Genomic DNA, 57470 nt, shown 5'->3' with positions numbered 1-57470 from the left:
TTGAGGGCTTCCTGCTTGCCCATGGCACTCGGCGCCATCGCGCCGCTGGCTTCACCCGGAACGGCGCCGGCGTTAAAACCATCGCTGGCGCTCAGGGCGTTTTCCGGCGAGTCGCCGACGTATTCGTCAAAACGCTCGCTCAGCGCTTCGGCCTTGATCTTGTCGAACTCGGCGGACAAACCCAGCAATGCATGGCGCAAGTTTGGCGTCTTCAAGATGCCCAGCACCAGGTAGCCGGTGCGCACCTGGCTTTCGCCAAACATCAGGCTGCCGTAGACCCAGCCGCGCTCTACGGCTTCTTCCACGTGGGACGACAGGTCGGTGATCGACGTCGAGCCGCGTGGCAGGCGGTCCAGGGCTTCGGTGAGGTCACGGGCCAGGCGCGCCGGTTCCACGTTGAACTGGCGGATGATGCGGTGCAGGTCCGAGTCCTGCAGTTGCAGCAACTGGTGAAACCAGTGCGCCAATTCCACATACGGGTTACCGCGCAATTTGCAGAACACCGTGGCGGCTTCGATGGCCTTGTAGGCCACGCTGTTGAGTTTGCCGAACAGCGCGGCGCGACTGATTTCACCCATGCTCTGGATTCCTTGAGGTGGTGGCGTGATCGGCGTAATGCCGGGCCAGGATTAGGTCGTTGGCGTCTCGCTCGGGTTGACCGAGCCAGGTATTGAAGCCCAGGCGGAACTGCCCATTGAGTTGCAGCGCCGGCACTTCGGGTTGTTGCAAAACCAGGTTCAAGTCCCAGTCCAGTTCATGGCCCAGGTACTCGGCGACCCACGCCACCAGCTCGTTGAACGGCTGCTGGCCGGGCAACATGCCCATGTAGTCGTCAAGGGTGAGCGGGCCGAGGCGGATGCGAAATTTGTGCTGGCGGTCCCACACATGGCTGCCCAGGCAAAAGTCCACGCCCAGGCGGTTGGCGCTGACGCCGACGCGGCTGCGTTCGGGCAGTTCCAGCCATTGGCCGACGTACTCTTCAATCGCCACCGGCAGGCCGAAGTACTCGCCGAGGATCGCCTTCAAACCGTCCGGGTAACGGGTTTGCGCCGACAGGTGGCCGCTGTAGTGCAGCTTGGCGGTGTCGGGAATCAAACCCTGATTGAGCAGGCTTGGCATGCCACGGCCACTCAAGGCGGCGAGGCGCGCGGACCAGTAGTCATCGTCCGGGCGGTCGTGGCTGACGGTTGGCCGCGCCTCGGCCCAGGCCCGGTAAAACAGGCTGAGCAGGCGATGGTGGAACACGTCGAGGAACTGTTTGCTGGTGCTGTCGGCGTTGTTGCGCTGGCGCTCGCGCACGTACTCGGTGATGTGCAGCGGCAGCGGGCCGTTGGGGCCGCCGAGACCGAAGAAGAACTGCTCCAGGCGCGCCGGTTTGCCGTCGCCGCCGGGATCGACCGACGCCAGCGTGGCCGGGGCGAAGGTGCAATCGGCTTGTTGACCGAGGCGCAACGGGTCGTCTGCCAGGCGCAGGGAATGGCCCAGGCGCGGCAGGTCCGGCGATTCGCACTCGATCCGCCGCAATGCCTGGAAGAAATCGTATTCCCAGGGCTCCTGATGCATCGCGTCCAGGGTCTTCACAGGGTTGGCCGCCGCCCGGGCTTGGCTTTCCAGCGCATGATCTCGCCGCGTTCGGTGGTACGGATCACCGTTTCGGTAAAGCTGTTGATCGACACGTAGCGCGCCAGGAAGCGTTCCAGCACCGCGCCGAGGAGGAACACGCCGGTGCCGCGAAACGCGTTTTCATCGAACTCCAAGGTGATCTCCAGGCCGCGACCAAACACAATCGGGCCGGGCATCGGCAGGCGGCGGGTCACGGCTTTGCTGCTGACTTCGCGCAGGCCTTCGATCTGCAATTGCAGCGCCGCATCGTTGCTGTCGCCGTACAGGCGCAGCAGTTCACGCAAGGCGCCGGCGCCCTGGCCTTGTTCGCTTAGCGAGAGGTAGTTGAGCGACAGTTGGCTGATCAATCGCCACGCCTTGGCATCATGCGCATGGCTGGCGCGCGGGCGGCTCGGCCCGGCCACGCAACGCACCGCCAGCACCGGCGCGCTGTCGGCCAGGGTGAAGTCGGTCTTGCCATTGCCCACGCTCATGAACAGCGGCAAATCGCGGTTGGTACACAGCGCGGTAACGCCGAGTTGACGCAAGTCGTGGCCGTACGGCGCCTGGCGGCTGTCCACCAGGCTGACAAAGGTTTCGCTGCCCACATAGGTGGAGCGCGGGCCGTTGCGGCGCTGGTCGCTGGACAACACGCGAGGTTCGCGGCGCACCGTGTAATACGCCTGGTCGCGGCCATAACGCGACGGATCACGCACGGCGTAGAACGGCAAAAACGGCTGCTCCGGCCCGGTGCCGTGGCCGGTGAGGCCGCTGAGGGAATGAATCTCGAAATCCATCGGCCGCGTGCGGTCGGCGATCACATGGTGTTCGTTGACCCGGTCGGACAGGTGGATACGGTCCACGCGTTTCGGGAATAGGTTGATCGCCGGCGTGCAGAACGGCAGGAACTGCGCCGCGCCGACGCTGCCTTCCAGGCTTGGCTCGTGACGGTCGAACAGCACGATCAGTTCCAGCTCCTGGCCGTCGCAGCGCTTGACCGCGCGGCTCAGCTCGGCAAATTCGACGAACAGATAGCGGTGGGGCAGGGCGAAGTATTCCTGCAGCAGGCGATAGCCCTGGAACGCCCGCGCCACCACCGGCATGGCGGCGTCGGCGTCGTCAAAACCACGGGAGCGCAGCGCGTCTGGCGGCAAGCGCTCGACCCAATCGCCACCGGGCTTGCGCGCGAACACGGCGCAGGCATTGCCGAGCAGTTGTTCGTAGAGGCGAAACGGCTGTTCATCCGCACCGCTGAGGTACAGCGGCAGCGTGTCCAGGTCGAGGCTGTTGAACGGCAGTTCGGCACCGGTGCGCAGGGTCAGGCGCAGGCCGGCCTTGGCCTTCGGTTCGCTGGCGGCCAGGCGCCCGAGCACGGCGGCGGGGTTGCCGAAGTACTCGGCGTTGCTCACTTGCAGCGGCCACAACGTCACCGGGTGGGCGGTGCGGTACTCGCAGCAGGTCTGGGTTTCGCGGCCCAGCGCGGCGCGCAGGACGGTGTCGCGGGGCAGGGGGAAACCGCTGGCCAGCGAGCCTTCGTCCGGGTCGGTCTGCAATTGCACCACGGTCATCGACGGCGTTGGCGCCAGGTAGTGCGGGTAGGCGATTTCCAGCAGGTTGTGGGTGAAGGTCGGGTACTCGGCGTCGAGCTTGAGCTGCACGCGGGCAGTCAGGTAGGCAAAGCCTTCCAGCAAGCGTTCGACGTACGGGTCGGCGCAGTCCATACCGGACAGGGTCAGCCGACTGGCGATCTTCGGGTATTCCTTGGCGAACTCGGCGGCGCTTTCGCGCACGTGGTGCAGTTCCTGGTTGTACAGCTCCAGCAGGCGCGGGTTCATGGGCGTCTCCGCTGGTCGGCGTTGACCACGCGCACATGGCCGGACTCCAGGTCGAGGTCGGTTTGCAGCAACAGGCGCAACGGCACCGGCTGTGCCCACAGGTCGCCTTCGATCTCGAAACTCAGCGCGTTGTGGTTCATCTCGCCATGGCCGACGCGGGCTTTGACCCGCAAGGTGTGGCGCAGGATGCGCGGTTCAAAGGTGGCGATGGCCTGGTAGATCAGCGCTTCGAGCGCCTTGATATCGACGCTGGACACACTGTTGCCCGCCAGCGCCGGCAGGCCGTAGTTGACCACCGAAGTCCCGGCCGGGGTGTGCAGCGTGGCATCGGCATCCAGCAACGACGTGGTGTTGAGCAGCCACGCCAGGTCGCGCAGCACCGAGGCTTTCAATTGGGTCAGGGACAGCACGCGTTTGTCGGCGCTTTCCTTGGGATTGGTTGGATCATCATCGGTCAACCGGTCCAGCAGGGACGGTTGCAGACGGTCGCGGGAAGCGATTTCAGTGACCACCAAAGCAGCTCCACGGACGGGTTGTGAGAGGGGCAATTGAACTGAGGCCGTGGCGCTGGGCCACGGCCACAAGGGCTATCAGCGCTTGGTGTTGGAACGGATATTCCAGCCAAACTTGATCGCGCCGCCGTCTTTGGTGCCGTCGGCTTTCTGCGGCTGGTAGTCGACCATCACCTGGGCGAAGTTCAGGGTGACGTTCTCGGTCAGGCGATCATCGGAACCCGAACCGCCAGTGCTCAGGGACGTGACCAGCACTTCTTCCAGGTTGATCACCATGTACTCGACCTGGCTTTCACCACCGGCCTTGCGCACGGTCAGCTTGACCTTGTCGATGTGCTTGCCGCTGGCGCAGTGCATCATCAGGTTCGGCGAGGCTTTGTCGACGTACTTGGTCAGCGACAGGTCCTGGATATTCACCTTGCCTGCACCGCCGCCACCGCCCACGTGCATGTTGCCGGACTGGGCCATGCCCCAGCTCCAGTTCAACACGTCGATTTCGTCCTTGTGGGCCTTGTCCATGGACTCGCCCTTGATGTCGCCGATCTTGATGAAAATATCAACAGCCATGTTTTCTCCCTGTGTGGCCCAAGCCACGAAATTTGTTTAAGCCCGATGGGGCTTTGCTTTTCTGTGGGAGCTGGCTTGCCTGCGATAGCATCACCGCGGTCTGACTGGCAGACCGCGTCGCCTGCATCGCGGGCAAGCCCGGCTCCCACAGAAGAGCCAGTTCACCAGCTACTTACGCGCTTTTTGCCGAAGGCAGCTTCGATACCAGGCGCAGCGACACGGTCAGCCCTTCCAGCTGATAGTGCGGGCGCAGGTAGAACTTGGAGTTGTAGTACCCCGGGTTGCCTTCCACTTCTTCGACGATCACTTCGGCCGCTGCCAACGGGTGCTGGGCCTTGGTGGTTTCGGTGGAGTGGGCCGGATCACCGTCCACGTAGTTGAGGATCCAGTCCTGCAACCAGCGCTGCATCTCGTCCTTCTCTTTGAACGAACCGATCTTGTCGCGCACGATGCATTTCAAGTAGTGGGCGAAGCGGCAGGTGGCGAACAGGTACGGCAGGCGCGCGGCCAGGTTGGCGTTGGCGGTGGCGTCCGGGTCGTCGTATTCGGCCGGTTTCTGCAACGACTGCGCGCCGATGAATGCGGCGAAGTCGGTGTTTTTCTTGTGCAGCAGCGGCATGAAACCGTTCTTCGCCAGCTCCGCTTCACGGCGGTCGCTGATGGCGATTTCGGTCGGGCACTTCATGTCCACGCCACCGTCATCGGTAGGGAACGTGTGGGCCGGGAGGTTTTCCACTTCACCGCCGGACTCCACGCCACGGATGCGCGAGCACCAGCCGTAGTGCTTGAACGAACGGTTGATGTTCACCGCCATCGCGTAGGCAGCGTTGGCCCAGGTGTACTTGGAGCTGTCGGCGCCGTCGGTGTTTTCTTCGAAGGCGAAGGCTTCCACCGGGTCGGTCTTGGCGCCGTACGGCAGGCGCGCGAGGAAGCGCGGCATGGTCAGGCCGATGTAGCGCGCGTCTTCCGATTCACGCAGGGAGCGCCAGCCGGCGTATTCCGGGGTGGTGAAGATCTTGGTCAGGTCGCGCGGGTTCGACAGTTCCTGCCACGAGCCCATGCCCATCACGGTCGGCGAAGCGGCAGCGATGAACGGGGCGTGCATGGCGGCGCAGACTTTCGACAGCTCGCCCAGCAGTTCCACGTCCGGTGGCGACTGGTCGAAGTAGTAATCGCCCACCAGGCAGCCGTAAGGTTCGCCGCCGAACTGGCCGTATTCTTCTTCGTACATCTTCTTGAAGATCGGGCTCTGGTCCCACGCGGTGCCCTTGAATTTCTTCAGGGTCTTGTGCAGGTCCGGCTTGGAGATGTTGAGCACGCGGATCTTCAGCTGCTCATCGCTCTCGGTGTTGTTGACCAGGTAGTGCAGGCCACGCCAGGCGCTTTCCAGCTGCTGGAAATCCGGGTGGTGGATGATCTGGTTGACCTGGGCGGTGAGCTTGGCGTCGATGGCGGCGATGATCGATTCAATCGACTTGATCGCGTCGTTGGACACCAGGTCAGTCTGCGCCAGAGCCTGTTCAGCCAAGGTGCGCACGGCGGTTTCCACGGCTTCGCGGGCACGCTCGGTCTTGGGCTTGAACTCTTGCAGCAGCAGGTTGGCGAACTCGCTGGCTTCCTCGGTGGCGCCCAGGATCGGCGCGCCTTCGCGGGCGGTATTGTCACTCATGATTACTGCTCCCCTGCAGGCTTGGGCGCACTGGCAAGTGCTTGCAGCAATGCCGGGTCCTTGATCGCCTTCATGATGATTTCTTCAGCGCCGGTCTTGCCGTCCATGTAGGTCAGCAGGTTGGCCAGTTGGGTGCGGGCTTCGAGCAGCTGGTTCAGCGAATCGACCTTGCGGGCCACGGCGGCCGGGCTGAAGTCGTCCATGCTTTCGAAGGTGATATCCAGGCTCAGGTTGCCTTCGCCGGTCAGCTCGTTGGGCACGTGGAACGCCACGCGCGGCTGCATGGCCTTGAGGCGCGAGTCGAAATTGTCCACGTCCACTTCGAGGAACTTGCGATCAGCCACCGGCGCCAGAGGCTCGGCGGGCTTGCCGGCGAGGTCGGCCATCACGCCCATCACGAAGGGCAGTTGGACCTTTTTCTCGGCGCCGTAGAGCTCGACGTCGTACTCGATCTGCACCCGAGGCGCGCGGTTGCGCGCGATGAATTTCTGAGAACTTTGCTTCGCCACGTTGCTGCTCCTGGTCGCTTGAGCGACGGTGTTGTTACTGCACGGCCGGGCGGTTTACTCGCCGTCCGGGCCGCGCAGGTTTTCAAATTGGGACATGCCGTCGGGAATCAGATTGCGCACGATCGCCGCAAAGTCGGCGTGCACCAGGTTCTTCGCCCGGTTCAACAGCACCGGCAGCGGGCTCGAAGGCTCGTGCCGGGTGTAGTACGCAAGGATCTTGTCGAGGCTGCGCAGCACGTCATCGCGGTTGGCGATATCGCCCAGCGGGCGCGGTGCTGCGGGGGCGGCGGCGGGTTCGACCGAGGGGGCATTGTCTTCACTGACGGCCTCGGGAACGCTGCTGCCGGGTACGGCTTGATTGAGGATTTGCAACGCCTGCTTGAGCGGTTGCTTCAAGGCGCTGAGGTCCACGCCCTGGGCGGAACCGACCTGCTCGTTGACCTGTTGCTCGATGGCTTCGCAGGCCGCCCGCGCGGCGCTCAAGGCATCGCGGGTGGCTTGCAGCTGCTCGGGGTCGCTGTCGAGGAACGCGGCGTGGAGCTGCTGGGCGCCGAGTTGTTCATCGGCAAACGACTGCAAACCGCTGGCGTTCAGCGCCGCGCGCAGGCTCACCGGGCCGAAGGTGCGCGAGCGCGTGAGGATGCTTTCGCGCAGCAGGCGGATGTTGGTGTCGCAAGTCAGGCCGGTGAGGGCGTTGATGCGTACGGTCGGGTCGTTATCGTCGTCGGCGTCCAGGCGCGGATGCAGCTCGGCCCAGTAGTCACGCAGCAGTGCGTTGATCAATGAGAGGACTTGCGCCAGCCCGGCCACACCCTGGAGGGCGAGGGCACTTTGCAGCAGGAAATGGGTGATGCGCAGGTCTTTGCTGCGTTGCAGCAAATCGAGGCTTTGCTGCTGGATGTCGCGCCATTGCGGTGGCTCAGCGGGCAGGATCGAGTCGCCCATGCTGCGCTCGGGTTGGCCCTTCGCGGCACGCTCTAGTTGAAGAAAGTCCGCGTCATATTCCATGTCTTCGCCACACGGCGAATTCGCGGAAACGGCGGCGAGCAGCAACGGCACATCCACTGAATTTGATCTCCTTATCAGCCCGTTAGATGGCGGGCAATGCATGCATTAGTTGCGCGAGGAACTTTGCATGTTTTCTCGGTCATATAAGCAAGATGCCACTAGTGTGCCATCATGGTTATCTGAGAAGTTGTGCATTTTTGGTGTAGTACTTACGCCTTGTCAAGGTAAGCTATTCGCCCTCTGTGACAGATGTGCGGTGCTTAACAACCTGCGCGACTGGTGGGTCTAACGACGTACCGGGACAGGATTTTTGTCATGGAGCCCGGTTAAGATCAGCCATTGTGCGGGTGTTGCAAGGTTTTACGGTGGGTTGCACGACCTTATGGAGAGACTTTCTGGAACTAACGTTCAGGAAGTAGAGCGCGCGCGAAGTATCAGCAAGGAGGCAAGATGTCGCTGTGTTTGACTATCACTAGTTATCACAAGATCACCCCAGGGCAATGTGCCGAAAAGTCCATGGATCAGGGCGTGATGGCTATTGGCCGCAGTTTGCATAATGACTGGGTATTGCCTGACCCTGAGCGCCTCGTCTCCTCGCAACATTGCGTTATTCAATACAAAGATGGCCGTTATTATTTAACCGATAACAGCACCAACGGCGTGGAGTTGGTCAACGCCGGTATTCGTCTGCGCCGGGGGAACAGCGAGCCCTTGGAAAATGGCGAGTTGATCCGCATCGGTGACTACGAGATCCAGGCGCGTATCGACTTTAACGTGCAGGCCGGCGACAGCCAGCCATTTGCCGCCGATGCCGCGAACAGTTTTGAAGCGCTGATGGGCGCCGTGGCGAACAAGCCGGTGATCGCGCCGCAGTTCCAGGGCGCCTCGTCGATGGACACCCTGCCGGACCTGTTCGACTTCCTCAGCCCCAGCGCCGTACCGCCGCCGACCGTGGCTGATCATGTGCCGTCGGAGCAACACGACTTCCGCCCGCCGACCCCCATTGCCGTCGAAAAACCCGTGGCCTCGGCGTCGGTGATCCCGGATGACTGGGACCTGTTGGCCGACGCCCCCGCGCCCGTCGTCGCGCCGGTAATCCAGCCGCCACCGGTGGCCGTCACCCCGCCACAAACCGACCTGCTGCAAGCCTTCCTGCGTGGCGCCGGCCTCGACCAGTTGAACCTCGACAAGGCCCAGGCTGAGGCGCAGATGGAAAACATCGGCCGCAGCTACCGCCTGATGGTCGAAGGCCTGATCGACGTGTTGCGTGCCCGCGCGAGCCTCAAGGGCGAGTTCCGCATGCAGCAGACGATGATCCAGCCCGCCGAAAACAATCCGTTGAAATTCGCCCCCAACGCCGACGAAGCGTTACTGCTGCTGCTTCGCCACGGCAACCAGGCGTTTATGGCGCCGGACGCCGCCGTACGTGACAGTTTCAACGACCTGCGCGCCCACCAACTGGCGGTGATGGCCGGGGTGGAAGCGGCGATCAAGCACCTGCTCACGCGCTTTGAACCGGCGCAGCTGGAAGAGCGGATGGGCAAGCCCGGCGGCTTGTCGAGCCTGTTCAACGGTTCGCGTCAGGCCCAGTACTGGCAGCAGTTTACCGAGCTCTACAGCAATATTTCCCGCGAGGCCCAGGAGGATTTCCAGGACCTGTTCGGCCGCGAATTCAGCCGCGCCTACGAAGACCACAGCGCACGACAGCGTCGCTAAAAACCGCACGACATGGATTAACGGATAGCTAAGTACGTCATTGAGGACGCAGGATGATTCCCAGGTTTTTACTCGCAGTTGCCACCGTGCTGCTGCTGACGGCGTGTGCCAAAGACGCCGTCGCGCCCGCCGCAGCCCCTGAGGTTGAAGCGGACACCGCGGCCATCGAGTTGCATTTCCACGCGATCAGCGGGCTCAACCCCGGCGCCAGCGGCCAGGCCGCGCCAGTGCGGGTGCGCATCTTCGAATTGAAAAACGCCGCCACCTTCGCCCGTTCCGATTACTTCGCCCTGGCTGACCGCGCGCAATCCACCCTCGGCCTGGACCTGCTCGACCAGGACGAAGTGGTGGTGCAGCCCGGCCAGCAATTGAGCATCCAGCGCGACCTCGACCCGGCCACCCGCCAGATCGGCTTGCTGGTGGGCTACCGCGAGCTGGACCGCGCGCAATGGCGCACGGTGATCAACGTGCCCGCGCGCCAATACACCGAATACCAGATCAGCCTCGATGTGCGTGCCGTGCGCGCCGACGTCGCGGCCTCCCCATCCAGCCCAGCCCAATAACAAGCAATCGGAGCCCCCATGTCCTGGAACAATCGCGTGGTCTGGTCGGAAGGCATGTTCATCGGAACGCAGCACTTCCAGCAGCATGACCGTTACCTGGAAAACCTGATCGACGCCCGCAGCCGCCCGTTGTCCGCCGGCAGCTGGGGCTTCTCCGAGTTGCTGATCGACCAAGGCCTGCTGGCCCAGGGCAAGCTGGCCATTGTCTCGGCACGCGGCCTGCTGCCCGATGGCACGCCGTTCAACATCCCCCAGGATGACCTGGCGCCGAGCCCGCTGAATATCGACGACAACCTGCGCGACGGCCTGGTCTACCTGGCCTTGCCGCACAAGCGTGCCGGCGCCCGCGACACCGTGGATGAAGGCGAAGCCCTGGAAGCGGCCCGCTACGTGAGCCAGGTGCGCGAAGTGCGCGACGACAACGCGCCGTTCGAAAACCGCGCGCCGGTGGCCGTGGGCTCCCGCGCCTTGCGCCTGCTGACCGCGCAAGACGGCATCAGCGATTACGCCGCCATCGGTCTGGTGCGCATCAAGGAAAAACGCGCCGACCGCGCACTGGTGCTCGACGACACATACATCCCACCGGTGCTGGACGTGGCCGCGAGCAAACCGCTGGCAGCCTTTCGCAGCGAACTGCTGGGCCTGCTGCACCAGCGTGGCGAGGCCTTGGCGGGCCGCGTGGTCGCCTCGGGCGCCGGTGGTGCGTCGGAGATTGCCGATTTCATGCTGCTGCAACTGGTCAACCGCGCGCAGCCGCTGCTCCAGCATTTCAACCAGTTGAGCCCGCTGCACCCGGAGCGTTTCTTCAGCGAACTGGTGAGCCTGGCCGGCGAGTTCTCGACCTTCTCCACGGCAGGTCGGCGCCCGCAGGAATACCCGCAATACCAACACGACGACCTGGCCCTGAGCTTCGCCCCGGTGATGCTGGCGCTGCGTGAAGCGCTGTCGATGCTGATCGACAGCAAGGCCACGCCGATCCCGATTGTGGAGAAGGCCTACGGCATCCACGTGGCGATGCTGGCCGACAAAACCCTGCTCGACAGCGCCAGTTTCATCCTGGTGGTACGCGCCGACGTGCCCGCCGAAACCCTGCGCGCACGCTTCGGCCAGCAAAGCAAAGTCGGCTCGGTGGAGCACATCCGCGACATGGTCAACCTGCAACTGCCGGGCATCAGCCTGCTGCCGTTGCCGGTGGCGCCACGGCAGATCCCGTATCACGCCGGCTCCACCTACTACGAGCTGGATCGCGGCAGCGAACACTGGCAGCAACTGCACAACTCCGGCGGTTTCGCCTTCCACATCGCCGGGCAGTTCCCGGGCTTGAACCTGGCCTTCTGGGCGATCCGAGGATAATCCGCGATGCACCCCAATGATGACGATCGCACCCAGTTCATGCCGCGTCCCGGTGGCCGCGCGCCGGAACCTGCGCGTGCCGAGCCTGCGCCTTTGTCGGTGCCGGCCGCGCCGATGCTCACCGGCAAGGGCCAGGGCCTCAACCCCCTGGAAAGCGCCGCCGGCCCGTTGCTGGCGCTGCTGACGCGCCTGCGCAATACCATCGCCCACCCGGCGCCAGCCAGCCTGCGCGCGCAATTGCTGGCGTACCTGCGCCAGTTCGAAGAGCGCGCCGAAGCGGCCGGCATCGCCCGCAACGAAGTGCTGCTGGCGCGTTACGCGCTGTGCACCGCCCTCGATGAAGCGGTGTTGAGTACGCCGTGGGGCAGCACCAGTGATTGGGGCAAGCAAAGCCTGTTGATTACCGTGCACAACGAAGCCTGGGGCGGCGAAAAAGTCTTCCAGTTGCTCGACCATTGCCTGCAAAGCCCACGGGAACGCCTGTACCTGCTGGAGTTGCTGTACCTGTGCCTGTGCCTGGGTTTCGAAGGCCGTTACCGCGTGATGAGCGACGGGCGCAGCCAGTTGGAAGCCTTGCGCGAGCGCACGGCGGCGGCGATTCGCAGCGCCCGTGGCGAACACGAACGTGAGCTGTCGCCCCATTGGCGTGGCGTCACTGTGGCGCGGGATCGCCTGGCGCAATTCATGCCACCGTGGATCACCGTGGCCATCGGTGTGGCGCTGTTGCTGGCGCTGCTGTTCGGTTTGCGCCTCAAGCTGGCGGCGGATGCGGAGCCAGTGTTCAAGAATATCCATGCCCTGGGCGAGATCCCGGTGCAGGCCATCGACCGCCCCGTGGCCCAGCCGAAAGTCATCGAGCGGCCACGCCTGGCGGGTTTTTTGGTGGACGACATCAAGGCCGGTCGGGTGGCCGTGGAAGATGCGGTGGACCGCTCGGTGGTGACCATTCGCGGTGACGAACTCTTCGCCTCCGCCAGCGCCAGCATTGTCGATGACTACCAGCCGCTGATGCTGCGCATCGCCGATGCCATCCGCAACGTGAAGGGCCAGGTGCGCGTCACCGGGCACAGCGACAACCGCCCGATTGCCACGCTGCGCTTCCCGTCCAACTGGGCGCTGTCCGAGGCACGGGCCAAATCGGTGCTGGATATCCTCGCGGCGAAGACCGGCCAGGGCGAGCGCTTCAGCGCCGAAGGGCGCAGCGACACCGAGCCTGTCGCCACCAACAGCACAGCCGAAGGCCGCGCCCGCAATCGTCGGGTTGAAATCACCGTATTGGCGGAGGGCGTCGAGTGAAGGCGTTGTTCAGTTTCATGATTCGCTGGGTGATCCCGTTGCTCGGGCTGATCGCCCTGAGCCTGATCATCTGGTTTGTCGGGCCGTTGCTCGACGTGTTGGTGCCTGAAGGGCGCCGCTGGGCGCTGATCATCCTGGTGTTCGGCGTGTGGCTGGCCTACCGCATATGGCGCATTGTCCAGGCGCAGCGCCAAGCCGCCGAAGTGATGCGCAGCCTGGCCGCCGAAACCCCGGCCGATCCCAACAGCGTGGCCACCGCCGAAGAACTCAGCACCCTGCGCCAGCGCATGGACGAAGCCCTGGCCCTGCTGAAAAAAGCCAAGCTCGGTGGCGATGAGCGGCGCAACCTCTACGAGCTGCCGTGGTACGTGATCATCGGCCCGCCGGGTTCGGGCAAGACCACCGCGCTGGTCAATTCCGGCCTGCACTTCCCGCTGGCCGCGCAGTTGGGCGCCGGCGCGGTGCGTGGCGTCGGCGGTACGCGCAACTGCGACTGGTGGTTTACCGACCAGGCCGTGTTGCTCGACACCGCTGGCCGCTACACCACCCAGGACAGCAACTCCACGGTGGATAAAGCCGCGTGGCTGGGCTTTCTCGACCTGCTGAAAAAGCAGCGTTCGCGCCGCCCCATCGATGGTGCGTTCATTGCCATCAGCCTGTCGGACCTGCTGCTCGGCACCGACGCCGAGCGCGCCGCCCACGCCGCTGCCATCCGCCTGCGTATCCAGGAGCTGTACACCCAACTGGGCGTGCGTTTCCCCATCTACCTGATGCTCACCAAGCTCGACCTGGTGCCGGGTTTCATGGAGTACTTCGACAACCTGAGCAAGGAAGAACGCGCCCAGGTGTGGGGCATGACCTTTGCCCTGGATGACGGCAAGAACAGCGACAGCCCGCTGGCCCACCTGCAAAGCGAATTCGCCGGGCTCGAACAACGCCTCAACGAACGCCTGGTGGAGCGCCTGCAACAGGAACGCGACCCGGCGCGGCGCGACCTGATCTACGGCTTCCCGCAGCAGTTCGGCGCGTTGAAGGATTGCCTGCAAAGCTTCCTCGAAGGCGTGTTCAAACCCAATGCCTTTGAAGAGCGCGTGTTGCTGCGCGGCGTGTACTTCACCAGCGGCACCCAGGAAGGCAGCCCGATTGATCGCCTGATCGGCGCCATGGCGCAGAGCATGAACCTCGACCGCCAGCACCTCGCGCGGCAGAGCGGCACCGGGCGCAGTTACTTCATCGAAAAACTCTTCACCGCCGTGGCGTTTGCCGAGCGCGGGCTGGTGGGTGTGAACCCCAAGGTCGAGCGGCGGCGCAAGTGGATTGCCCGTGGTGTGCTCGCGGCCACCGTGGCGTTGGTCGTGGTGGTCAGCGGCCTGTGGTGGGTGAGTTACCGCGCCAACCAGGCCTATATCGCCCAGGTCGACCAGAAGGTCGCGCCGTTGGGCCAGGCCGTGCAAAACCTGAGCCCGGCGCAACGCGACATCCTTGCGGTACTGCCATTGCTCAATGCGGTGAAGAACCTTGCGGGAGATTCGCCAAGCTTTTCCGAAGGCTTGGGCTTGTATCAGGGCGACATGCTTGAAGCCGAGTCGGCCAGCGTCTACCGCAAGCTGTTGATCGCCGTGTTCGCGCCGCGTTTGGTGACGCGGATCGAGGAGCAACTGCACGGCGGCGGCAATTCCGATTTCCTCTACGAAGGCCTCAAGGCCTACCTGATGCTCGCCGACAGCGAGCATTACGACCCGGACTTCATCAAGGCCTGGATCGCCCTCGACTGGGACCGCAACCTGCCCCGCGACTTGCCGGCGGATCAGCGCCAGGCCCTGGCCGGGCACTTGCAGGCGCTGTTCGAACGTCATCCGCCGAATGCGCGGCTTGATCCGCGCTTGATCGACGACCTGCGTCGGCAATTGCAGCAACTGCCGGTGGCCCAGCGCGTGTACGACCGGGTCAAGCGTCAGAAATTGCCGGAAGGCATCCCCGACTTCCGTCTCAACGAAGCCGCCGGCCGCGATGCGGCGCTGGTGTTCAGCCGTAAAAGTGGCAAGCCGTTGGGCGAGCCGTTGAGTGGTTTCTTCACCGCCAAGGGTTATCGCCAGGCGTTCCTGCTCAGCAGCCTGAACCAGACCGGCACCCTCGCCGAAGAGCAATGGGTGCTGGGCCATGAACAGGCCGATCAGCAAAACGTGCTCAGCCTTGCCGGGGATGTGCGCCGCCTGTATTTCCAGGACTACCAGCGCCAGTGGGATGCGCTGCTCGCCGACATCGACTTCGTGCCCATCACTAGCGTGGCCCAGGCCGCCGATGTGCTGCGGGTGATTTCCGGGCCGACCTCGCCGCTGAAAAAGCTGCTGGTGGCGGTGGCCAAGGAAACCGATCTGCAAGCCGAAGAACGCCAGTTGGCGGCCAAGGGTGTGCCGGTGGAAGGCGGTGTGGACAAGCTCAAGGAGCGCCTGGGCAATCTGCTCGGTCAGGAGCAGCCAAGCGCGAATACAGCGCCGGCAACGGATGATCCGGTGACCGCGCACTTTGCCGAACTCAACAGCATCGTCAGCAAGAACGAGGGCGAACCGGCGGCCATCGACGGCCTGCTGGCGGACATGAACGCGCTGTATGTGCAGGTCAGCGCCATGGTCGGCGCCAGCGGCGATGCCTTGCTCGGCGAGGCGAAGAACCAGGCGGCGGCTGCGGCCACGCGGGTCAGCCTGAATGCCGAACGCCAGCCGCCATTGGTGCAGGGCATGGTCAAGTCGGTGGTCAACTCCACCACCAACAGCATGATGGGTGGCGTGCGCAACCAGTTGAACGCGGCGTGGATGAGCGAAGTGGTCAACGTGTATCGCCAGTCGCTGGCGGGTCGTTACCCGATGTCGCCGGGCAGTGCGCGGGACGCGACGCTGGATGATTTCGGCATGTTCTTCGGCGTCGGCGGGGTGATGGACAACTACTTCCGCAAGTACTTGCAGCCTTACGTGGACACGTCCGCGCAGACCTGGCGCTGGCAGCCGGGCGCGGCGCAGAAGTTGGGGATTGCGCCGGGTGTGCTGCAAACCTTCCAGCGGGCCGCGACGATTCGTGATGCGTTCTTCCGCGCGGGCGGCACCCAACCCATCGTGCGTTTCGAACTCAAGCCGGTGTCGATGGACCCGACCATCACCCAGTTCCTGCTCGACCTCGACGGCCAGCAACTGAGCTACGACCACGGTCCCAGTCGCCCGGTCGCCATGCAATGGCCGAACCCCGGCAGCATCGGCGTGGTGCGCCTGTCGATCCTGCCGCCGGCCGCCAGTGGCCGTTCCGGCGTGACCCTGGATGGCCCGTGGGCGTGGTTCCGCCTGCTGGAGCAATCGGACCTCAGCGCCGGCAACTCGCCAGACCGCTTCAACCTGCGCCTGCGCGTGGATGGCGCGAGCATTGCCTACGAGTTGCGCGCCAACAGCGCGTTCAACCCGTTCAAGAGCCGTGTGCTCAGCGGCTTCAGCCTGCCGGAGCGGTTATGACGATGGTGGGTTTCTACGGCAAGTTGGCCAGCCGTGGCGACTTTGTCAGCCGCGCCTTGCCCCAGAGTTTTGTCGGCCCGTGGGACAGCTGGCTGGCGGCGGGTTTGCTCGCCAGCCAACAGCGCCTGGGGGGCGACTGGCTCAACGTGTACCTGGTCAGCCCGCTGTGGCGCTTTGTGCTGGCGCCGGGCGTGTGCGGGCCGGATGCGGCGGCGGGCGTGGTGATGCCGAGCATTGATCGGGTCGGGCGCTATTTCCCGTTGGCGGTGGTCACGTTGCTCGACCACGACACCAACCCGGCGTCCCTCGTCGGCGGGCCGGACACCTGGTTTGAACAGGCCGAAGAGCTGCTGCTCAGTACCCTCGACAGCGGCGCGACCTTTGAAGGCTTCAACGCCGGCATCGACGCACTCGGCGTGCCGCTGACCGAACCGCGTGCGGTGGACAGCCGTTTCGCCGGCCTGCAACGGGTGGCCGCCACCTTGCCCCACGGGCGCATGACCGCGCTCGCCGAACAGGCCTGCGAAGGCGCGAGCCTGTGGTGGGGGCGCGGTTCTGAACGGATTGCTCCAGGTTTATTGCGGTGCCAGGGTTTGCCTGCCACCGACGATTTTGCGCAGTTTTTGCTCGGACAAGAAGGTGTGGTGTAGATGGGCGCGACGTACAAATCCGCGAGCAAAAGCCATGTGGGCATGGTGCGCCAGGTCAACGAAGACGCGTGCCTGGACCTGCCGGAAAACCGCCTGTGGGTGGTCGCCGACGGTATGGGCGGGCATGCGGCGGGGGATTACGTCAGTAGCCTGATCGTCGACAGCCTGCGCACGGTGCCGCCGGGCCGCTCCCTTGAGGAGTATTCGGCGGCGCTGCGCAACGACCTGATCCGCATCAACGCCGCCGTGCGTGAAGAAACCGCCAACCGTGGCGTGACCCTGATGGGCAGCACCGTGGTGCTGCTGGCCGCGCGCGGCTTGCGCGGCGTGTGCGTGTGGGCCGGTGACAGCCGCCTGTACCGCCTGCGCGACGGCGTGCTGGAGCGTATCTCCCGCGACCACAGCTACGTGCAAGACCTGCAAGACAGCGGCCTGCTCAGCGAAGCCGATGCCCGCGTGCACCCGCGCGCCAATATCGTCACCCGCGCCATTGGCGTCGAAGCGCAATTGGAACTGGCGGTGATCGACCTGCTGATCGCGCCCGGTGACAGCTACCTGCTGTGCAGCGACGGCCTCAACAAGACCGTCGAAGACCACGAGATCCGCGAGGTGCTCAGCCATGACGCACCGGACGAAATCGTGCGCAGCCTGGTGCACCTGGGGCTTAACCGGGGCGCGCCGGACAACATCACCACCATCGTCGTGAAGGTCTCGGCATGAATATCCTGATCCCCGGCTACGACATCCACGGCGAGATCGGCGAAGGCGCCATGGCCAGCGTGTACCTGGCGACCCAGCGCTCGCTGGAGCGCAAGGTGGCGTTGAAGGTGATGGCGGCGGCGCTGGCGGCCGACCCGACCTTCTGCGAGCGCTTCCTGCGTGAGGGCAAGACCCTGGCGCGCCTCTCGCACCCGCACACGGTGACCATCCATGACATCGGCAACGTCAGTGAACTGTATTACATGGCCATGGAATACCTGCCCAACGGCACGCTCAAGGAGCGCATCGCCGCCGGCATGACGCCGGAACAGGGCGTGACGCTGATCCGCCAGATCGCTTCGGCGCTGGGTTATGCCCACGCGCAAGGCTTGGTGCACCGTGACGTCAAGCCGGCAAACATCCTGTTTCGCGCGGACGGTACAGCGGTGCTGTCGGACTTCGGCATCGCCAAGTCCCTGGACGACCGCACCCAGTTCACCCAGGCTGGTTTTGCCGTGGGCACGCCGAGCTACATGAGCCCGGAACAGGCGCGGGGCCAGGAGATCGACGGCCGCGCCGACCTGTATGCGCTGGGTGTGGTGCTGTATGAAATCCTCGTCGGCAAGCTGCCCTACAGCGGCACTGATGCGCTGTCGACGGCGCTGGCGCACCTGACCGAGCCGTTGCCGGAATTGCCGGTGCACCATGGCCGTTATCAGAGCGTGCTGCGCAAGCTGTTGGCTAAAGATCCCGCCGAACGCTTCCCGGATGCGGCGGCGTTGTTGCTGGCGCTGGATCAATTGCCGATGGATGCGCCGGAGGCCACCTTGGTGCGGCCGCTGCCGATCCCGATGAGTTTTGATCTGGCGGGGATTACGCCGGAATCCATCGAGATCCCCACCGACAAACCCCAGCCGCTGCGCCAACCGGTGGTGCCGCCGACCCAGCACAGCGAACAGCGCCGTGGCCCGGTGCTGGCGCTGGCGGCGGTTGCCGTGGCGGTGGCGTTGGCGATTGGTGGTGCCAGTTATTGGTGGTTGAGCGGCAGTGATGCACCGGTGGCTAAGCCGCCGATTGCAGCAGTGCCGAGCGGGGCACCGGTCGCGCCCGACGTGGACGGCGGCCAGCGCCCGCTGCTGATGGCGGGCAAGAAAACCCTGTTCCAACGTGTGCTGAGCAAGCCCGGCGCGAAGCTTTCCAGCGACGCCGGCAGTGCGCCGGGCAAAGCCTTGCCGGCGTTCTCCGTGCTCTATGTGTACCAGCGCAAGGACATCGACGGCAGCCCATGGGTGCGTGTCGGCGCCGCCACCGATGGGCGCAGCGACGGTTGGTTGCCGGCGGCCCAGGTCAGTGACTGGAAGCAGAGCCTGGTGCTCAAGTTCACCGAGCGCTCGGGCCGCGCGCCGGTGATGTTCCTGCGCCAATCGGCTGAGGTGGAAAAGCTCTTGGCCGATCCCGCCGCTGCCAAGGGCGCCTTGGCCAAGGCGCAGAAAAACAGCGACGACAACAGCCAGGTCCTGGCCCTGGAACCGACCGCCAGCGCCGTGCCGCAGAACCAGTTCTACCTGTTGCCGATCTTCGACGCCAAGGAGAGCTTTGACGAAAACGGCCAGCCGGTGCAGTTGCTCAATGTCGCGTCCATCGACCCGGGCATCCGCGCCGCCAAACCGGTGGCGAATGCCGATGCCTTCCGCACCGCCGTGGTGTTGGTGGTGGATACCACCGTGTCGATGCAGCCCTATATCGACCAGGTCCGCGACGTCGTGCACGAGCTGCAAACCCGCATCGCCGAGCGGGGCGAGTTGGACAGCGTGAGCTTTGGCATGGTCGGTTTTCGCAGCAGCGTGAAAAAGACGCCGGGCCTGGAATACGTGGCCAAGACCCTGATCACCCTGGACCAGGGCCGCGACCCGCAGCGCTTCCTCGACATGGCGCGGCAGGTCAAGGCGTCCACCGTCTCCAGCCATTCCTTCAACGAAGACGCGTTTGCCGGCGTGATGCAGGCCGTCGATGGCATGGATTGGTCGGGCTACGGCGGGCGCATCATCCTGCTGGTCACCGACGCCGGCGCACTGCGCAAGAACGACCCGTTCGCCGCTACCCAGATGAACGAGGCCGAAGTGCGTCAGGCGGCGTTGGGCAAGCAGATCAAGATCTACGCCCTGCACCTGCGCACCGACGCCGGCAAGGCCACCCACGCCGGTGCCGAGAGCCAGTACCGCATCCTTACCGCCGACGCCAACCCGCAGATCGGCGACCTCTACACGGCGGTGCCGGGGGGCGATGTGCGCAAGTTGGGCCAGCGTGTGGATGAGATCGGCACGGTGTTCGCCAACCTCGTGCATCAGGTGCGCAGCAACACGCCACAGCCGTCGCCGTTGCTGGGCAGCGCGCCGAGTCTGGCGGACAAATCCGCCGCCGTCGGTTATGCCATGCACATGGACTTCCTCGGGCACAAAACCGCGAGCCAGGCGCCGCAACTGGTCAGCGCCTGGACTGCCGACCGCGACCTCACCAACCCGGCGCTGCCGGCGTTCCAGGTGTGCGTGATGCTGACCAAATTGCAGCTCAACGACTTGCAGCAGTCGCTGAAACTGATCGTCGACGCCGCGCGCAAGACCCAGACCTCGCCGAAGGATTTCTTCCAGGAAATCGCCAGCGCCTCGGCCTATATGAGCCGCGACCCGCAAGCCTTGCGCAAGGGCGGCAACCTCGCCGATGGCGGCCTGCTTGGCGAATACCTGGAAGGTCTGCCGTACCGCAGCAAGTCGCTGAACATGACCCAGGACTTGTGGTTGTCGTTGAGCGTGGCCGAGCAGGAAGACTTTATCGATGAGCTGGATTCGAAAATCCGCCTCTACGAAACCTTCCACAACGACCAGGCCAACTGGGTGCGTTTCGGCGACGCCGAGCCGGGTGACGCGTTGTACCGCGTGCCGTTGTCGACGTTGCCGTGATGCTGGACCTGAGCGCAGTGCACAAGAGCCGGGGCATCGGTAGCCAGCGCTATAGCCTGGTGATTCCGGCGCTGCATTTGCGTGCGGGTGAGCAAGTGGCGATTGTCGGGCCGAGCGGCTGCGGCAAGAGCACCTTGCTGGATGTGCTCGCGCTGGTGTTGGCGCCGGATCAGGTGGGGCGGTTTGCATTCCATCAGCAGGACATTGCCGGGCTGTGGCGCGCGGATCAGCAATCGGCCCTGGCGGCGCTGCGCAGCCGGCACCTGGGGTATGTGCTGCAAACCGGTGGCCTGCTGGGCTTTCTGGATGTGCGCGGGAATATCGCCCTGTCTCGGCAACTGCTGGGGTTAAAGGACGACGGCAGTGTCGCGCGCTTGGCCGAGCAACTGGAAATCAGCGATCAGTTGGCGAAAAAACCTGCGGCGTTGTCGGTGGGCCAGCGCCAGCGCGTGAGCTGCGCCCGCGCCCTGGCCCACGCGCCGCAACTGCTGCTGGCGGATGAACCCACCGCGTCCCTTGACCCGTTGAATGCCGAGCGTGTGATGCACGCGCTGCTGGCCCAGGCCCGCGAGCACCGCGCCGCCTGTGTGATCGCCACCCATGACGAACCGCTGGCCCGCGCCAGTGGCTTGCAGGTGCGGCGCATCAGTTGCCGCCGCGATGCCGACGGCGGCGTCACCGCCACCCTTGGGGAGGCGTGCTGATGCGCATCGCTCTGGTGGCGTCCCTGGCCTGGCAGGACTACCGCAACGACGCGTGGTTGTCGGCGTGTTCCGTGTTGGCATTGGTGGCGGTGATCGCGCCGTTGCTGGTGTTGTTCGGCCTGAAATTTGGACTGGTTAGCAGTTTGACCGAACGTTTGGAAAACGACCCCGCCACCCGTGAAATTATTCCGCTGGGCGGTGGTCGATTCAGCAGCGCATTTATCGAGCAGTTGGGTCAGCGCAGTGAAGTGGCCTTCGCGGTCCCGCGTACGCGGCAGATTGCGGCGACGGCGCAGGTGGGGGCGTTGACCCTGGAAATGCTGCCGACGGCGCCGGGTGATCCGTTGCTGCAGGCGCTGCCGATGCCCCAGGGCCTCGACCAGATTGTGCTCAGCCACACCGCTGCCGAAAAGCTCGCGGCGCGGCCCGGGGATTGGCTGGAAACGCTGTTTGCGCGGCAAGTGGCGGGGCGTGTCGAGAGCCAGCGCACACGCGTGCAAGTGCTGGCGGTGTTGCCGCTGGCCGCCTTTGCCCGGGACGGTTTGTTTGCCGGCTTGGGCCTGCTGGAAGCGGCGGAAGATTATCGCGACGGCCGAGCAGTGCCGGCGTTGGGTTGGACGGGAGAGGCGGCGAGTGAGCAGCGGATCTATCCGGCGTTTCGCTTGTACGCCCGCAGCCTCACCGATGTTGAACCATTGCGGGTGTTTTTCGCCGAACAGAACCTGTTGGTGTCGACCCAGGCGCACACCATCGCCCAGGTGCAGTCGTTGAGCCGCAACCTGTCGATCGTGTTCTGGGTGATCTGCGGCTTGGCGTTGGCGGGGGCGTTTGCGGCAATCTTCGCCGGGGCGCTGGCGGCTGTGGCGCGCAAGCGCCGGGAATTGTCGGTGTTGCGCCTGTTGGGATTTTCCACCGGCGGGCTATTGGTGTTTGTGCTGCTGCAAGCGCTGTACAGCGCAGGTTTTGCTGCCGTGCTCAGTGCCGGGCTGTATGGCCTGGCCGAGGCGGGTTTGAATCAACTTTTCGTGCAGGTGTCGGGCGAGTACGCCAGCCACCTGTTGGCGCGTCATTACGGCCTGGCCCTGGTTGCAGTCATGGGCGTCAGCGCCGTGGCGGCGCTGTGTGGTGGTTGGCGAGTGGCGCGGATCCAGGCTTCTGAAGGAATCAGAGATGTATAAGTTACTGGGCGCCGCCGTGGCGCTGAGCCTGGCCTCGATGGCCTGGGCCGATGAAGCGAGCGATAGACTCGATAATCCAAAACCCTTGGAAGGCGACGTCAGCCTGCCGTTGCCGTGTGACGGCAACATGGTGTTCCGCTACGTCTACGTGCTGGCCCAAGGCACCCTGGATGACCGCGAGATCAGCCTCGGCTACCCCTTCGCCGAGGGCGAGGCGGGTTATCAACAGTCGTTCATTTCCGGCTACCGCCGCGACTTTATCAACGGCCAGTTCACCCTCAAGGACCTGCCCAAGGCGTGGAGCAAAGTCATCACGCCCTTGATACCGAAGACCGACGCCAAGACCCCGCTCAAGCCGATGCTGTACTTCATCGGCAAGTACGAAGTGACTGCTCGCCAATACGCCCAGGTCATGGCCCAGGCGCAGTCGTTGGCCAGTGGCGAACCGGCGCCGGCCTGCGACGTGCCCAGCGGCATGGCCGGGCGGTTGCCAGAGGTGAAGTTGTCGCGCTTTGAAGCGGAGCGCTTCTCGGCGGTGTACAGCGCGTGGCTGCTGAAATACCACCGCGACCTTCTGCCGGTGAGCGGGCGCGGTTCGTCGGCGGAGGAGGGCGGGGTCGGTTTTGTGCGTTTGCCGACAGAAGTTGAATGGGAATTCGCCGCGCGTGGCGGCCAGGCGGTGAGCCGTCAGGACCTGGAAGGGCGCCTGTTCCCGCGCCGCGCCGAAGGCAGCGACAGCGACGGCCCGCTGGGCGACTACGCAGTGTTCAACCAGGTCGCTGGCGGCACCGGCCAGGCCGCGCGCCTGATGCCCATCGGCACCAAACTGCCCAACCCCATCGGCATGTTCGACGTGATCGGCAACGCTGCCGAGATGGTCCAGGAATCCTTCCAGCTGGTGCACGCCGGGCGTCGCCAGGGCACCTATGGCGGCTTTGTGGTCAAAGGCGGCAACTACCTGGAAGGCGAGGGCACGCTGTTTACCGGCATGCGCCGCGAGTACCCGCTGTTTGGCGCCGACGGCACCGAGCAAAGCAACGAGACCACCGGTTTTCGCGTGGCGATTGGCGCGCTGTCGGCGCCGCGTTCGCGCTACAAGGAACTGTTTGCGCAGTGGCAGAAAGAAGGCCGCCTGGCCGCCCTGACCGACGCCATCGACGACGCCCAGGACCCGACCAAGCGCCTGGACAGCATCATCGCCGCCAGCGCCGATCCCAAGCTGCAAGCCGAGCTGGGGCTGGTCAACGAAGAGCTCAAGCGCAACGTCTCGCTGATCGCCCAGCAACGCGAAGAAGCGGCGGGCAACCTGATCCAGTCGGCGGCGTTGGTGGCCGAAACCATCGGCAACTACAACATCCGCCTGGCCAATTTGCAGAAGAGTCGCCAGCAGGCCGTGGACAACAAGGATGACGCCAGCGCGCAGCTGTTTGCGATGGCCATCACCAACGGCCGCAGCGCCCTCGACGGCGCGGTGGCGATCTATATCGACAACCTGGCCACCGGCACGCGCTACACCGATGCGGTGATCCAGGCGCAGTTTCAACGGATCAAGGAAGAGTTGGATCGCAAGCCGGTGCTCGGCAAGAGCCTGGTGACGCGCGCGACACTGTTCGTCCGCCATGTCGGCAACTACCGCAAGCAACAGCGGGCCGACCCGGCGACGATCTTGAAGGAATTGCTCGCAGCGAGCGGTCAGCGATGAGCGCTGGCTGTAGGGCGAGCTTGGAAGGGACTCAGGCGGCGTTGGGCCGTGCTGGGCAAGTCAAACTAAAAGAGAACACACCTATGCGTTTTTCCCGTAAGGCGGTTTCCAAGCGTCACTTGTTGTTGATCGCGGCCGGCTTCAGCACCGTGCTGACCGGTTGCGCCACGTCGCCGGCGTCCAAGGTCGCGTCGAGCACCAAGGTCGAGTACTACCCGAACTGCTACGAGCCGGTGCAGCACCTGCGCAGCACCGATTCGGACATGACTAAGTCGGTCGTCACCGGTGCCGCCCTCGGCGCAGCCGGCGGTGCACTGCTGGGTGCCCTGACCGGCGACTCCGACAAGCGCGGCCGCAACGCGGCCATCGGCGCAGCGGGCGGCGCCCTGGCGGGTGGCGCGGCGGGTTACTACACCGAGCGTCAGAAGCAGATCAGCGATGACAACCAGCGCATTGCGTCCTACGCCACCGACGTCAACAAAAGCGCGTCCGACATCGACCGCAGCACCGCCTACGCCAAGGCGTCGCAGCAGTGCTACCAGAGCGCGTTCACCAAGCTGGTCAACGACCGCAAGGCCAAGACCGTCAACGACACCGAAGGCCGCAAGCGCCTGGCGGAAATCGTCGCAGGCCTGAAGGAATCCAACGACCTGATCGTGGCGGTCAACGGCAAGGCCGCCGAGGACCTGAACAACTACAACCAGGCGTACGAAAAAGACCTGCAACAAGTCAGCGTGCAGCGTGCCGATGTGGTCACCGTGGCCACGGCCGACACCGCAACGGTGGTTGCACCGGCGGGCAAAGCCAACAAAGGCAACAAAGTGGTCAAGCCACCGAAGAAGCCACCCCTGCCAGTGGTGCCGCGTGAAGCCGTCGATACCGAGAAAAGCTTCCAGACCGTGAAAGTCAGCCAGGCTGAAAGCAAGAAGGTCGCCAGCGCCGGTAAAGCGCAGATCGAAGGCACTTGCCGCGATCCGAACCTGACCGACTGGGCGCCGGTACCTTGCCCTAACGTTTAAGTAACATGCTGCTATAAGCGTCAAACGCCAGCCGATCTTCCGTTAAAGCGCCAGATCGGTGGCGTTCTTTTTGCAAATCGTTAAACTGCTGCGGCCACTCAATAATTACCCGAGGCCGTGTGCATGAAATTTCGTCTTCTCCTGTGGGTGCTGGGCCTGATGATGGGCAAAGCCAGCCGCAGCAATCCTGCCTTCCAGCAACAGCTGGGCGATAAAGACCTGGCCTTCCAGTTGCAGACCCTCGACGGCAAGGTTGCCCGTCACTTCATCGTCAAAGACCAACGCATCACCAGCCGCTCGGGTGTTCACCCGGCGCCGGCGTTTGCGATTGCGTTCAAGGATGCCGCCTATGGCTTCGCCACGATGCAGGCGAAGAACAAGCAACTGGCGTTCATGACGGGGATTCAGGACAAGTCGATCCAGATCAAGGGCAACCCGGCGCTGGTGATCTGGTTCCAGGGGTTGACCAAGTATTTGAAGCCGAAGAAAAAGAAGTAGGCTTTCAGGTAGACCGAGGTGGATTCATCGCAGGCAAGCCAGCTCCCACATTTGACGGCATTCGCAAATCAAAATGTGGGAGCGGGCTTGCCCGCGATAGCGGTCTTCAGGCCTGGCTGAACTGCGAGGCCAGTTCGCGCAACAGCACCTCGGCATCCAACACCTTGCCCACCACTTCCTCCGCCTTGTCCCGGGTCAGGCCCAGGCGCTCCAGCAGTTCATCGGGAATGGCGGCGTCCGGCCCGGAACCGATGCCACGGCTGCGCAACAAGCGCACGGCCAGGCACACCAGGTTCGGGTACTCGGCATATTGGCCGTCGTAAGTCGGGTCGTGCTGGAAGCGCAGGGCTGTGGACAACTCGTCCGGCATGTCCCAGTAACGCATCAGCCAGGCGCCGATCTGTTCGCGGCTGATGCCCAGCAGGTGCTGTTCCACGTAGCTGTGGCACAGGTGCGGGTTGACCTCCAGGTGACGGCAGATCAGCGAGAAATGCGGCGGGAACACGTGGGCCAGCAGCAGGTAGCCAAAGTTGTGCAGCAGGCCGGCGAGGTAGGTCAGGCCGGCTTCCGGGCGCTGGGCGCGGGGCATGGCGCGGGTCAGGCCTTCGATCACGGCGGCGGTGTAGATCGACTGGTGCCAGTACGGCGTGGACTGGTGCGGGTGGTCCTTGGGCAGGCTCAGGGTCTTGCCCAGGGCCAGGCCCAACGCGAGGTTGATCACAAGGTCGAAGCCCAGCACGCGGACGATGGCGTCTTCCACTGAGCGGATCTTGCCCGGCGAGGCGTAGTACGGCGACGCGGCCCAGCTCACCACTTGGGCGGCCAGGGCCGGGTCGGTTTCCACCACGCCGGTGATGTCATCGATGGTGGCGTTGGGGTCGACGCGCAGCTTGATGATCTTCTGCGCAGTGTCAGCCAGTGGCGGAATCTCGATGGTCGCTTCCAGGCGTTGCTGGATGCGGCGGGCAGTGAATGCCTGCATCGCCTGGGTGATTTCCTCACGGTCATCATTGGGGCGGTCGAGGTTCGGACGGATGTTGCTCAGGGGCTCGCCGAACTGCGCGGCGCTGGCCTTGGTGAGCATGCTTTTGAAGTGCTCGCTGGCGATCTCCAGCAGCAACCCGGCTTCACCCGAATGCACCAGCAGGCTTGGCTCGTTGAGCAGGCTGCCTTCGTACAGGCACGGCGAGCTGGTCAGCGCCGGCAAGCCCGGCAGCAGGGCCAGGGCGTGCTTGCCGAGCATGCGCTCGACGCGCTCGGGCGACACGGCTGTCAGGCGGCGCCCGGTGAGTTCGGCGAGGCGGTTGAGGTCGAGCAATTGGTTCTGCGGGAACAACACCATCAGAGCGCCCACCGCATCTTCCAGCAACACCGCCTGAACCTTTCGTGCAGGGTTCAAGCCCGGGTGTTCGGTGACTTCCGTGTAGGGGATGGCGAGCTTTGCGAGCAGAGCCTGAATGACCGGCGGGGCGGTCAGTGGGGCTGTGGCGAGGGCTACTTCTGACATGGCCTGATCCAATTTCTTACAGTCAACGGAGTATAACCAGCTTGGTACAGCTGTTGGTCGTATAAGTGAGTCAGGCGTCACACTTGGCCGTATTGCTGCCCATGTCGCAGCCAGCGGTCCAGCAGTGGGCTGACATGTTCCGGCCAGCGTTCCAGCAAGGCTTGCGCGGCGTCGCGCACGGCGGGCAGCAGGTCGGCGTCGCGCATCAGGTCGGCGACCTTGAATTGCAGCAGGCCGGTCTGGCGGGTGCCGAGCATTTCGCCGGGGCCGCGCAGTTCGAGGTCTTTTTCGGCGATCACAAAACCGTCGTTGGTTTCGCGCATGATGCCCAGGCGCTGGCGACCGATTTGTGACAGCGGCGGGTGATACAGCAGCACGCAATGGCTGGCGGCACTGCCCCGGCCGACACGGCCGCGCAGTTGGTGCAATTGGGCGAGGCCCAGGCGCTCGGGGTTTTCGATGATCATCAGGCTGGCGTTGGGCACGTCCACACCGACTTCGATCACGGTGGTGGCCACCAGCAGTTGCAGGTTGCCGGCCTTGAATTCGGCCATCACCGCGGCTTTTTCCGCAGGCTTCATGCGGCCGTGGATCAGCCCGACCTTGAGTTCGCCAAGGGCGCTGGTGAGGTCTTCATAGGTGGTCTCGGCGGCCTGGCAGGTCAGCTCTTCGGACTCTTCGATCAGCGTGCACACCCAGTACGCCTGGCGGCCTTCGGCACAGGCGCCGCGCACGCGTTCGATCACTTCGACGCGGCGGGTATCGGTGACCAGCACGGTGTTGACCGGGGTCCGGCCGGGGGGCAGTTCGTCGAGGATCGAGGTGTCGAGGTCGGCGTAGGCGCTCATCGCCAGGGTGCGTGGGATCGGCGTGGCGGTCATGATCAGCTGGTGCGGGTTCATGCGCCCGCCCACGCCTTTCTGGCGCAGGGCCAGGCGTTGTTGCACGCCGAAGCGGTGCTGTTCGTCGATGATCACCAGGGCCAGGTTCTTGAACTTCACTTCGTCCTGGAACAGCGCGTGGGTGCCCACCACCATCGGTGCACCGCCGGCGATCTGCTCCAGCGCGGCTGCGCGGTTCTTGCCCTTGAGCTTGCCGGCCAGCCACGCGACTTCCAGGCCGAGGGGTTCGAGCCAGCGCTTGAAGGTGATGAAGTGCTGCTCGGCGAGGATCTCGGTGGGTGCCATCAAGGCGACTTGGTAACCGGCTTCCAGCGCTTGCAGGGCGGCGAGGGCGGCGACCACGGTCTTGCCCGCGCCCACGTCGCCCTGGATCAGGCGCAGCATGGGTTCTTTCTGGCTGAGGTCGTAGGCGATTTCATTGCCGACGCGCTGCTGGGCACCGGTCGGCGCGAAGCCGAGGTTGGCCAGGTATTGCGCCGGCAGCTTGGTGGCCTTGGGCATGGCGGGCGCGCGCAGGGAGCGCATGCTTTCGCGCAGGCGTTGCTGGGACAGTTGGTGCGTCAGCAGTTCTTCAAAGGCCAGGCGGTGCTGGGCCCAGTGGTGACCAAGGGCGAGTTCGTCCACATCGGCATCGGCCGGCGGGTGATGCAGGTAGCGGATCGCATCGTCCAGCGGCGCCAGTTGATAGTCGCGGGCCAGCTCCAGCGGCAGCCAGTCGGGCAGGCTTTTCGGGCCGAGCATGGTCAGGGTCTGCGTGCACAGTTGGCGCAGGCGCTGTTGGGTCAGGCCTTCGGTGAGCGGGTAGATCGGCGTGAGGGTGGTGTCCACCGGCGGCGGCTCGTCGCCGGTGATGGCGCGGTATTCCGGGTGGTAGATCTCCAGGCCCGATGCGCCGGGGCGCGCTTCGCCGTAGCAACGCACGCGGGTGCCGCGCTTGAGGCCTTCCTTCTGCGCATTGCTGAAATGGTAGAAGCGCAGGCTCAGGCCGCCGGTGCCGTCTTGCAGGCGCACCACCAGGCTGCGGCGCTTGCCCATCACCACGTCGGCGCCGCTGACGGTGCCTTCGACCACCGCATCCTGCCCAGGGCGCAAATGGCCGATGGGCACTACGCGGGTGCGGTCCTGATAACGCAGGGGCAGGTGGAACAGCACGTCCTGGAGATTCTCCAGGCCGACCTTGGCCAATTTCTCGGCCATGGCTTCACCGACACCCTTGAGTGCCGTCACCGACACCTGCGACAGCTCAGTCATACGCGGGCTTAGCTCGCCACGGGCGGCTTGGCCACCGAGCACAGGCGGATCGAGTCGGCGAGGATCTCAATGGCTTTGGGCCGTGGGAAGCTGGCACGCCAGGCGATGGCCACGGTGCGGAACGGCACGGGTGGCGTCAGCGGGCGCACTTCGATCACGCCGGGGGCGTAGTGATGGCTGTCGACGGCCGACAGCGGCAGGATCGAGATGCCCAGGCCGGAGGCGACCATATGGCGGATGGTTTCCAGGGAGCTGGATTCCACGGTGGTGTGCTTGGCGCCGTCGTTGCCCTTGGTCAGGGTCGGGCAGGCTTCCAGTACCTGGTCGCGGAAGCAGTGGCCTTCGCCGAGCAGCAGCAGGCTCTTGTCGTTGAGCAGGGCGGCGTCGATGGAGGCTTTTTGCGTCCACGGGGTGGTTGGCCGGCATCAGTACCTGGAACGGCTCGTCGTAGAGCGGCAGGGTCAGCACGTCAGCCTCGTGGAACGGCAGGGCGATGATGATCGCGTCCAACTCGCCGTTGCGCAGTTTGTCGCGCAGCACGTGGGTGAAGTTTTCTTCGATATACAGCGGCATCTGCGGCGCGACGCGGTGCAGTTGCGGGATCAGGTGCGGGAACAGGTACGGGCCGACGGTGTAGATGGCGCCGACTTTCAGCGGAGCGGTCAGCTGGTTCTTGCCGGCCTGGGCCAGCTCGCGAATGCTTTGCGCCTGCTCCAGCACCTTTTGGGCCTGGGCAACGATGCCTTCGCCCACGGGGGTGAGGCGCACGGCGCTTTTGCTGCGCTCGAAAATCAGCACACCGAGTTCGTCTTCAAGCTTTTTCACACCCACCGACAGCGTCGGCTGGCTGACATGGCAACGCTCGGCCGCGTGGCCGAAGTGCTGCTCTTGGGCGAGGGTCACGATGTAGCGTAATTCTGTAAGAGTCATAGCGGGCGTCCATGAGGTTGCGGGCCAAGCATAACGGCTGCAATCGATAGACGCACGTTATCAGAAGTTTGTTGGGGATTGAGCGGGGAATGCCGGGGATTTTGTGGGAAAGGGACTTTATGCGGTGATGAAATCAAATGTGGGAGGGGTTTGCCCCCTCCCACATTGTCTTAGCGGCGTTTCTCGATGTTGTACACGAACGGTGCAACGATCTCGATGCTGCCACCCTTGAGCATGTCGGCCGGCGGCTTGGGCAGTGGCTGGGCACGACGGATCATGTCCAGGGTCGCACGGTCCAGGTCGGCGTTGCCGGAGCGGCCCACCAACTCGTAGGACAGCACGTTGCCTTCACCATCGACCACGAAGCGCAGGCGGTTCAAGCCTTCCTTGCCACGGGCCTGGGCGCCGGGCGGGTACTTCTTGTACTTCTGCAAGTGCGCGAGCAGGGTGCCTTCCCAGGAAGCCTTGGCCGCCACCTGTTGGGGCGATGGGCCAGGGACCGGCTGGGCCGATTTCTCCGCAGGCGCGTTGGTCGGTGGGGCGTCGCTCGGCGGCTCTTCGGAAGGTTTCTCCTTGGGCGGCTCGACCTTTTTCTCCACCGGCTTGGGCGGCTGCGGTTTCGGTTTGGGCTTGACCGGCTTGGGCACCTGGATTGTCGGCTTGGGTGCTTCGGCCAGCTTCGGCAATGGCAGTTCTTCCACCGGTGCTGGCGGTTGCGGCGGCGTGATCACCTTCGGCGGGGCCGGAGGTGGCGGCGCGGGCATCGGTGCCAGGTCGATGACCATGGCAGCCGGCGGCAACTGCACCGTATGCGGCGCGGACCATTGAAGCGCGATGATAATCGCGACGGCATGCACGCCCAGCACGACAGCGAGGCTTGTGCCATAACGCGTCAGTTTGTGGCGCGTCGTGATCATTTCTTGGCTGCCGTCTCAAGTCCGACCAGGCCTACCTTGAGGTAGCCGGCTGCCCGCAGGGCATCCATCACGCTCATCAGGTCGCCGTAGTCCACGCCCTTGTCGGCCTGGAAGAAGATCGTCGTGTCTTTCTTGCCCTGGGTCTTGGCGTCGAGCACCTGGCCGAGGGTTTCGGATTTGACTTCTTCTTCGCCCAGGAACAGACGCTGGTCCGCCTTGACGCTGAGGAACACCGGCTTCTCTGGCCGCGGCGCCGGCTTGGCGCTGGAGGCGGGCAGGTCGACCTTGATGTCCACGGTAGCCAGTGGTGCGGCCACCATGAAGATGATCAGCAGCACGAGCATCACGTCGATAAACGGCGTGACGTTGATTTCGTGGTTCTCGACGAGTTCGTCGTCGCCTTGATTCAAATGCAGGCCCATGGCCGATTACCCCACTTTCACCATGTGCGGTTGCGAGCTGCGCTCGGTAGGCAGGTGATCGAGGTCGCGGCTGACCAGCAGCAGGACTTCTGCCGACGCGTCCGATACCTGGGCCTTGTAGCCGGCAATCGAACGGGCGAAGACGTTGTAGATCACTACCGCAGGAATCGCCGCAACCAGGCCCAGGGCCGTAGCCAGCAGGGCTTCGGCGATGCCTGGGGCAACGACGGCGAGGTTGGTGGTCTGGGTCTTGGCGATGCCGATGAAGCTGTTCATGATGCCCCACACGGTGCCGAACAGGCCGACGAACGGTGCGGTGGAACCGATGGTAGCCAGCACGCCGGTGCCGCTGCTCATGTTGCGACCGCAGGCGGCCACCAGGCGCTCAAGACGGAAAGCCACACGTTCCTTGATGCCTTCTTTTTCGCGGGTGTTGGCCGACAGGCGCATTTCTTCCAGCGCGTCGTGCACCAGGGTGTTGGCCAGGGTGCCCTTCTTGGTCGCGCTTTCGCTGGCTTCCTTGAGGGTGGTGGCTTTTTTCAGGTGGACGATTTCAGTGCGCAGGCGACGCTTGGCACCCAGCAGCTCGAAGCCCTTGGCGATCCAGATGGTCCAGGTGATGATCGAGGCGATGGCCAGGCCAATCATCACGGCCTTCACCACGACGTCAGCATTCTGGTACATGCCCCACGGCGACAGGTCGTGGGCCATGCCCAGGGTGTTGTCTTCTTCCAGGACCACGCCGGTTTCGTCAGCGGCTGCCGGATCTGCAGCCAGGGCCGGGTCGGTGGCGGCCGGTGCAGCTGCGGGAGCAGCGGCTGGCGCGGCAGTGCTGTGTTCGGCAGCGGCTGGAGCAGCCGGGGCGGTGGCGTCGGCGAAGGCTGCGGTCGGAGCCAGCAGGACGCTGAACAACAGCGCAGCAATCGCGCGCCAGGCGCGGGACGTGGTTGGCGAAGCGGGGGTTGTATTACGTGTCATGCTGGCCGGACCTGAGAAGAAAAAATGGGTGATCGTCCATCAAGACCCAGGGGGCCGAGGACAAATGGGTGCTTATTATTGCAAGTAATTCTTGTTAACAGAAGTAATACAGTAACTTTATTTGTCCTTTTTCTGGCCGTCGGTCAGCTGTGAGGGCTAATCTAGACCTTTGAGAACGGAGTTTTGTAATGTCTGCGCCTTCTGTTGTGATTGCCGGTTGCGGCGATGTGGGTAGTCGGCTGGCTAGCCAATTGCTGGCCTCGGAATGGGAGGTCCATGGCCTGCGTCGCGATATTTCGCGCCTGCCCGATGGGGTGATCGGCATTGCCGGTGACCTGTTCAACAAGGATTGCCCGGAGACCTGGCCGATTGGCGGGGTGGATTACCTGGTGTATTGCGCCGCCGCGACGGACCACGACGAGGCGGGGTATCGCGCGGCTTACGTGCAGGGCTTGAAGCATGTGCTGGAGTGGCTGGACGACTACGGCCAGACGCCGAAGCACCTGCTGTTTGTCTCCAGCAGCAGCGTGTACGGGCAGCAGAACGGCGAGTGGGTTGATGAATCGTCCGACACCCAGGCGCAGGGCTATTCCGGGCAAGTGATGCTGGAAGCCGAGCAAGTGGCGCTCGATAGCGGCATCCCGGCGAGCATCGTGCGCTTGACCGGCATCTACGGCCCGGGCCGTGAATGGCTGCTGACCCAGGTACGCCAAGGCTACCGCGTGGCGATCGACCCCCCTTTATATGGCAACCGCATTCATGCGGACGATGCGGCGGGCTTGCTGGCCTTTTTGCTGCGGCATGTGGAGCAGGGCGGTCAGTTGGACAAGGTCTACATCGGCGTTGACGATGCGCCGGCGCCCTTGGCCGAGGTGGTGGATTGGTTGCGTGAGTACCTGGGCGTGACGGAGTGGGCGGATGACGCCAGTGTGCGGCGTGCGGGGAGCAAGCAGTGCAGTAATGCACGGGCTAAAGCGCTGGGCTGGACGCCGACCTATCCGAGTTACCGCGAAGGTTACGCGGCGATTCTCAAAGGCTGAAATACGGTCCAAAACTGTGGGAGCTGGCTTGCCTGCGATGGCGGTATCACATCCACAGAGGTGTTGACTGATACACCGCTATCGCAGGCAAGCCAGCTCCCACATTTAGATCGGAGTGAGTCCGGTTATTGCTTTTCCAGCAACCATTGGCGCGGGCCGGGGGTGAACTGGGGTACTTCATCGGCCTGTGCAGTGTTGACCGCCTGGAAGATTTCCAGCTGCCCGCCCTTGCGCACAAAAATCCATGGATTGCCCTGGCCATTCAGTTGCAACCAGATGCTGTCGTAGCCGCCGCTCATGGAGGCGCAATCACCCGCCAGGCATAGCGAGTACTGATCAGCATTCGGCAGGCCGACGACCTTGCCGTTGGCCTGGAATTGCACGATGGCGCCGTTGCCGAAGCCGTCGGTGATCTTCCAGTCGCCACCCAGGTAGGCCGCATACAGCGCCCGTTCGAAGTTGGCGCCCAATGGCGCACCCTCCGGGGCCGGCTCTGTGGGGCGGGCGAACAGCTGTTCAGGCTCATTGTCGTTGGCCGCTTGCAGCAGTTGCTTGCCTTTGCGCTTGAGTTCGGTGGCGGAGCTGCCGTAGAAATCCACGCTCCAGGCGCCGGATTGCTCGCCGAGCAACTTGCCTTCCGCTACTTCAAAACCGTTGTAGTAGCGCGCCTGCGCCGCCTTGGTGTTGACCTGCCATTCGAGGTTCGGGCCAAAGCTTTGCAGGGCTTCGCGCAAAGGGCCGCCCTTGGCTGCCGCATCGATGGCGACCTGGTTGATCCAGGTGCCGCTCACGTCCAGGTCGGCGGGGTTGCTGGCGCAGCCGCCGAGCAGCAGGGTGAGCAATGATGTGGCTACGAGCGCTTTGCGCATTACGAAATCCTTCTGAAACGGAGTCGGCGCAGCCGGTGGAGGCTGCGCCGGGTGTTTTACTCGATGACCAGAATTGCGTCCATCTCAACCTGCGCGCCCTTTGGCAGAGCGGCTACGCCGATGGCGGCGCGGGCTGGGTAAGGTTGTTCGAAGTACTTGCCCATGATCTCGTTGACCTTGGCAAAGTGGCTCAGGTCGGTGAGGAAGATGTTCAACTTGACGATGTCCTTGAACGAACCGCCAGCGGCTTCGGCAACGGACTTGAGGTTTTCGAAGACTTGCACGGTCTGTGCTTCGAAGCCTTCAACCAGTTCCATGGTCTTTGGGTCCAGCGGGATCTGGCCGGACATGTAGACGGTGTTGCCCGCCTTGATCGCCTGGGAGTAGGTGCCGATGGCGGCCGGGGCCTTGTCGCTGGTGATAACAGTCTTGGTCATGAGTGACTCCTTGTAAGAGACAGGTTATGCACGCATGCGGGTGATACGAATCACACCGGTCAAGGCGCGCAGCTTCTTGATCACGCGGGCCAGGTGCACGCGGTCGTGCACGCTGACCACCAGCTGGACCACGCTGATGCGGCCATCGCGCTCGTCCATGCTGATTTTTTCGATATTGCCGTCGGCCGCATTGACACTGCTGGCCAGTAGGGCGATCAGGCCGCGCTGGTGTTCCAGCTCGACGCGCAGCTCGACGTTGAATTCGCCGGTGACATCCTTGGCCCACGAAAGCTGGATGCATTTTTCCGGGTTGTGGCGGATCTCGGTGATGTTGCGGCAGTTGTCCAGGTGCACCACCATGCCTTTGCCCGCCGACAGGTGCCCGACAATCGGGTCGCCCGGGATCGGCGTGCAGCACTTGGCGTAGCTGAGCACCAGGCCCTCGGTGCCGCGAATCGCCAGCGGGCCTTCGGGGCTTGGCAGTTGCTCGCCTTCGCCCAGCAGGCGGCGGGCGACCACGTAGGCCATGCGGTTGCCCAGGCCGATATCTTCCAGCAGGTCTTCGATGGTTTCCTGGCGATACTCGTGGAGCATCGCTTGCACGCGCTCGGCCGGGATCTTGTCCAGAGCGCTGTCGAAACCGTTGAGCACCTTGTTCAGCAGGCGTTCGCCCAGGCTGATGGACTCGGAGCGGCGCTGCAGTTTCAGGGCGTGGCGGATATGGGTACGCGCCTTGCCGGTGACGACAAAGTTGAGCCAGGCCGGGTTCGGGCGTGCGCCCGGTGCGCTGACGATCTCCACCGTGGAGCCGCTTTGCAGCGGTTCCGACAGCGGGGCCAGGCGCCGGTTGATGCGGCAGGCAATGCAGCTGTTGCCGACGTCGGTGTGTACCGCATAGGCAAAGTCGACCGCCGTGGAGCCTTTGGGCAGCTCCATGATCCGGCCTTTGGGCGTGAACACGTAGACCTCGTCCGGGAACAGGTCGATCTTCACGCTTTCAATGAATTCCAGGGAGTTGCCGGCACGTTGCTGCATTTCCAGCACGCCTTTGACCCACTGGCGCGCGCGGGCGTGGGTGCCTTTTGGCTGCTCGTCGCCGCTGGACTTGTACAGCCAATGGGCAGCGATGCCGTTGTTGGCCATTTCTTCCATCTCGCGGGTGCGGATCTGGATCTCGATCGGCACCCCGTGCATACCGAACAGCGTGGTATGCAGCGACTGGTAGCCGTTGGCCTTGGGAATCGCAATGTAGTCCTTGAAGCGCCCCGGCAGGGGTTTGTACAAATTATGTACAGCGCCCAGCACGCGGTAGCAGGTGTCCACCTTGTCGACGATGATCCGGAACGCGTACACGTCCATGATCTCGTTGAAGGCCCGGCGCTTGCCGCGCATCTTCTTGTAGATGCCGTAGATGTGCTTCTGCCGACCGCTGACCTCGCCTTCGATCTCGTCGATCGCCAGGCAATGGCTCAGGGATTCTTCGATCTTGTTGACGATTTCCTTGCGGTTGCCCCGGGCGCGCTTGACCGCCTGGTAGATGCGCGCCGAACGCATCGGGTGCATGGCCTTGAAGCCGAGGTCTTCGAATTCGATACGAATGGCATGCATGCCCAGCCGGTTGGCGATGGGCGCGTAGATTTCCAGGGTTTCCTTGGCGATGCGCCGGCGTTTTTCGCCGGACAACACTTCCAGCGTGCGCATGTTGTGCAGCCGGTCGGCCAGCTTGACCAGGATCACGCGGATATCGCGGGCCATGGCCATGGCCATCTTCTGGAAGTTTTCCGCCTGGGCTTCGGCCTTGGTCTCGAAGTTCATCTGGGTCAGTTTGCTGACCCCATCGACCAGTTCGGCCACGGTTTCGCCAAATTGGGCGCTGAGCGCTTCCTTGGCGATGCCGGTGTCTTCGATCACGTCATGCAGCATCGCGGCCATCAGGCTCTGATGGTCCATGTGCATGTCGGCAAGAATATTGGCCACCGCAAGAGGATGGGTGACATACGCCTCGCCACTGCGGCGGCGTTGGCCGTCGTGGGCTTGTTCGGCGTAGAAATACGCTCGGCGGACCAGGTTGACCTGGTCGGGGCCGAGGTAGGTCGATAAGCGATCGGCGAGGGCGTCTATGCTCGGCATAGGAATGACTCCTGCCGCATGCGTTGACCCCGCGCCGTGCTACGTCGACCAGGCATAGGCTTAGACGGCCTCGTTGGACTCGTCCTCGAACGCTGCAAACAGCGGTTCGTCTTCAACGATTTCGGCGTTGGCGATGAACTCGTAGCTCATCAGGCCTTCAGCGATTTCACGCAGGGCCACAACGGTAGGCTTGTCGTTTTCCCACTGAACCAGGGGCTCTTTGCCGCCAGTGGCCAGTTGACGGGCACGCTTGGTAGAGAGCATGACCAGCTCAAAGCGGTTTGCCACGTGGTCTAGGCAGTCTTCAACGGTTACGCGGGCCATGATATTCCTCGGAGCGGATGCAAGATGCGCGCTGCCCGGTTGGGCGAGCGGACTGAACAGTTTAAAAAATCACCAGCGTTTAGGGAAGCGCTGATTTTTCGCAAGCCTGGGTAAAACCGCTGCAAGTGCCAATGTAAAGCCCTTGCAGCGGTTTTGGGAAGAGCCAATCAACCGAGCAGTTCAGCCAGTAATTTGCCGAAACGCTGCTGTTGGCGCTTTTGCTGAAGCTGATTGGTGCGGAAAATCGCCTTCAAATCCTCCAGTGCGTGGGAAAAATCGTCGTTGATGATCAGGTAGTCGTAGTCGACGTAGTGGCTCATTTCACTGACGGCTTCACGCATGCGGCCTTCGATGATTTCGTCGCTGTCCTGGCCGCGGTTGGTCAGGCGCTGGTGCAAGGCGTCGAGGGACGGCGGCAGGATGAAGATCGAGCGCGCCTGGGGCATCAGCTTGCGCACTTGCTCGGCGCCCTGCCAGTCGATTTCCAGGATCAGGTCGTGGCCTTCGTCCAGGGTCTGCTGCAGGTGGCTTTGCGAGGTGCCGTAGAGGTTGCCGAACACTTCGGCGCGCTCCAGGAAGTCGCCGTGTTCGATCATCTTGACGAACTCGGTGCGCTCGACGAAGTGATAGTGCACGCCGTTCACTTCACCCGGGCGCATGGCGCGGGTGGTGTGGGACACCGAGATGCGGATCTGCTCGTCGGCGTCGGTCAGGGCCTTGACCAGGCTGCTCTTGCCCGCGCCCGAAGGGGCGGAAATGATATAAAGGGTGCCGGTGCTGTGGGTCATGGAGGTTGCCTTACTCAATATTCTGTACTTGTTCGCGCATCTGCTCGATCAACACTTTGAGGTTGACCGCCGCCGTGGTGCTGCGCGGGTCGAACGCCTTGGAGCCGAGTGTATTGGCTTCGCGGTTGAGTTCCTGCATCAGGAAGTCCAGGCGCCGACCGGCGGCACCGGCGGACTTGAGTACGCGGCGTACTTCAAGGATGTGGGTGCTCAGGCGGTCGAGTTCTTCGGCGACGTCGCTCTTTTGCGCCAGCAGGACCATTTCCTGCTCCAGGCGCGTCGGGTCGAGGTCGGCCTTCATGTCGGCGAAGCGGTCGAGGACTTTCTGGCGCTGGGTCGCGAGCATCTGCGGCACCAGTTCGCGCAGGGTGACCACGTCTTCTTCGATGGCGGTGAGGCGCTCGCTGATCAGGCGGGCCAGTTCGGCGCCTTCGCGCTCGCGGCCTGCCTTGAGTTCCTTCAAGCCCTGGTTGAACAGGGCGAGGGCTTCGGCGTTGAGGGCTTGCGGGTCGGTGGCATCGGCCACCAGCACGCCGGGCCAGGCCAGCACTTCCAGCGGGTTGAGGGCCGCAGGCTGCTTGATCAGGCCGGCGATGGTTTCGGCGGCGGCGACCAGTTGCGCGGCGCGGTCGCGGTCGATCTGCAAGGCTTTGCCGGTGGTTTCCTCGGTAAAGCGCAGGGTGCATTCCAGCTTGCCGCGGGAGATGCCCTGGCGCAGTGCTTCACGAACGGCGCCTTCGAGGTCGCGGAATGATTCCGGCAGGCGCAGGTGCGGTTCCAGGTAGCGGCTGTTGACCGAGCGCAGCTCCCAGCTCAGGGTGCCTTGGGCGCCGGCTTTTTCGACGCGGGCGAAGGCGGTCATGCTGTGCACCATGGAGGTACCTCGCGTTGCAGGTTAAGAAGGCGCAGGATTGTAGCGCAGTGGGGCGAGCACGCCCAAACAATGGGCGACGGCCTGGCCATTCGTAACCGAATTTTTAGAAGTGCCCCGAATCGGCCCACGGCTCTATAATGCTCGGCAGTTTTTCGTCCTCAGTACAGGTATCCCCTATGAAACGTCCAAGTGGTCGCGTTGCCGATCAGCTCCGCTCGATCCGCATCACCCGCAACTACACCAAACACGCCGAGGGATCTGTACTGGTCGAGTTTGGCGATACCAAGGTGATCTGCACCGTCAGCGTCGAAAACGGCGTGCCGCGTTTCCTCAAAGGCCAGGGCCAGGGTTGGTTGACCGCCGAGTACGGCATGCTGCCGCGCGCCACCGGCGAGCGTAACCAGCGTGAAGCCAGCCGTGGCAAGCAAGGCGGGCGCACTCTGGAAATCCAGCGCCTGATCGGCCGTTCCCTGCGCGCAGCCCTGGACATGTCAAAGCTGGGCGACGTGACCCTTTACGTCGATTGCGACGTGATCCAGGCCGATGGCGGCACCCGCACGGCATCCATCACTGGCGCCATGGTGGCCCTGGTCGATGCGCTGAAAGTGATCAAGAAGCGTGGCGGCCTGAAGGGCGGTGACCCGCTCAAGCAAATGATCGCCGCCGTCTCGGTGGGCATGTACCAGGGCGAGCCTGTGCTGGACCCTGGACTACCTGGAAGACTCGGCCGCCGAGACCGACCTGAACGTGGTCATGACCAGCACCGGTGGTTTCATCGAAGTGCAGGGCACCGCCGAAAGGCGCGCCATTCCAGCCGGCCGAGCTGAACGCCATGCTGGCCCTGGCCCAGAAAGGCATGACCGAAATCTTCGAACTGCAGAACGCCGCACTGGCCGACTGATACCTGCCTCAAGGAGACGCGCCATGAATGACAGCCAAATGCCGGTGCCTACGCCTTCCTACGAAGTGCGCCAGGGTGCGATGTTGTGCCATCTCGCGGCGTTTCTGGGGTTTGTGTTCCCCTTCGGCAGCGTTGTCGGGCCGCTGATCCTGTGGCAGATGAAGAAAGAGCTGGACCCGTTCATTGATGATCAGGGCAAGGAAGCGCTGAACTTCCAGATCACCGTGGCCATCGCCTGGATCGTGTGCATCGTGCTGGCTTTCGCGGTCATTGGGTTCTTCCTGATGACGGCGCTGGCCATCGCCGGTGTCGCGCTGACGATCATCGGTGCGATCAAGGCCAACAAGGGGATTGCCTATCGCTACCCCTTGACCTGGCGACTGATCAAATAATGAGCGCCCACAAAAAAACCGACAGCGATGTCGGTTTTTTTGTACCTGGGAAAAGACCTCAGATGGTCAGTGTCCAGTCGTAGTCCACGATCAGCGGCGCGTGCTGCGAGAAACGCGGCTGGCGCGGCAAGCGTGCGCTGCGCACGAACCGGCGCAGACCCGGGGTCAGCAGCTGGTAGTCGAAACGCCAGCCCAGGTTGAGCATCTCAGCCTGTTCGTTGTCTGGCCACCAGCTGTACTGGTCGCCTTCGCGGCTGACTTCGCGCAGGGCATCGACATAACCCATGTTGCCGACAATCTCGTCCATCCAGGCCCGTTCCGGCGCCAGGAAGCCCGGGGATTGCTGGCTGTCGCGCCAGTTCTTGATATCCAGCTTCTGTTGCGCCACGTACAGCGAGCCACAATAAATGTACTCGCGACGTTTGCGTCGCTGTTTATCCAGATAACGGGCGAAGTCGTCCATTAGCTTGAATTTCTGGTTCAAGTCTTCATCGCCGTTCTGCCCCGAAGGAAGCAGCAAGGTCGCGATGCTGACCTTATCGAAATCGGCTTGCAGGTAGCGCCCGTAGCGGTCGGCTGTCTCGAAGCCGAGGCCGCTGATGACCGCCTTGGGTTGCAACCGCGAATACAAAGCCACGCCACCTTGGGTGGGCACTTCGGCATCGCAGGCATAAAGGAAGTAGCCATCCAGTTGGAAGGCTGGGTCGTCCAGTTCAAAGGCGGAGGCGCGGGTATCCTGCAGGCAGATGACGTCGGCATTCTGGGCTTGCAGCCAACTGAGCAAACCACGCTCGACTGCAGCCTGAATACCATTAACGTTCACACTGATGATCCGCATAAATGGCCCCAAAAATCGCGTGCGTGTATGATACACGCCGTCTAACTAATTAGCTAAATCCGTGGTATCTGAGGCTTTTTTCATGCAGGCGTATCAACGCGATTTCATTCGTTTTGCCATCGATCGCGGCGTTTTGCGCTTCGGTGAGTTCACTTTGAAGTCCGGGCGCACCAGCCCGTACTTCTTCAATGCGGGCTTGTTCAACTCGGGATCGGCCCTGGCTCAGCTGGGTCGTTTCTACGCGGCGGCCATCGTTGAAAGCGGTATTTCCTTCGACGTGCTGTTCGGCCCGGCCTACAAGGGCATTCCCCTGGCCGCCGCAACGGCCGTGGCGTTGGCGGAACATCATGGGCAGGATCTGCCGTGGTGCTTCAACCGCAAGGAAGCCAAGGCCCATGGCGAAGGCGGCAGCCTGGTGGGCGCGCCGCTCACTGGCGATGTGCTGATCATCGACGACGTAATTACCGCCGGTACCGCGATCCGCGAGGTGATGCAGATCATCGCCTCCCAGGACGGCGCCAAGGCTGCTGGCGTGCTGATCGCGCTGAACCGCCAGGAGCGCGGCAACGGTGAGTTGTCGGCGATCCAGGAAGTGGAGCGTGACTTCGGCATTCCGGTGGTGAGCATCGTGTCGCTGAACCAGGTGTTGCAGTTCCTGGAAGATGATCCGCAGCTCAAGCAGCATTTGCCGGCGGTCAAGGCGTACCGCGAGCAGTTCGGCGTTCAGTAATACAGTGGGAGCTGGGCCTGTGTGGGAGCGGGCTTGCCCGCGATAGCGGTTTATCTGGCGACATTGTTGTTGAATGTGCCGCCGTCATCGCAGGCAAGCCAGCTCCCACATGTGGACCGAGTACAAACAAAAAGGCCCCGCTCAATCAGGTTGAGCGGGGCCTTTTTGTTTGTAGCGTTTAAGGACGCTTGCGGTTACTGATCAGCGTGCCCACACCGGTGTCGGTGAAGATTTCCAGCAGGATTGCATTCGGTACCCGGCCATCGAGGATCAGCGAGCTGCCCACGCCGCCTTGCACTGCTTCCAGTGCGCAACGGATCTTCGGCAGCATGCCGCCGTAGATGGTGCCGTCGGCGATCAGCTCGTCCACTTGTTGCGTGGTCAAGCCGGTCAACACCTTGCCTTCCTTGTCCATCAGGCCGGCGATGTTGGTCAGCAGCATCAGCTTTTCAGCCTTCAGCGCTTCCGCCACCTTGCCCGCCACCAGGTCGGCGTTGATGTTGTAGGACTCGCCGTTGGCGCCCACGCCGATAGGCGCGATCACCGGGATGAAGTCACCCTTGACCAGCAGGTTCAGCAGGTCGGTGTTGATACCGATCACTTCGCCCACCTGGCCGATGTCGATGATTTCCGGCTGGGTCATTTCCGGCGTCTGACGGGTGACCGTCAGTTTTTTCGCGCGGATCAGCTCCGCGTCCTTGCCGGTCAGGCCGATGGCGCTGCCACCGTGGCGGTTGATCAGGTTGACGATGTCCTTGTTCACCTGGCCACCGAGGACCATTTCCACCACGTCCATGGTCTGCGCGTCGGTCACGCGCATGCCATCGATGAAGTGGCTCTCGATCGACAAGCGCTTGAGCAGGTCGCCGATCTGCGGGCCGCCACCGTGGACCACCACCGGGTTGATCCCTACGGCTTTCATCAACACGATGTCGCGGGCAAAGCCGGTTTTCAGCTCTTCGCTTTCCATGGCATTGCCGCCGTACTTGATCACCAGCGTCTTGCCGACATAGCGTCGAATGTAAGGCAACGCTTCGGAAAGGACCTTGGCGGTGTTGGCAGCGGCTTCGCGTTCGAGGGTCATTCAGGGCTCCGGTGCAAAAAAATCAGAACGGTAATTGGAGATCAGGGGCCACACGTTTCAACTGGGCGTGGAACACGTCCTTGATGCGCTGCAACTCGGCCTCGGTATCCGCCTCGAAGCGCAGGACCAGCACCGGTGTGGTGTTGGACGCGCGAACCAGGCCCCAGCCTTGGGCGTAATCGACTCGCACGCCATCAATGGTGGTCAGGTTGGCGCCTTCGCCCCATTGCGCATCGTGCAGTGCGTCAATGATGCTGAATTTGCTCTCCTCGGTCACATGGATATTGATCTCTGGCGTAGAAATATCATTCGGGAAGGTCTGAAACAGCTCTTCGGCGGTGGATTTTTCCTTGCTGAGGATCTCCAGCAGACGAGCGGCGCTGTAAATGCCGTCGTCAAAGCCGAACCAGCGCTCCTTGAAGAACACGTGGCCGCTCATTTCGCCGGCCAACAGGGCGCCGGTTTCCTTCATTTTCTTTTTGATCAACGAGTGACCGGTCTTCCACATTAGCGGGCGGCCGCCATATTCCTTGATCAGCGGGGTGAGGCGGCGGGTGCACTTCACGTCAAAGATGATCTCGGCGTTGGGGTTGCGCGCCACCACGTCACGGGCGAACAGCATCAGCAGGCGGTCGGGGAACACGATCTCGCCGGTTTCAGTCACCACGCCGACACGGTCACCGTCGCCGTCAAAGGCCAGGCCGACGTCAGCCCCGGTTTCCTTGACCTTGGCGATCAGGTCCACCAGATTCTCTGGCTTGCCCGGGTCTGGGTGGTGGTTGGGGAAGTTGCCGTCAACGTCGCAGAACAGCGGGATCACTTCGCAGTTCAGGGCTTCGAGCAGTTGCGGGGCGATCACGCCGGCCGCGCCATTGCCGCAATCCACCACCACTTTGAGGAGGCGGCGTGCGAGTTTGACGTCGCGGGTGATTTCATCGGAGTAGCGCTGCAGGATGTCGACCTTGGTGATGCTGCCCTTGCCGCTGGTCAGGTCATTGGTCTTCAGGCGCGTGTGCAGGGCCTGGATTTGCTCGTTGGCAAGGGTGTCGCCGGCGATGACGATCTTGAAGCCGTTGTAGTCCGATGGGTTATGGCTGCCGGTGAGCATGACCCCGGACTTGCCGGCCAGTACGTTGGCGGCGTAGTACAGCGCAGGGGTTGGCACCAGGCCGACATCGCTGACATGGCAGCCGCTGTCGGCCAGGCCCTGGATCAACTGCTCGACCAGCTCAGGGCCGGACAGGCGGCCGTCACGGCCTACCGAGACGTTCGGCTCATCCTGGGCCAGGCTCTGGGCGCCGATGGCGCGGCCGATCCAGTAGGCGGTTTCGGCCGTCAGGGTCTTGGGCACTACGCCACGGATGTCATAGGCGCGAAAGATGCTGTCGGGGAATGTCGGGGCTACTCGTGCGGTACTCATCGCGGGGGGAAACTCCATCTGAAGGGGGCAAGGCTGGCCGTAAAGCGGCTGACCGGCAGGCTCAAACTGAAGGGTATGACGACTTTTTTGGCGCAGAGTTCGTGGTGCAAAAGTGCCATCGGCGCAGTGGCTCCGTGCTTTTCTCTGCGTAATGCACTGATTTCGCTGGGGAAATCTCGCTGATTAGAACCGCGCATTCTTCATCCTGAAAAGCCATGCGGTGGCGTCGGGCCGGGCAGGGGTGCCCGGCCTGATTCAGCTTAGTCAGTGGCTGCCGGAATGGCCAAAGCCGCCTGCGCCGCGTTGTGTTTCAGCAAATTCCTCGACCAGTTCGAAGTGCGCCTGCACCACGGGTACCAGTACCAACTGAGCGATGCGCTCGCCGACAACGATGTTGAACGCGGTCTGGCCACGGTTCCAGCACGACACCATCAGTTCGCCCTGGTAGTCCGAGTCGATCAGGCCGACCAGGTTGCCCAGCACGATGCCGTGCTTATGGCCCAGGCCCGAGCGCGGCAGGATCAGCGCCGCCAGGCCAGGGTCGCCGACGTAGATCGACAGGCCGGTGGGAATCAGGATGGTCTGGCCCGGTTCAAGGACGGTGTCTTCCTTGAGCATGGCGCGCAGGTCCAGGCCGGCGGAGCCTGGAGTGGCGTAGGCCGGCAGTGGGAAGTCGGTGCCGATGCGGGGGTCGAGGATCTTGGCTTGCAAAGCGTGCATGGAAATTAAACCTGGTTCAGCCGTTGGGCGATAAAAGAGATCAGTTGGCGGGCAATCTTGCCCTTGCTGGTCTGGGCGAAAAGGGTGGCGTGCAGCTCGCGGTCGATCACGCTGCAGGCGTTTTCCTCGCTGTTGAAGCCGATGCTCGGGTTGGCGACATCGTTGGCAACGATCAGGTCGAGGTTTTTGTCTTTCAATTTGCGTGCGGCGTAGTCCAGCAGATGCTCGGTCTCGGCGGCGAAGCCGACACTGAACGGGCGGTCGGGACGCGTGGCGATGGTGGCCAGGATGTCCGGGTTGCGCACCATTTGCAGGAGCAGGCCGTCACCGCTCGTAGGGTCTTTCTTGAGCTTTTGCGGGGCGACGACTTCCGGACGGTAGTCCGCAACTGCTGCCGAGGCGATGAACAGGTCGCAGGGAATGGCTGCCTCGCAGGCCGCAAGCATGTCGCGGGCGCTGACCACGTCGATTCGCGTGACCCGATCAGGGGTGGGCAAATGCACCGGCCCGGTGATCAGGGTGACGCGTGCGCCTGCCTCGACCGCCGCCTCTGCCAAGGCAAAGCCCATTTTTCCTGAGCTATGGTTGGTGATGTAGCGCACCGGGTCGATGTTTTCCTGGGTCGGGCCAGCGGTGATCAGCACGTGCTTGCCAGTCAGGGCCAGGTGCTGGAAGCACTCCGCTGCACACAGCGCGAGATCGGTGGCTTCCAGCATGCGGCCCATGCCGACGTCGCCGCAGGCCTGGCTGCCAGACGCCGGGCCGAACACCTTGAGGCCGCGGCTTTGCAGGAGTTGGGTGTTGGCCTGGGTGGCCGGGTCGCGCCACATGGCCTGGTTCATGGCCGGGGCGATGGCCACGGTGGCATCGGTGGCCAGTACCAGGGTGGTCAGCAGGTCATCGGCGATGCCCTGGGCCAGGCGGGCGATCAGGTCGGCGGTGGCCGGGGCGATCAGCACCAGGTCGGCCCATTTGGCCAGCTCGATATGGCCCATGGCGGCTTCGGCTGCCGGGTCCAGCAGGTCGAGGTGAACCGGGTGGCCGGACAGCGCTTGCATGGTCAGCGGGGTGATGAACTCACTGCCGCCGCGTGTCATGACCACGCGCACTTCGGCGCCATGGTCCAGGAGCCTGCGAACCAGTTCTGCGCTCTTGTAGGCGGCAATGCCGCCGCCGACGCCGAGAACGATGCGTTTCCGATACAGACGCTGCATTGGTTTGCCTTTCCAGTTCAGTGATGCCAGTTCAGTGACGCCTGCGATGCCCCCTTCCCAGGGGAAATCACATGCAAAAAAGAGGGCTTACGATAACACAGCGCCCGCCAGGCAACAGCGGCGCACAGGTGGAGAGGGAGGTGGGATGAGTATTCGGGACTGGCCTGTGGCGGAGCGGCCACGGGAGAAGCTGTTGGAAGGGGGGGCGGCGAGCCTGTCTGACGCCGAACTGTTGGCGATCTTCCTGCGCACCGGGGTTTCCGGCAAAAGTGCGGTGGACTTGGCGCGGCATCTGTTGGCGCAGTTTGGCGGCTTGCGCCCGCTGTTGGAGGCCGGCCAGGCGTTGTTCAGCCAGCATTTGGGCTTGGGGCCGGCGAAGTTTGCGCAGTTGCAGGCGGTGCTGGAGATGGCTCGGCGGCATATGGCCGAGCGCTTGCGCAGTGAGTCGGTGCTGGAAAGCCCGGTAGCGGTACGTAATTACCTCAAGGCGTTATTGCGCCATGAGCCCCATGAGGTCTTCGGCTGCCTGTTTCTCGATTCGAAGCATCGGGTGCTGGGGTTTGAGGCGTTGTCCCAGGGGACTATCGACACGGCAGTGGTTTACCCGCGACAAGTGGTCAAGCGTGCCCTGGCCTACAACGCCGCCGCGTTGATCCTGTGTCACAACCACCCTTCCGGCAGCCTTGAGCCCAGTGCGGCTGATCGGAAATTGACCAAGCTGCTGCAAAAGGCCTTGGAAGTGGTGGATGTGCGGGTGCTGGATCACATCATCGTTGGGGATGGTGATCCATTGTCGATGGCGGAATATGGCTGGATATAGGGGGGGGGGGCAGCTGCAAGGTTGAAGCTGCAAGCCTCAAGTGGGCTTGCAGCTTGCAGCTCAGGGCTTGACGCTGACCTTCGAAAAATCCTGGCGACCGAACGGGCTCACCTGGTAGCCCTCGACCGTTTTGCGTGCCAGGGCAAACGCGGTCGGGTGCGCCAGCGGCAACCACAACGCCTGCTGCTGGATCTGCGCCTGGGCCTGTTGATACAGCTTGCTGCGCACCCCTTGTTCGTTGGTGGTCTTGCCGGCGCTGATCAGTTTGTCCAGGGCCAGGTCGCAGTAGCGCGCGAAGTTGGTGCCGGATTTCACCGCCGCGCAGGAGAACTGCGGCGTCAGGAAGTTATCCGGGTCGCCGTTGTCGCCGGCCCAGCCCATGAACAGCAGGTCGTGCTCGCCGGCCTTGGCGCGGGCGAATCAGTTCGCCCCATTCGATCACGCGGATCTCGGCCTGGATGCCGACCTTGGCCAGGTCGGCTTGCAACAATTGCGCGCCGAGGTTGGGGTTGGGGTTCAGCAGGCTGCCGGTGGGGCGCGTCCAAATGGTGGTCTTGAAGCCGTCCTTGAGTCCGGCACGGTCCAGCAAGGCTTTGGCTTTCGCGAGGTCCTGTGGATAACCCGGCAAATCCTTGGCATAGCCCCAAGTGTTGGGCGGGTAAGGGCCGTTGGCGGCTTCGGCGGTGCCTTCAAACACGGCCTTGAGGTAGCTGGCCTTGTCGAACGCCAGGTTGATCGCCTGGCGCACTTCGGCCTTGTCCAGCGGCGGGTGCTGGCTGTTGATGGCGACGAAGGCGGTCATGAAGGCCGGGGTTTTCTCGACCTTGAGCGCCGGGTCCTTTTCGGCCTCGCCCACATCCAGGGGCTTGGGCGACAGGGCGATCTGGCATTCGTCGCGGTGCAGTTTCTGCAGGCGCACGTTGGCGTCCGGGGTGATGGCAAAGATCAAGTTATCCACAGACGGTTTGCCGGCGAAGTAATCCGGGTTGGCCTTGTAGCGCACCACAGCGTCTTTCTGGAAGCGGCTGAAGATGAACGGCCCGGTACCGATCGGTTGGCTATTGAGCTTCTCCGGGGTGCCGGCCTTGAGCAGCTTGTCGGCGTATTCGGCTGGATAGATCGAGGCAAAACCCATGCTCAGGGCGGCGAGGAACGTCGAGTCGGCGTGATCCAGGGTGAAGCGCACGGTCAGCGGGTCGAGGGCGTCGATCTTCTTCACCAGCGTCGGCAGTTGCAGCGACTGCGCGTGGGGGAAGCCGCTCTGGGCGATCTTGTGCCATGGGTTGGCCGGGTCGAGCATGCGTTCGAAGCTGAAGCGCACGTCTTCGGCGGTTAGGGTGCGGCTGGGGGTGAAGTACTCGGTGCGGTGGAACTTCACGTCCGGGTGCAGCTTGAAGGTGTAGGTCAGGCCATCTGGCGACACTTCCCAGCTGTCCGCCAGGCTGGGCACCAGCTTGCCGCTGGCTGCGTCGTAGTCCACCAGGCGGTTCATCAGCACGTCGGCCGAGGCGTTGGTGGTGGTCAGCGAGTTGTATTGCACCACATCGAACCCTTCGGGGCTGGCCTCGGTGCAGACGCTCAAGTTGCTGGCGGCAGAGGCCAGCGGGGCGATAAAGAGAGGGGCTAGCAATAGCGGTAGGGCAGCGAGGCGCATGTTTGGTTTCCTTTGCAGATCGAAGGCCCATCTGCGAGTGCAGTCTGGAAAAGTCCTACCGTAGAGGTCTGATTGGTAAATGACTAGTCCATTTTTGCCTGTGCTTTTGCCTCAAATGCTGTTTTCATGGCGCCTCAGCGCGTTCCGCTGCGCACTTTGCCGTGCGCGTGGGCGCTGTAAATCATTTGGTGCGACGAGCGGTCGGCTGTGACAGCGGCCCCTCCTGGCAACGGTTCAGGTGTGTTTTGCCTAGATTTACGCCGGTAAAAACACACGGGCTGTTGTTGCACTAGGGTCTTTCTGGTATAAAGCAGCGCTCTTTTCTAGGGGCCCGGTTCCTTCGCTTGTAGGTGTAGCCGGTAAGACCCTAAAGAAACGCGGCGCCTGGCGCCAAATGACTGAGAGATTAAGCGGCCAACCCATGCCGGGTTGGGCATGTGGTTTTAGAGGGCTGAGGCATGTCGAGAGTATGTCAAGTTACCGGTAAGGGTCCGGTGACTGGGAATAACATTTCCCACGCAAATAACAAAACCCGTCGTCGTTTCCTGCCAAACCTGCAGCATCACCGCTTCTGGGTTGAAGAAGAGAAACGTTTTGTTCGTCTGCGCGTATCTGCTAAAGGCATGCGCATCATCGACAAGCGTGGCATCACTGTCGTGCTGGCCGAAATCCGCCGCGCTGGCAAGATCTAAGGAGCTCTATCATGCGTGAATTGATTCGAATGATCTCTAGCGCCGGTACTGGTCACTTCTACACTACCGACAAGAACAAGCGTACTACCCCGGACAAGCTCGAAAAGAAAATGTTCGACCCGCGCGTTCGCAAGCACGTGATCTACAAAGAAGGCAAAATCAAGTAATTGATTTTCTTCCTTGTGAAAAAAAGCCCGTATCTCACGATGCGGGCTTTTTTTTGTCTGGGATTTGCTGATCAGGCCTTCTGTTCAAACACCACGTAGATCTTGCGGCACGGCTCCAGCACTTCCCAGGTGCCGCTGAAACCGGCCGGGATCACGAAGCGGTCGCCACTGCGCAAGGTCTTGGCGTTGCCGTCCGCATCGCGCAATACCGAAACGCCCTGCACAATCTCGCAGTATTCGTGCTCGGTGTAGTTGACCTTCCACTGCCCGACTTCACCTTCCCAGACGCCCGCGCTCATCTGGCCGCACGGGCTGTTGTAGTGGTTGTAGATCGTTTGCTCGGGGTCGCCCTTGAGGATTTTCTCGGCGGCGGGGCGGTAACGGTCGGCGGGGGTCTTGGCTTGGCTGAAGTCGACGATGTCCTGGATGTTCATGTGCGTGTCCCGTCTGGCCTGCGGTTGGGGAGCCCAAAGTCTATGTTTATTAAAATGAACATCGCAAGGGCGTTTGCCGGCGTTATGTCAAATATATTGAAACATCCCCAGCCGCTGGTTTAGGGTGGCAGCTGCCTTGAGCCGAACAGCAGGCTGGCCGGGCAAGAATTCTTTGAGGTTGCCGGGGGACATCGCCTGGCCCTTGTATTCAATAAGAGGAGGACACTCGCATGACCACCCTGACCCGTGCCGACTGGGAACAACGCGCCAAGGACCTGAAGATCGAAGGCCGCGCCTACCTCAATGGCGAGTACACCCACGCCGTTTCCGGCGACACCTTCGAATGCATCAGTCCGGTCGATGGCCGCTTGCTGGCCACTGTTGCCAGCTGTGACGCCGCTGACGCCCAGCGCGCCGTGGAAAATGCCCGCGCCACTTTCAATTCCGGTGTCTGGTCGCGCTTGGCGCCGGCCAAACGCAAAGCCACCATGATCCGTTTCGCTGCGCTGCTCAAGGCCAACGCCGAAGAGCTGGCGCTGTTGGAAACCCTGGACATGGGCAAGCCGATCAGCGACTCCCTGAATATCGACGTGCCCGGCGCCGCCAACGCGTTGAGCTGGAGCGGCGAGGCCATCGACAAGATCTACGATGAAGTCGCGGCCACCCCCCACGACCAGCTCGGCCTGGTGACACGCGAGCCAGTCGGCGTTGTCGCCGCCATCGTGCCGTGGAACTTCCCCCTGATGATGGCCTGCTGGAAGCTCGGCCCGGCGCTGTCCACCGGTAACTCGGTGATACTCAAGCCGTCCGAAAAATCCCCACTGACCGCCATCCGCATCGCTGCCCTGGCCGTTGAAGCGGGTATTCCAAAAGGCGTATTCAACGTACTGCCGGGTTACGGCCACACCGTGGGCAACGCGCTGGCGCTGCACATGGACGTCGATACCCTGGTGTTTACCGGCTCTACCAAGATCGCCAAGCAACTGTTGATCCGCTCCGGTGAATCGAACATGAAGCGCGTGTGGCTGGAAGCCGGCGGCAAGAGCCCGAACATCGTGTTCGCCGACGCCCCGGACCTGCAAGCTGCCGCCGAATCCGCCGCCGGTGCCATCGCCTTCAACCAGGGCGAAGTCTGCACCGCCGGTTCGCGCCTGCTCGTCGAGCGCTCGATCAAGGACAAGTTCCTGCCCCTGGTGATCGAAGCCCTCAAGGGCTGGAAGCCAGGCAACCCGCTGGACCCGGCCACCAACGTCGGCGCGCTGGTGGACACCCAGCAGATGAATACCGTGCTGTCCTACATCGAAGCCGGCCACGCCGACGGCGCCAAATTGGTCGCGGGCGGCAAGCGCACCCTGGAAGAAACCGGCGGCACCTACGTCGAACCGACGATTTTCGACGGTGTGACCAACGCGATGAAGATCGCCAAGGAAGAGATCTTCGGGCCGGTCCTGTCGGTGATCACCTTCGACAGCGCCGAAGAAGCCGTCGCCATTGCCAACGACACCATCTATGGCCTGGCCGCAGCGGTGTGGACGGCGGATATTTCCAAGGCGCACCTGACCGCCAAGGCCCTGCGCGCCGGTAGCGTGTGGGTCAACCAATACGACGGCGGCGATATGACCGCCCCGTTTGGTGGCTTCAAGCAGTCGGGTAATGGCCGCGACAAGTCGCTGCATGCGTTCGACAAATACACCGAGCTGAAATCCACCTGGATCAAGCTCTAAGCAACACCGCAGGGCAAATAATGTGGGAGCCGGCTTTTGTGTGGGAGCTGGCTTGCCTGCGATAGCATCACCCCGGTGTGACTGACACACCGAGGTGCCTGCATCGCGGGCAAGCCCGGCTCCCACACAAGCCCGCTCCCACAGTTGTTTTGTGTGTTCTGAAAGTTATCCACAGGAGCGTGGAAATGCGTTGGGCGACTTATTTCGCCGTCCTGGCGTCGGTACTCAGCGTCGGCCTGGCCCTGGGTGTCAGCATGCCGCTGGTGTCCCTGCGCCTTGAAGGCTGGGGCTACGGCAGCTTCGCCATCGGTGTGATGGCCGCGATGCCGGCCTTTGGCGTACTACTGGGGGCGAAGATCTCCAGCCGCATGGCCTCCTGGCTGGGCACTGCCAACCTGATGCGCCTGTGCCTGTGGGCCGGTGCGGTGTCCATCGGCTTGCTGGCAATCTTGCCCAGCTACCCGGTGTGGCTGGTGCTGCGGCTGATGATCGGGGTGATCCTGACCATCGTGTTTATCCTCGGCGAAAGCTGGATCAACCAACTGGTGGTCGAGCAGTGGCGTGGCCGGCTGGTGGCGTTGTATGGCTGCAGTTATGCCCTGAGCCAGCTGTCCGGGCCGTTGCTGTTGGGCGTGATCGGCACCGACCACGATTACGGTTTCTGGGTCGGCGTTGGCCTGTTGGTGGTCGCGCCAGTGTTGTTGCTGGGGCGCTCTGGCGCACCGACCGCCGAGTCGTTCAGCGTGACTTTCGTCGACCTGTGGCGCTTCTGTCGGAGCCTGCCGGCGATTGCCTGGGCGGTGGCATTGTTCGCCGCGTTCGAGGCGATGATTCTGACACTGCTGCCGGTGTATTGCCTGCAGCAGGGCTTCACTGCCGAGATCGCCCTGGCGATGGTCAGCACCGTGGTCGTCGGCGATGCGTTGCTGCAATTGCCCATCGGCGCACTGGCCGACTACTTGCCGCGCCGCTCGCTGTTCCTGGCGTGCGCGGTGCTGTTGCTGGCGTCGAGCCTGGCCATTCCGGTGCTGCTGCACACGCCGCTGATCTGGCCGGTGTGGGTGGTGTTCGGTGCCAGTGCTGGCGGCTTGTTCACGCTGTCGCTGATTCTGATCGGCGAGCGTTACCGCGATGATGCGCTGGTGCGGGCGAATGCCCATGTGGCGCAGTTGTGGGGCATCGGTTGCCTGATCGGGCCGTTGGTGGCAGGGGCGGGGAGCCAGTGGATCAGCGGGCATGCGTTGCCGTGGTTGATGGCGGCGGGTGCGTTGGGGTTGGTGGTGTTGCTGCTGCGCCAAGGGGCGTTCGGCGTAACGCAGCCAGCCTGATTTGAAATACGGTCAACTGTGGGAGCTGGCTTGCCTGCGATGAGGGTGTGTCAGGCGAAGCAGCTGGCGACTGACCCACCGCCATCGCAGGCAAGCCAGCTCCCACAGTGGAACGGTGGTGTTTTTAGAGCATGCGTTCCAGTCCCACGCTAGTGGCGAACCATGCATTGAACCGCCGCCACCAACTGCCCGGCTCACGGGGCAATGTGTGCAGTTGGCCGTTATCCTCGGTCACCCACACCACCTGGCCATCCAGCAACTTCGCCTCATAACTCAACGCCGGCGCCATGCCCTGCGAGGCCAGGTTGCGCACGTGCTCCGCCAACTCGGGACTGTCCACCAGCACACCCACCTCGGTGTTCCACAGCACCGAGCGCGGGTCGAAATTGAACGAGCCGATGAAGGATTTTTCCCGATCAAAGATCATTGCCTTGCTGTGCAGGCTCGAATCCGAGCCTCGGTAGGTGCCACGTCGAAACAGATGCGGCCCGCTGCCGCCGCCATCACCCGGTTGGCGGCGCAACTCATAGAGTTTCACCCCATGTTCCAGCAGCGCCTTGCGGTACGGCGCATAGCCACCGTGCACGGCCGGCACGTCGGTGGCTTCCAGCGAGTTGGTCAGCAGGCTCACCGACACCCCCGCGTCCGCGCGACCGGTCAAGTACACCAGCCCCGGTTCGCCCGGCACAAAGTACGCCGAGATCATCATCAGCTCGTGGTTGACCCCCTCCAGTTCCGGCGCTAGTTGGGTGGTCAGCAGCAATCGAGGGTCGGGTTCGGCGGTGGCCAGCACTTTGCTCGGCGCATCCCACAGCGCCTGGTTCCAGGCCCAGATCAGCTCGCGCCGCCAGATGTCCATGCGGGGCTGGGTCTGGTAGGTGCGCAGGCGGTTGTACAGCGCGTGGTTCTGCTGGCGTGATTCCGCCAGGGACGCTTCCAGGCGCACGCGCGCGGCGGCCAGATCGCCTTTGGACGGGGCGTTGGAGACGAAGTCGTCAATCGGCTTGCTCAGCGCGCTGTTCCAGTACTGGTCGAAGCTGTGCCCGAGCTGCTCGGCCACCGGGCCCACGCTGAGCATGTCGATGTCGGTGAAGTTCAGGTTGGGCTCGGCGTCGAAATACTCATCGCCCAAATTGCGCCCGCCGACGATGGCCACACTGTTGTCGGCCAGCCACAGCTTGTTGTGCATGCGCCGGTGTTGCAGCGACAGGTTGAACAGGCGCCCCATCGCCCGCGTCACGCCGGTGCTGCGCCCCAGGTGCAGCGGGTTGAACAGGCGAATTTCGATCTTGGGATGGGCGGCGAGGGTGGCGATGATCTGGTCGAGGCCGTCGCTGGTGGTGTCGTCCAGCAGGATGCGAATGCGCACGCCACGGTCAGCCGCCTTGAGCAACTCATCCACGAGCATGCGCGTGCTGATGCCGTCGTGGACGATGTAGTACTGCAAATCGAGGCTGGTCTGGGCGTTGCGGATCAATTCGGCGCGGGCCATGAAGGCTTCGCTGCTGTTGGGCAGCAGGCGAAACCCGGAGCGGCCCTGGTAAGGGGCGGCCTGGGCCTGGATCGAGCGGCCGAATGACGACTGTGCGGCGGGCAGGGCGTCGCTGGGGATGCGCGGTGTGGTCACCGTGGCGCAGCCGCCCAGGGCGCCCAGCAGGAGAAGCGGGAGTAGCCGTCGAATCATCAAGGGGGTCGCTTCCGGGTCAGGGCGGTTGTAGGCATATGACGGCTATTTCCCGCGAAAGGTCAGTCCACCGTGTCGGCCAGCAGCTTGATCGCGGCAGCGCCGACCTTGCGCACGGCTTCTTCAATCTGCGGGGTTGGCTTGGCAGCGTAGTTCATGCGCAGGCAGTTCCGGTACTTGCCGGACGCCGAAAAGATACTGCCCACGGCCACCTGTACGGCTTGTTCCATCAGCATCCGGTTGAGCTTCAGCGTATCGAAGCCGTCAGGCAGCTCGATCCACAGCATAAAGCTGCCTTGAGGGCGACTGGCCCGCGTACCCGCAGGGAAGTAACGGCTGACCCAGTCGAGCATCAAGTCGCGATTACGCTGGTATTGGGTACGCATCCGCCGCAAATGTGGTTCGAAATGCCCGCTTTTTAGGAACTCGGCAATGGCGATCTGCGGTTGGGTCGCGGTGGAGCCGGTGCTGATGTATTTCATGTGCAGCACCCGTTCCAGGTAACGTCCCGGCGCCACCCAGCCAATGCGCAGGCCGGGGGCCAGGGTTTTCGAGAACGAACTGCACAGCAACACGCGGCCATCTTCGTCGAAGGATTTGATCGTGCGCGGGCGCGGGTAGCTGTAGGCCAATTCGCCATACACATCGTCTTCGATGATCGCCACGTCAAAGCGCTGGGCCAGGGTCAGCAGGGCCCGCTTGCGTGCCTCCGGCATGATGTAGCCCAGGGGGTTGTTGCAGTTGGGGGTGAGCTGGATGACCTTGATCGGCCACTGCTCCAGGGCCAGTTCCAGGGCTTCGAGGCTGATACCGGTGATGGGGTCGGTGGGGATTTCCAGGGCTTTCATGCCCAGGCCCTTGAGGGTTTGCATGGCGCCGTGAAAGCTCGGCGAGTCCACCGCGACGATATCCCCGGGCTCACAAATGGCGTGGATGCTGGCGGACAGTGCCTCGTGGCAGCCGGTGGTGATCACGATGTCGTCGGCGTTCAGTTGGCAGCCGGAATCCAATGACAGTCGGGCGATCTGCTCACGCAATTCCATACAGCCCATGATGTTGTCGTAATACAGCCCCGGCAGATCCTGGCGACGGCTCACGCGGGCCAGGCTGCGCAGCAGGGGCTTGAGGGTCGGCGACAATACATCCGGCATGCCTCGGCCCATCTGTATGACATCTTTGCGCGGGACAGCGCGAATCAGTTCCAGCACCTGGTCCCACTGGGAAATATCCACCGGGCGTTGGGCCGGGCGCCCGATCTCTGGCAGGGCCGGCAGCTCGCGGCCGACCGGCACAAAGTAGCCGGACTTGGGCTTGGGCATCGCCATGCCGTTGTCTTCCAGCAAACGATAGGCCTGTTGCACGGTGCTCAGGCTGACCCCGTGTTCCACGCTCAAGGCCCGTACGGAGGGCAGGCGATCGCCGGGGCGATAGAAGCCTTGTTCGATACGGGTGCCCAATAGTTCGGCGAGGTTCACATAGAGGGTCATGGTGGTCGCTCCCAGGAGACCGGTACAGATGCAGCGAAAATACAGGATTCAGCCCCCTATAGGCAGTGTCTGTATGGATTTAATAAAAAATGATTGAATCTGTAATGGTTTTGCCCGCGCGCCCATCCTAGTCACTCATGGCAACAGGCAACTGAGGGGCAACACAATGAGCGGCATGAGCGATGTGCGGTTGGCGTTACGGGGTCAGGAATTGGAAGCGGGGCAGGGACGCGCGCTGGCGGCGCCGGCCAGCAGCCGCTGGAGTCTGTTCTGGCATCGCCGCCACACCCGCAAGGCCTTGCTGGAGCTGACCGCGGAGCAGCTGCGGGACATTGGCCTCAGCGCCGAACAGGCGCGCGAGGAAGGGGTTAAGCCGTTCTGGCGCGGCTGATCACACCAGCTCTTTGAAGCGGTGCCAGAGCATGCCCAATGCCAGCAGCGGCGAGCGCAGATGCTTGCCGCCGGGGAACGTGATGTGCGGCACCTGGGCGAACAGGTCGAAGCGCCCCTGTTGCTGGCCGCTGATGGCTTCGGCCAGCAGTTTGCCCGCCAGGTGCGTGGCGTTGAGGCCGTGGCCGGCGTAGGCCTGGGCGTAATACACGTTGGGTTGGTCGGGCAGCCGGCCGATCTGCGGCAGGCGGTTGGCGCCGATGCCGATCATGCCGCCCCACTGGTAGTCGATCTTCACGTCGGCCAGTTGCGGGAACACCTTGAGCATTTTCGGACGCATGTAGGCGCCGATGTCCTGCGGATCACGGCCCGAATAGTGGCAGGCACCGCCGAACAACAGGCGTCGGTCGGCGGACAGGCGGAAGTAGTCCACCGTCACCCGCTGGTCGCACACGGCCATATTTTGTGGCAACAGTTGGGCGGCCTGGGCTTCGCTCAACGGTTCGGTGGCGATGATGTAGCTGCCAGCTGGCAGCACTTTGCCACTGAGTTGCGGGTTCAGGCCATTCAGGTAGGCGTTGCAGGCCAGCACCAGGGTCTTGGCGCGCACGTTGCCGTGGGCGGTGTGCACGTTGACCTCGGGGCCGTAGTCGATCCGGGTGACGGCGGATTGTTCAAACAGCTGCACGCCCAGTTGCTGCGCGGCGGCGGCTTCACCCAGCGCCAGGTTCAGCGGGTGCAGGTGGCCGGAGCCCATGTCGATCATGCCGCCCACGTAACGGTCGGAGCCGATCACGCTGCTCATCTCGCTGGCTTGTAGCAGGCGTACTTCGTGGCGATAGCCGAGGCTGCGCAACTCTTCGGCGTCTTCGGCCAGGCCGTGCAGGT

Annotated in this window: 49 protein-coding genes and 4 pseudogenes (2 of these 53 running past the window's edge); 23 read left to right on the top strand and 30 right to left on the bottom strand. The window is 63.3% G+C overall.

The features are described 5' to 3' along the window. The 8 genes from tssH to tssA all read right to left on the bottom strand — a co-directional run. Positions 1-578: the beginning of a type VI secretion system ATPase TssH gene (tssH, locus tag PSH87_RS27980; RefSeq protein WP_305431864.1), read on the bottom strand. 2086 nt of this gene lie to the left of the window's left edge; 578 of the gene's 2664 nt are visible here — the first part of the coding sequence; it begins with the start codon at positions 576-578; its stop codon lies beyond the left edge, outside the window. Beyond that, entirely contained in the window at positions 571-1614 is a 1044-nt protein-coding gene (tssG, locus tag PSH87_RS27975; protein WP_026136666.1) for a type VI secretion system baseplate subunit TssG, read from the bottom strand. Before tssG ends, tssH begins: the two co-directional genes overlap by 8 nt. Then, positions 1578-3437 carry a type VI secretion system baseplate subunit TssF gene (gene tssF, locus PSH87_RS27970; protein WP_305431863.1) on the bottom strand — a complete coding sequence of 620 codons (1860 nt, stop codon included), beginning with the start codon at positions 3435-3437 and terminating at the stop codon, positions 1578-1580. The genes tssG and tssF overlap by 37 nt, the downstream gene beginning before the upstream one ends. Next, on the bottom strand, positions 3434-3949 hold the full coding sequence (gene tssE, locus PSH87_RS27965) for a type VI secretion system baseplate subunit TssE (protein WP_005792513.1): 516 nt from the start codon (positions 3947-3949) through the stop codon (positions 3434-3436). Before tssE ends, tssF begins: the two co-directional genes overlap by 4 nt. Before the next feature lie 78 nt (positions 3950-4027). Continuing rightward, the gene (locus tag PSH87_RS27960) at positions 4028-4516 is read right to left on the bottom strand and encodes a type VI secretion system tube protein Hcp (RefSeq protein WP_017735732.1); all 489 of its coding nucleotides are present in this window, start codon (positions 4514-4516) and stop codon (positions 4028-4030) included. Positions 4517-4688: 172 nt separating this feature from the next. Beyond that, positions 4689-6185 carry a type VI secretion system contractile sheath large subunit gene (gene tssC, locus PSH87_RS27955; RefSeq protein ID WP_257781762.1) on the bottom strand — a complete coding sequence of 499 codons (1497 nt, stop codon included), beginning with the start codon at positions 6183-6185 and terminating at the stop codon, positions 4689-4691. Between the two features lie 2 nt (positions 6186-6187). Next, entirely contained in the window at positions 6188-6694 is a 507-nt protein-coding gene (gene tssB / locus PSH87_RS27950) for a type VI secretion system contractile sheath small subunit (RefSeq protein WP_003195557.1), read from the bottom strand. A gap of 54 nt (positions 6695-6748) precedes the next feature. After that, positions 6749-7759, bottom strand: coding sequence for a type VI secretion system protein TssA (gene tssA / locus PSH87_RS27945; RefSeq protein ID WP_305431861.1), 1011 nt, complete (start codon positions 7757-7759; stop codon positions 6749-6751). A gap of 393 nt (positions 7760-8152) precedes the next feature. Between tssA and tagH the strand changes: the two genes are divergently transcribed. The 13 genes from tagH to PSH87_RS27880 all read left to right on the top strand — a co-directional run bounded on the left by tagH (position 8153) and on the right by PSH87_RS27880 (position 25534). After that, complete coding sequence (gene tagH, locus PSH87_RS27940; protein WP_017735735.1) at positions 8153-9418, top strand: type VI secretion system-associated FHA domain protein TagH; 1266 nt, start codon at positions 8153-8155, stop codon at positions 9416-9418. Between the two features lie 53 nt (positions 9419-9471). After that, positions 9472-9981 (top strand): type VI secretion system lipoprotein TssJ, encoded by a 510-nt coding sequence (gene tssJ / locus PSH87_RS27935; protein WP_017735736.1) that lies wholly within the window; start codon positions 9472-9474, stop codon positions 9979-9981. Between the two features lie 18 nt (positions 9982-9999). Then, entirely contained in the window at positions 10000-11334 is a 1335-nt protein-coding gene (tssK, locus tag PSH87_RS27930) for a type VI secretion system baseplate subunit TssK (protein ID WP_305431859.1), read from the top strand. Between the two features lie 6 nt (positions 11335-11340). After that, a complete protein-coding gene (locus PSH87_RS27925; protein ID WP_305431858.1) occupies positions 11341-12630 on the top strand; it encodes a DotU family type VI secretion system protein in 1290 nt (429 codons plus the stop codon). Beyond that, positions 12627-16127, top strand: coding sequence for a type VI secretion system membrane subunit TssM (gene tssM / locus PSH87_RS27920; protein ID WP_305431856.1), 3501 nt, complete (start codon positions 12627-12629; stop codon positions 16125-16127). Before PSH87_RS27925 ends, tssM begins: the two co-directional genes overlap by 4 nt. After that, entirely contained in the window at positions 16124-16777 is a 654-nt protein-coding gene (gene tagF, locus PSH87_RS27915) for a type VI secretion system-associated protein TagF (RefSeq protein ID WP_305431855.1), read from the top strand. Before tssM ends, tagF begins: the two co-directional genes overlap by 4 nt. After that, complete coding sequence (locus tag PSH87_RS27910; RefSeq protein ID WP_305431854.1) at positions 16778-17497, top strand: PP2C family serine/threonine-protein phosphatase; 720 nt, start codon at positions 16778-16780, stop codon at positions 17495-17497. It begins immediately after the preceding gene. Further along, positions 17494-20433 carry a serine/threonine-protein kinase gene (locus PSH87_RS27905; RefSeq protein WP_305431852.1) on the top strand — a complete coding sequence of 980 codons (2940 nt, stop codon included), beginning with the start codon at positions 17494-17496 and terminating at the stop codon, positions 20431-20433. The genes PSH87_RS27910 and PSH87_RS27905 overlap by 4 nt, the downstream gene beginning before the upstream one ends. After that, on the top strand, positions 20433-21137 hold the full coding sequence (locus tag PSH87_RS27900) for an ABC transporter ATP-binding protein (protein ID WP_305434375.1): 705 nt from the start codon (positions 20433-20435) through the stop codon (positions 21135-21137). Before PSH87_RS27905 ends, PSH87_RS27900 begins: the two co-directional genes overlap by 1 nt. Beyond that, positions 21137-22315, top strand: coding sequence for an ABC transporter permease (locus PSH87_RS27895; protein ID WP_305431851.1), 1179 nt, complete (start codon positions 21137-21139; stop codon positions 22313-22315). The genes PSH87_RS27900 and PSH87_RS27895 overlap by 1 nt, the downstream gene beginning before the upstream one ends. Then, positions 22308-24017 (top strand): SUMF1/EgtB/PvdO family nonheme iron enzyme, encoded by a 1710-nt coding sequence (locus PSH87_RS27890; RefSeq protein ID WP_305431850.1) that lies wholly within the window; start codon positions 22308-22310, stop codon positions 24015-24017. Before PSH87_RS27895 ends, PSH87_RS27890 begins: the two co-directional genes overlap by 8 nt. 83 nt (positions 24018-24100) lie before the next feature. Next, positions 24101-25036, top strand: coding sequence for a type VI secretion system-associated lipoprotein TagQ (tagQ, locus tag PSH87_RS27885; protein ID WP_305431848.1), 936 nt, complete (start codon positions 24101-24103; stop codon positions 25034-25036). Positions 25037-25159: 123 nt separating this feature from the next. Then, positions 25160-25534 (top strand): hypothetical protein, encoded by a 375-nt coding sequence (locus PSH87_RS27880; protein WP_017735747.1) that lies wholly within the window; start codon positions 25160-25162, stop codon positions 25532-25534. A 106-nt stretch (positions 25535-25640) separates the two neighbouring features. Here PSH87_RS27880 and PSH87_RS27875 read toward each other — a convergent pair whose 3' ends face one another. The 6 genes and pseudogenes from PSH87_RS27875 to exbB form a co-directional block, all read right to left on the bottom strand. After that, positions 25641-27041 carry an aminoacyl-tRNA deacylase and HDOD domain-containing protein gene (locus tag PSH87_RS27875; protein ID WP_305431847.1) on the bottom strand — a complete coding sequence of 467 codons (1401 nt, stop codon included), beginning with the start codon at positions 27039-27041 and terminating at the stop codon, positions 25641-25643. A gap of 77 nt (positions 27042-27118) precedes the next feature. Next, complete coding sequence (recG, locus tag PSH87_RS27870) at positions 27119-29194, bottom strand: ATP-dependent DNA helicase RecG (RefSeq protein WP_257781775.1); 2076 nt, start codon at positions 29192-29194, stop codon at positions 27119-27121. Positions 29195-29202: 8 nt separating this feature from the next. Then, positions 29203-30124, bottom strand: a pseudogene (locus PSH87_RS27865) (LysR substrate-binding domain-containing protein). Positions 30125-30294: 170 nt separating this feature from the next. Further along, positions 30295-31041, bottom strand: coding sequence for an energy transducer TonB (locus tag PSH87_RS27860; RefSeq protein ID WP_017735751.1), 747 nt, complete (start codon positions 31039-31041; stop codon positions 30295-30297). Then, a complete protein-coding gene (exbD, locus tag PSH87_RS27855; protein ID WP_017735752.1) occupies positions 31038-31463 on the bottom strand; it encodes a TonB system transport protein ExbD in 426 nt (141 codons plus the stop codon). The genes PSH87_RS27860 and exbD overlap by 4 nt, the downstream gene beginning before the upstream one ends. Positions 31464-31469: 6 nt before the next feature. Then, positions 31470-32441 (bottom strand): tonB-system energizer ExbB, encoded by a 972-nt coding sequence (gene exbB / locus PSH87_RS27850; protein WP_026136668.1) that lies wholly within the window; start codon positions 32439-32441, stop codon positions 31470-31472. A 188-nt stretch (positions 32442-32629) separates the two neighbouring features. Between exbB and PSH87_RS27845 the strand changes: the two genes are divergently transcribed. After that, positions 32630-33481, top strand: a complete 852-nt coding sequence (locus tag PSH87_RS27845; protein ID WP_305431845.1) for an SDR family oxidoreductase — start codon at positions 32630-32632, stop codon at positions 33479-33481. A gap of 125 nt (positions 33482-33606) precedes the next feature. Here PSH87_RS27845 and PSH87_RS27840 read toward each other — a convergent pair whose 3' ends face one another. From PSH87_RS27840 to PSH87_RS27815, 6 genes are all read right to left on the bottom strand, one after another. After that, on the bottom strand, positions 33607-34350 hold the full coding sequence (locus tag PSH87_RS27840) for a hypothetical protein (protein WP_017735755.1): 744 nt from the start codon (positions 34348-34350) through the stop codon (positions 33607-33609). Between the two features lie 56 nt (positions 34351-34406). Further along, positions 34407-34787, bottom strand: coding sequence for a RidA family protein (locus tag PSH87_RS27835; RefSeq protein WP_003176922.1), 381 nt, complete (start codon positions 34785-34787; stop codon positions 34407-34409). A gap of 24 nt (positions 34788-34811) precedes the next feature. After that, entirely contained in the window at positions 34812-36917 is a 2106-nt protein-coding gene (gene spoT / locus PSH87_RS27830; protein ID WP_017735756.1) for a bifunctional GTP diphosphokinase/guanosine-3',5'-bis pyrophosphate 3'-pyrophosphohydrolase, read from the bottom strand. 60 nt (positions 36918-36977) lie between these two features. After that, positions 36978-37241 (bottom strand): DNA-directed RNA polymerase subunit omega, encoded by a 264-nt coding sequence (gene rpoZ / locus PSH87_RS27825; protein WP_017735757.1) that lies wholly within the window; start codon positions 37239-37241, stop codon positions 36978-36980. Positions 37242-37408: 167 nt separating this feature from the next. Then, positions 37409-38029 (bottom strand): guanylate kinase, encoded by a 621-nt coding sequence (gmk, locus tag PSH87_RS27820; protein ID WP_017735758.1) that lies wholly within the window; start codon positions 38027-38029, stop codon positions 37409-37411. A 10-nt stretch (positions 38030-38039) separates the two neighbouring features. Then, entirely contained in the window at positions 38040-38903 is an 864-nt protein-coding gene (locus PSH87_RS27815; RefSeq protein WP_305431843.1) for a YicC/YloC family endoribonuclease, read from the bottom strand. 176 nt (positions 38904-39079) lie between these two features. On the opposite strand from PSH87_RS27815, the pseudogene rph reads away from it, so the two are divergent. Then, positions 39080-39804 (top strand): annotated as a pseudogene (gene rph / locus PSH87_RS27810) (ribonuclease PH). A gap of 23 nt (positions 39805-39827) precedes the next feature. Continuing rightward, on the top strand, positions 39828-40196 hold the full coding sequence (locus PSH87_RS27805) for a DUF4870 domain-containing protein (protein ID WP_017735761.1): 369 nt from the start codon (positions 39828-39830) through the stop codon (positions 40194-40196). A gap of 58 nt (positions 40197-40254) precedes the next feature. Here the strand turns inward: PSH87_RS27805 and PSH87_RS27800 are convergent, their stop codons facing one another. Then, complete coding sequence (locus tag PSH87_RS27800) at positions 40255-41034, bottom strand: exodeoxyribonuclease III (protein ID WP_003195493.1); 780 nt, start codon at positions 41032-41034, stop codon at positions 40255-40257. A gap of 82 nt (positions 41035-41116) precedes the next feature. On the opposite strand from PSH87_RS27800, the gene pyrE reads away from it, so the two are divergent. After that, complete coding sequence (gene pyrE, locus PSH87_RS27795) at positions 41117-41764, top strand: orotate phosphoribosyltransferase (protein ID WP_017735762.1); 648 nt, start codon at positions 41117-41119, stop codon at positions 41762-41764. A gap of 178 nt (positions 41765-41942) precedes the next feature. Here the strand turns inward: pyrE and argB are convergent, their stop codons facing one another. From argB to coaBC, 4 genes and pseudogenes are all read right to left on the bottom strand, one after another. After that, complete coding sequence (gene argB, locus PSH87_RS27790) at positions 41943-42848, bottom strand: acetylglutamate kinase (protein ID WP_017735763.1); 906 nt, start codon at positions 42846-42848, stop codon at positions 41943-41945. 22 nt (positions 42849-42870) lie between these two features. Continuing rightward, positions 42871-44292: pseudogene (locus PSH87_RS27785) on the bottom strand (phosphomannomutase/phosphoglucomutase); the annotation flags it as partial. A gap of 240 nt (positions 44293-44532) precedes the next feature. Beyond that, on the bottom strand, positions 44533-44988 hold the full coding sequence (gene dut / locus PSH87_RS27780; protein WP_124526915.1) for a dUTP diphosphatase: 456 nt from the start codon (positions 44986-44988) through the stop codon (positions 44533-44535). A gap of 5 nt (positions 44989-44993) precedes the next feature. Further along, on the bottom strand, positions 44994-46202 hold the full coding sequence (gene coaBC, locus PSH87_RS27775; RefSeq protein WP_017735766.1) for a bifunctional phosphopantothenoylcysteine decarboxylase/phosphopantothenate--cysteine ligase CoaBC: 1209 nt from the start codon (positions 46200-46202) through the stop codon (positions 44994-44996). A gap of 145 nt (positions 46203-46347) precedes the next feature. Here coaBC and radC point away from each other — a divergent pair, with 145 nt between their 5' ends. Next, positions 46348-47022, top strand: a complete 675-nt coding sequence (radC, locus tag PSH87_RS27770) for a DNA repair protein RadC (RefSeq protein ID WP_305431840.1) — start codon at positions 46348-46350, stop codon at positions 47020-47022. Positions 47023-47082: 60 nt separating this feature from the next. Here radC and PSH87_RS27765 read toward each other — a convergent pair. Then, positions 47083-48676 (bottom strand): annotated as a pseudogene (locus tag PSH87_RS27765) (ABC transporter substrate-binding protein). A gap of 458 nt (positions 48677-49134) precedes the next feature. On the opposite strand from PSH87_RS27765, the gene rpmB reads away from it, so the two are divergent. Together rpmB and rpmG are read left to right on the top strand one after the other, a co-directional pair. Then, positions 49135-49368, top strand: coding sequence for a 50S ribosomal protein L28 (gene rpmB, locus PSH87_RS27760; RefSeq protein ID WP_019410280.1), 234 nt, complete (start codon positions 49135-49137; stop codon positions 49366-49368). 11 nt (positions 49369-49379) lie between these two features. Further along, the gene (rpmG, locus tag PSH87_RS27755; RefSeq protein WP_003176906.1) at positions 49380-49535 is read left to right on the top strand and encodes a 50S ribosomal protein L33; all 156 of its coding nucleotides are present in this window, start codon (positions 49380-49382) and stop codon (positions 49533-49535) included. A 71-nt stretch (positions 49536-49606) separates the two neighbouring features. Here rpmG and PSH87_RS27750 read toward each other — a convergent pair whose 3' ends face one another. Beyond that, complete coding sequence (locus PSH87_RS27750) at positions 49607-49969, bottom strand: cupin domain-containing protein (RefSeq protein WP_017735769.1); 363 nt, start codon at positions 49967-49969, stop codon at positions 49607-49609. A gap of 230 nt (positions 49970-50199) precedes the next feature. On the opposite strand from PSH87_RS27750, the gene PSH87_RS27745 reads away from it, so the two are divergent. Then, complete coding sequence (locus PSH87_RS27745) at positions 50200-51693, top strand: aldehyde dehydrogenase (protein ID WP_017735770.1); 1494 nt, start codon at positions 50200-50202, stop codon at positions 51691-51693. 185 nt (positions 51694-51878) lie between these two features. Continuing rightward, positions 51879-53021 (top strand): MFS transporter, encoded by a 1143-nt coding sequence (locus tag PSH87_RS27740; protein WP_305431837.1) that lies wholly within the window; start codon positions 51879-51881, stop codon positions 53019-53021. 124 nt (positions 53022-53145) lie between these two features. Here the strand turns inward: PSH87_RS27740 and PSH87_RS27735 are convergent, their stop codons facing one another. Together PSH87_RS27735 and PSH87_RS27730 are read right to left on the bottom strand one after the other, a co-directional pair. Next, on the bottom strand, positions 53146-54705 hold the full coding sequence (locus PSH87_RS27735; RefSeq protein ID WP_305431835.1) for a phospholipase D family protein: 1560 nt from the start codon (positions 54703-54705) through the stop codon (positions 53146-53148). Between the two features lie 62 nt (positions 54706-54767). Further along, positions 54768-56192 (bottom strand): PLP-dependent aminotransferase family protein, encoded by a 1425-nt coding sequence (locus PSH87_RS27730; protein WP_305431833.1) that lies wholly within the window; start codon positions 56190-56192, stop codon positions 54768-54770. A 166-nt stretch (positions 56193-56358) separates the two neighbouring features. Between PSH87_RS27730 and PSH87_RS27725 the strand changes: the two genes are divergently transcribed. Further along, complete coding sequence (locus PSH87_RS27725) at positions 56359-56583, top strand: DUF1127 domain-containing protein (RefSeq protein ID WP_026136672.1); 225 nt, start codon at positions 56359-56361, stop codon at positions 56581-56583. Here PSH87_RS27725 and PSH87_RS27720 read toward each other — a convergent pair whose 3' ends face one another. Beyond that, positions 56584-57470: the 3' portion of an FAD-binding oxidoreductase gene (locus PSH87_RS27720; RefSeq protein ID WP_305431832.1), read on the bottom strand. It continues 406 nt past the right edge of the window; the window shows 887 of its 1293 coding nt (coding positions 407-1293); its start codon lies off the right edge, out of view; the stop codon is at positions 56584-56586. It lies immediately after the preceding gene.

Origin of the sequence: Pseudomonas sp. FP453 (assembly GCF_030687495.1) — a bacterium.
Taxonomy (GTDB): Bacteria; Pseudomonadota; Gammaproteobacteria; order Pseudomonadales; family Pseudomonadaceae; genus Aquipseudomonas.
Note: the sequence above shows the minus strand (reverse complement) of the source record. Positions and strands in the feature narration are given on the sequence as shown.

Coding starts and splice junctions, on each gene's coding strand:
- tssF (WP_305431863.1), bottom strand. CDS start 3,437: ATGAACCCGCGCCTGCTGGAGCTGTACAACCAGGAACTGCACCACGTG.
- PSH87_RS27960 (WP_017735732.1), bottom strand. CDS start 4,516: ATGGCTGTTGATATTTTCATCAAGATCGGCGACATCAAGGGCGAGTCC.
- tssC (WP_257781762.1), bottom strand. CDS start 6,185: ATGAGTGACAATACCGCCCGCGAAGGCGCGCCGATCCTGGGCGCCACC.
- tagH (WP_017735735.1), top strand. CDS start 8,153: ATGTCGCTGTGTTTGACTATCACTAGTTATCACAAGATCACCCCAGGG.
- tssJ (WP_017735736.1), top strand. CDS start 9,472: ATGATTCCCAGGTTTTTACTCGCAGTTGCCACCGTGCTGCTGCTGACG.
- tssK (WP_305431859.1), top strand. CDS start 10,000: ATGTCCTGGAACAATCGCGTGGTCTGGTCGGAAGGCATGTTCATCGGA.
- PSH87_RS27925 (WP_305431858.1), top strand. CDS start 11,341: ATGCACCCCAATGATGACGATCGCACCCAGTTCATGCCGCGTCCCGGT.
- tagF (WP_305431855.1), top strand. CDS start 16,124: ATGACGATGGTGGGTTTCTACGGCAAGTTGGCCAGCCGTGGCGACTTT.
- PSH87_RS27910 (WP_305431854.1), top strand. CDS start 16,778: ATGGGCGCGACGTACAAATCCGCGAGCAAAAGCCATGTGGGCATGGTG.
- PSH87_RS27905 (WP_305431852.1), top strand. CDS start 17,494: ATGAATATCCTGATCCCCGGCTACGACATCCACGGCGAGATCGGCGAA.
- PSH87_RS27900 (WP_305434375.1), top strand. CDS start 20,433: ATGCTGGACCTGAGCGCAGTGCACAAGAGCCGGGGCATCGGTAGCCAG.
- PSH87_RS27895 (WP_305431851.1), top strand. CDS start 21,137: ATGCGCATCGCTCTGGTGGCGTCCCTGGCCTGGCAGGACTACCGCAAC.
- PSH87_RS27890 (WP_305431850.1), top strand. CDS start 22,308: ATGTATAAGTTACTGGGCGCCGCCGTGGCGCTGAGCCTGGCCTCGATG.
- tagQ (WP_305431848.1), top strand. CDS start 24,101: ATGCGTTTTTCCCGTAAGGCGGTTTCCAAGCGTCACTTGTTGTTGATC.
- PSH87_RS27880 (WP_017735747.1), top strand. CDS start 25,160: ATGAAATTTCGTCTTCTCCTGTGGGTGCTGGGCCTGATGATGGGCAAA.
- PSH87_RS27875 (WP_305431847.1), bottom strand. CDS start 27,041: ATGTCAGAAGTAGCCCTCGCCACAGCCCCACTGACCGCCCCGCCGGTC.
- recG (WP_257781775.1), bottom strand. CDS start 29,194: ATGACTGAGCTGTCGCAGGTGTCGGTGACGGCACTCAAGGGTGTCGGT.
- PSH87_RS27860 (WP_017735751.1), bottom strand. CDS start 31,041: ATGATCACGACGCGCCACAAACTGACGCGTTATGGCACAAGCCTCGCT.
- exbD (WP_017735752.1), bottom strand. CDS start 31,463: ATGGGCCTGCATTTGAATCAAGGCGACGACGAACTCGTCGAGAACCAC.
- exbB (WP_026136668.1), bottom strand. CDS start 32,441: ATGACACGTAATACAACCCCCGCTTCGCCAACCACGTCCCGCGCCTGG.
- PSH87_RS27845 (WP_305431845.1), top strand. CDS start 32,630: ATGTCTGCGCCTTCTGTTGTGATTGCCGGTTGCGGCGATGTGGGTAGT.
- PSH87_RS27840 (WP_017735755.1), bottom strand. CDS start 34,350: ATGCGCAAAGCGCTCGTAGCCACATCATTGCTCACCCTGCTGCTCGGC.
- PSH87_RS27835 (WP_003176922.1), bottom strand. CDS start 34,787: ATGACCAAGACTGTTATCACCAGCGACAAGGCCCCGGCCGCCATCGGC.
- spoT (WP_017735756.1), bottom strand. CDS start 36,917: ATGCCGAGCATAGACGCCCTCGCCGATCGCTTATCGACCTACCTCGGC.
- rpoZ (WP_017735757.1), bottom strand. CDS start 37,241: ATGGCCCGCGTAACCGTTGAAGACTGCCTAGACCACGTGGCAAACCGC.
- gmk (WP_017735758.1), bottom strand. CDS start 38,029: ATGACCCACAGCACCGGCACCCTTTATATCATTTCCGCCCCTTCGGGC.
- PSH87_RS27815 (WP_305431843.1), bottom strand. CDS start 38,903: ATGGTGCACAGCATGACCGCCTTCGCCCGCGTCGAAAAAGCCGGCGCC.
- PSH87_RS27805 (WP_017735761.1), top strand. CDS start 39,828: ATGAATGACAGCCAAATGCCGGTGCCTACGCCTTCCTACGAAGTGCGC.
- PSH87_RS27800 (WP_003195493.1), bottom strand. CDS start 41,034: ATGCGGATCATCAGTGTGAACGTTAATGGTATTCAGGCTGCAGTCGAG.
- pyrE (WP_017735762.1), top strand. CDS start 41,117: ATGCAGGCGTATCAACGCGATTTCATTCGTTTTGCCATCGATCGCGGC.
- argB (WP_017735763.1), bottom strand. CDS start 42,848: ATGACCCTCGAACGCGAAGCCGCTGCCAACACCGCCAAGGTCCTTTCC.
- dut (WP_124526915.1), bottom strand. CDS start 44,988: ATGCACGCTTTGCAAGCCAAGATCCTCGACCCCCGCATCGGCACCGAC.
- coaBC (WP_017735766.1), bottom strand. CDS start 46,202: ATGCAGCGTCTGTATCGGAAACGCATCGTTCTCGGCGTCGGCGGCGGC.
- radC (WP_305431840.1), top strand. CDS start 46,348: ATGAGTATTCGGGACTGGCCTGTGGCGGAGCGGCCACGGGAGAAGCTG.
- rpmB (WP_019410280.1), top strand. CDS start 49,135: ATGTCGAGAGTATGTCAAGTTACCGGTAAGGGTCCGGTGACTGGGAAT.
- rpmG (WP_003176906.1), top strand. CDS start 49,380: ATGCGTGAATTGATTCGAATGATCTCTAGCGCCGGTACTGGTCACTTC.
- PSH87_RS27750 (WP_017735769.1), bottom strand. CDS start 49,969: ATGAACATCCAGGACATCGTCGACTTCAGCCAAGCCAAGACCCCCGCC.
- PSH87_RS27745 (WP_017735770.1), top strand. CDS start 50,200: ATGACCACCCTGACCCGTGCCGACTGGGAACAACGCGCCAAGGACCTG.
- PSH87_RS27740 (WP_305431837.1), top strand. CDS start 51,879: ATGCGTTGGGCGACTTATTTCGCCGTCCTGGCGTCGGTACTCAGCGTC.
- PSH87_RS27735 (WP_305431835.1), bottom strand. CDS start 54,705: ATGATTCGACGGCTACTCCCGCTTCTCCTGCTGGGCGCCCTGGGCGGC.
- PSH87_RS27730 (WP_305431833.1), bottom strand. CDS start 56,192: ATGACCCTCTATGTGAACCTCGCCGAACTATTGGGCACCCGTATCGAA.
- PSH87_RS27725 (WP_026136672.1), top strand. CDS start 56,359: ATGAGCGGCATGAGCGATGTGCGGTTGGCGTTACGGGGTCAGGAATTG.